At 60.4% G+C, this 56,154-nt stretch carries 57 protein-coding genes; 21 read left to right on the forward strand and 36 right to left on the reverse strand.

What is annotated here, in order from left to right; translation table 11 throughout:
* Both J5M57_RS26210 and J5M57_RS26215 read left to right on the forward strand, forming a co-directional pair.
* A partial coding sequence (locus J5M57_RS26210) for an RHS repeat-associated core domain-containing protein (protein ID WP_279381953.1) occupies positions 1-854 on the forward strand: 854 nt, incomplete at its 5' end.
* Positions 854-1,270, forward strand: a complete 417-nt coding sequence (locus J5M57_RS26215; protein WP_207850082.1) for a hypothetical protein — start codon at positions 854-856, stop codon at positions 1,268-1,270. The genes J5M57_RS26210 and J5M57_RS26215, both read left to right, overlap by 1 nt.
* 19 nt (positions 1,271-1,289) lie before the next feature.
* Here the strand turns inward: J5M57_RS26215 and J5M57_RS26220 are convergent, their stop codons facing one another.
* Together J5M57_RS26220 and J5M57_RS26225 are read right to left on the reverse strand one after the other, a co-directional pair.
* Positions 1,290-3,080, reverse strand: coding sequence for a bifunctional diguanylate cyclase/phosphodiesterase (locus tag J5M57_RS26220; RefSeq protein WP_207850083.1), 1,791 nt, complete (start codon positions 3,078-3,080; stop codon positions 1,290-1,292).
* 133 nt (positions 3,081-3,213) lie between these two features.
* On the reverse strand, positions 3,214-5,298 hold the full coding sequence (locus J5M57_RS26225; protein WP_169840902.1) for a carboxy terminal-processing peptidase: 2,085 nt from the start codon (positions 5,296-5,298) through the stop codon (positions 3,214-3,216).
* 138 nt (positions 5,299-5,436) lie between these two features.
* Between J5M57_RS26225 and J5M57_RS26230 the strand changes: the two genes are divergently transcribed.
* On the forward strand, positions 5,437-6,399 hold the full coding sequence (locus J5M57_RS26230) for a zinc-binding dehydrogenase (RefSeq protein WP_083366541.1): 963 nt from the start codon (positions 5,437-5,439) through the stop codon (positions 6,397-6,399).
* Positions 6,400-6,600: 201 nt separating this feature from the next.
* Here the strand turns inward: J5M57_RS26230 and J5M57_RS26235 are convergent, their stop codons facing one another.
* The 6 genes from J5M57_RS26235 to J5M57_RS26260 form a co-directional block, all read right to left on the reverse strand.
* Positions 6,601-7,254, reverse strand: a complete 654-nt coding sequence (locus J5M57_RS26235) for an HAD family hydrolase (RefSeq protein ID WP_207850084.1) — start codon at positions 7,252-7,254, stop codon at positions 6,601-6,603.
* Positions 7,255-7,288: 34 nt separating this feature from the next.
* Positions 7,289-8,278, reverse strand: coding sequence for an ABC transporter ATP-binding protein (locus J5M57_RS26240; protein ID WP_064586688.1), 990 nt, complete (start codon positions 8,276-8,278; stop codon positions 7,289-7,291).
* Positions 8,275-9,075 carry an ABC transporter permease gene (locus J5M57_RS26245; RefSeq protein WP_207850085.1) on the reverse strand — a complete coding sequence of 267 codons (801 nt, stop codon included), beginning with the start codon at positions 9,073-9,075 and terminating at the stop codon, positions 8,275-8,277. Before J5M57_RS26245 ends, J5M57_RS26240 begins: the two co-directional genes overlap by 4 nt.
* Complete coding sequence (locus J5M57_RS26250; protein WP_163005303.1) at positions 9,062-9,898, reverse strand: ABC transporter permease subunit; 837 nt, start codon at positions 9,896-9,898, stop codon at positions 9,062-9,064. Before J5M57_RS26250 ends, J5M57_RS26245 begins: the two co-directional genes overlap by 14 nt.
* Positions 9,899-9,903: 5 nt before the next feature.
* Positions 9,904-10,710, reverse strand: a complete 807-nt coding sequence (locus J5M57_RS26255) for an alkaline phosphatase family protein (protein WP_064586691.1) — start codon at positions 10,708-10,710, stop codon at positions 9,904-9,906.
* Between the two features lie 181 nt (positions 10,711-10,891).
* On the reverse strand, positions 10,892-11,959 hold the full coding sequence (locus tag J5M57_RS26260) for an ABC transporter substrate-binding protein (RefSeq protein ID WP_207850086.1): 1,068 nt from the start codon (positions 11,957-11,959) through the stop codon (positions 10,892-10,894).
* A gap of 352 nt (positions 11,960-12,311) precedes the next feature.
* Here J5M57_RS26260 and J5M57_RS26265 point away from each other — a divergent pair, with 352 nt between their 5' ends.
* On the forward strand, positions 12,312-13,025 hold the full coding sequence (locus J5M57_RS26265) for a UTRA domain-containing protein (RefSeq protein ID WP_064586693.1): 714 nt from the start codon (positions 12,312-12,314) through the stop codon (positions 13,023-13,025).
* 891 nt (positions 13,026-13,916) lie between these two features.
* On the opposite strand, the gene J5M57_RS26270 is transcribed toward J5M57_RS26265, so the two are convergent.
* The 9 genes from J5M57_RS26270 to minC all read right to left on the reverse strand — a co-directional run bounded on the left by J5M57_RS26270 (position 13,917) and on the right by minC (position 23,246).
* A complete protein-coding gene (locus J5M57_RS26270) occupies positions 13,917-15,251 on the reverse strand; it encodes an amidohydrolase (RefSeq protein WP_207850087.1) in 1,335 nt (444 codons plus the stop codon).
* A 66-nt stretch (positions 15,252-15,317) separates the two neighbouring features.
* On the reverse strand, positions 15,318-17,471 hold the full coding sequence (locus J5M57_RS26275) for a mechanosensitive ion channel family protein (RefSeq protein ID WP_169840898.1): 2,154 nt from the start codon (positions 17,469-17,471) through the stop codon (positions 15,318-15,320).
* Positions 17,472-17,548: 77 nt separating this feature from the next.
* On the reverse strand, positions 17,549-17,725 hold the full coding sequence (locus tag J5M57_RS26280) for a hypothetical protein (RefSeq protein WP_169840897.1): 177 nt from the start codon (positions 17,723-17,725) through the stop codon (positions 17,549-17,551).
* Positions 17,726-17,962: 237 nt separating this feature from the next.
* Complete coding sequence (locus tag J5M57_RS26285; protein WP_207850088.1) at positions 17,963-19,252, reverse strand: M18 family aminopeptidase; 1,290 nt, start codon at positions 19,250-19,252, stop codon at positions 17,963-17,965.
* 113 nt (positions 19,253-19,365) lie between these two features.
* Positions 19,366-20,466, reverse strand: a complete 1,101-nt coding sequence (locus J5M57_RS26290) for a hypothetical protein (protein ID WP_169840896.1) — start codon at positions 20,464-20,466, stop codon at positions 19,366-19,368.
* Between the two features lie 49 nt (positions 20,467-20,515).
* Positions 20,516-21,151 carry an RluA family pseudouridine synthase gene (locus tag J5M57_RS26295; protein ID WP_007960625.1) on the reverse strand — a complete coding sequence of 212 codons (636 nt, stop codon included), beginning with the start codon at positions 21,149-21,151 and terminating at the stop codon, positions 20,516-20,518.
* A gap of 91 nt (positions 21,152-21,242) precedes the next feature.
* Positions 21,243-21,497 carry a cell division topological specificity factor MinE gene (minE, locus tag J5M57_RS26300; RefSeq protein ID WP_003223146.1) on the reverse strand — a complete coding sequence of 85 codons (255 nt, stop codon included), beginning with the start codon at positions 21,495-21,497 and terminating at the stop codon, positions 21,243-21,245.
* Positions 21,497-22,309 (reverse strand): septum site-determining protein MinD, encoded by an 813-nt coding sequence (gene minD, locus J5M57_RS26305; protein ID WP_064586698.1) that lies wholly within the window; start codon positions 22,307-22,309, stop codon positions 21,497-21,499. Before minD ends, minE begins: the two co-directional genes overlap by 1 nt.
* A gap of 199 nt (positions 22,310-22,508) precedes the next feature.
* Complete coding sequence (gene minC / locus J5M57_RS26310; RefSeq protein ID WP_169840895.1) at positions 22,509-23,246, reverse strand: septum site-determining protein MinC; 738 nt, start codon at positions 23,244-23,246, stop codon at positions 22,509-22,511.
* 117 nt (positions 23,247-23,363) lie between these two features.
* On the opposite strand from minC, the gene J5M57_RS26315 reads away from it, so the two are divergent.
* On the forward strand, positions 23,364-24,299 hold the full coding sequence (locus J5M57_RS26315) for a lipid A biosynthesis lauroyl acyltransferase (protein WP_207850089.1): 936 nt from the start codon (positions 23,364-23,366) through the stop codon (positions 24,297-24,299).
* A gap of 35 nt (positions 24,300-24,334) precedes the next feature.
* On the forward strand, positions 24,335-25,492 hold the full coding sequence (locus J5M57_RS26320; protein ID WP_207850090.1) for a patatin-like phospholipase family protein: 1,158 nt from the start codon (positions 24,335-24,337) through the stop codon (positions 25,490-25,492).
* Between the two features lie 89 nt (positions 25,493-25,581).
* Here the strand turns inward: J5M57_RS26320 and J5M57_RS26325 are convergent, their stop codons facing one another.
* From J5M57_RS26325 to puuE, 8 genes are all read right to left on the reverse strand, one after another.
* Positions 25,582-26,367, reverse strand: coding sequence for an outer membrane protein OmpK (locus J5M57_RS26325; RefSeq protein ID WP_064586702.1), 786 nt, complete (start codon positions 26,365-26,367; stop codon positions 25,582-25,584).
* A 373-nt stretch (positions 26,368-26,740) separates the two neighbouring features.
* On the reverse strand, positions 26,741-27,526 hold the full coding sequence (locus tag J5M57_RS26330; RefSeq protein ID WP_064586703.1) for an outer membrane protein OmpK: 786 nt from the start codon (positions 27,524-27,526) through the stop codon (positions 26,741-26,743).
* A gap of 159 nt (positions 27,527-27,685) precedes the next feature.
* Entirely contained in the window at positions 27,686-29,044 is a 1,359-nt protein-coding gene (locus tag J5M57_RS26335) for a nucleobase:cation symporter-2 family protein (RefSeq protein WP_207850091.1), read from the reverse strand.
* A gap of 232 nt (positions 29,045-29,276) precedes the next feature.
* Positions 29,277-30,599, reverse strand: coding sequence for a urate hydroxylase PuuD (locus tag J5M57_RS26340; protein WP_169840892.1), 1,323 nt, complete (start codon positions 30,597-30,599; stop codon positions 29,277-29,279).
* A 51-nt stretch (positions 30,600-30,650) separates the two neighbouring features.
* Entirely contained in the window at positions 30,651-31,154 is a 504-nt protein-coding gene (locus tag J5M57_RS26345; RefSeq protein ID WP_041068829.1) for an ureidoglycolate lyase, read from the reverse strand.
* Positions 31,155-31,274: 120 nt separating this feature from the next.
* The gene (gene alc, locus J5M57_RS26350) at positions 31,275-32,270 is read right to left on the reverse strand and encodes an allantoicase (protein WP_007960036.1); all 996 of its coding nucleotides are present in this window, start codon (positions 32,268-32,270) and stop codon (positions 31,275-31,277) included.
* 88 nt (positions 32,271-32,358) lie between these two features.
* Complete coding sequence (uraD, locus tag J5M57_RS26355; protein WP_007913979.1) at positions 32,359-32,874, reverse strand: 2-oxo-4-hydroxy-4-carboxy-5-ureidoimidazoline decarboxylase; 516 nt, start codon at positions 32,872-32,874, stop codon at positions 32,359-32,361.
* Positions 32,871-33,797: an allantoinase PuuE gene (puuE, locus tag J5M57_RS26360; protein WP_039769896.1), complete on the reverse strand. Its 927-nt coding sequence runs from the start codon at positions 33,795-33,797 to the stop codon at positions 32,871-32,873. The genes uraD and puuE overlap by 4 nt, the downstream gene beginning before the upstream one ends.
* Before the next feature lie 430 nt (positions 33,798-34,227).
* Here puuE and uraH point away from each other — a divergent pair, with 430 nt between their 5' ends.
* Positions 34,228-34,581, forward strand: coding sequence for a hydroxyisourate hydrolase (uraH, locus tag J5M57_RS26365; RefSeq protein ID WP_056853839.1), 354 nt, complete (start codon positions 34,228-34,230; stop codon positions 34,579-34,581).
* Positions 34,582-34,791: 210 nt separating this feature from the next.
* Here uraH and J5M57_RS26370 read toward each other — a convergent pair whose 3' ends face one another.
* The 3 genes from J5M57_RS26370 to J5M57_RS26380 all read right to left on the reverse strand — a co-directional run bounded on the left by J5M57_RS26370 (position 34,792) and on the right by J5M57_RS26380 (position 37,621).
* The gene (locus J5M57_RS26370) at positions 34,792-35,418 is read right to left on the reverse strand and encodes a LysE family translocator (protein ID WP_064586707.1); all 627 of its coding nucleotides are present in this window, start codon (positions 35,416-35,418) and stop codon (positions 34,792-34,794) included.
* A gap of 90 nt (positions 35,419-35,508) precedes the next feature.
* On the reverse strand, positions 35,509-36,858 hold the full coding sequence (locus J5M57_RS26375) for an NCS2 family permease (RefSeq protein WP_207850092.1): 1,350 nt from the start codon (positions 36,856-36,858) through the stop codon (positions 35,509-35,511).
* A 316-nt stretch (positions 36,859-37,174) separates the two neighbouring features.
* Complete coding sequence (locus tag J5M57_RS26380; protein ID WP_169840891.1) at positions 37,175-37,621, reverse strand: MarR family transcriptional regulator; 447 nt, start codon at positions 37,619-37,621, stop codon at positions 37,175-37,177.
* Between the two features lie 82 nt (positions 37,622-37,703).
* Here J5M57_RS26380 and J5M57_RS26385 point away from each other — a divergent pair, with 82 nt between their 5' ends.
* Entirely contained in the window at positions 37,704-38,870 is a 1,167-nt protein-coding gene (locus J5M57_RS26385) for a PLP-dependent aminotransferase family protein (RefSeq protein WP_169840890.1), read from the forward strand.
* Between the two features lie 159 nt (positions 38,871-39,029).
* Here the strand turns inward: J5M57_RS26385 and J5M57_RS26390 are convergent, their stop codons facing one another.
* The 5 genes from J5M57_RS26390 to J5M57_RS26410 form a co-directional block, all read right to left on the reverse strand.
* Positions 39,030-39,401 carry a glutathione S-transferase N-terminal domain-containing protein gene (locus J5M57_RS26390; RefSeq protein WP_064589969.1) on the reverse strand — a complete coding sequence of 124 codons (372 nt, stop codon included), beginning with the start codon at positions 39,399-39,401 and terminating at the stop codon, positions 39,030-39,032.
* A gap of 103 nt (positions 39,402-39,504) precedes the next feature.
* Positions 39,505-40,050 carry a GTP cyclohydrolase I FolE gene (folE, locus tag J5M57_RS26395; protein ID WP_003204506.1) on the reverse strand — a complete coding sequence of 182 codons (546 nt, stop codon included), beginning with the start codon at positions 40,048-40,050 and terminating at the stop codon, positions 39,505-39,507.
* A 77-nt stretch (positions 40,051-40,127) separates the two neighbouring features.
* Positions 40,128-40,685, reverse strand: a complete 558-nt coding sequence (locus J5M57_RS26400; protein WP_207850093.1) for a Smr/MutS family protein — start codon at positions 40,683-40,685, stop codon at positions 40,128-40,130.
* Between the two features lie 74 nt (positions 40,686-40,759).
* Positions 40,760-41,080, reverse strand: a complete 321-nt coding sequence (locus J5M57_RS26405) for a hypothetical protein (RefSeq protein ID WP_007914024.1) — start codon at positions 41,078-41,080, stop codon at positions 40,760-40,762.
* Positions 41,081-41,210: 130 nt separating this feature from the next.
* Complete coding sequence (locus tag J5M57_RS26410; protein ID WP_003223193.1) at positions 41,211-41,801, reverse strand: cysteine hydrolase family protein; 591 nt, start codon at positions 41,799-41,801, stop codon at positions 41,211-41,213.
* Positions 41,802-42,039: 238 nt separating this feature from the next.
* On the opposite strand from J5M57_RS26410, the gene prmB reads away from it, so the two are divergent.
* A complete protein-coding gene (gene prmB, locus J5M57_RS26415; RefSeq protein WP_064586711.1) occupies positions 42,040-42,948 on the forward strand; it encodes a 50S ribosomal protein L3 N(5)-glutamine methyltransferase in 909 nt (302 codons plus the stop codon).
* Positions 42,949-43,081: 133 nt separating this feature from the next.
* On the opposite strand, the gene J5M57_RS26420 is transcribed toward prmB, so the two are convergent.
* A complete protein-coding gene (locus J5M57_RS26420) occupies positions 43,082-43,873 on the reverse strand; it encodes a hypothetical protein (protein ID WP_064586712.1) in 792 nt (263 codons plus the stop codon).
* Positions 43,874-43,972: 99 nt separating this feature from the next.
* Positions 43,973-44,926, reverse strand: a complete 954-nt coding sequence (locus J5M57_RS26425; protein WP_064586713.1) for an alpha/beta fold hydrolase — start codon at positions 44,924-44,926, stop codon at positions 43,973-43,975.
* A gap of 130 nt (positions 44,927-45,056) precedes the next feature.
* Here J5M57_RS26425 and aroC point away from each other — a divergent pair, with 130 nt between their 5' ends.
* The 5 genes from aroC to mtnC all read left to right on the forward strand — a co-directional run bounded on the left by aroC (position 45,057) and on the right by mtnC (position 49,274).
* Complete coding sequence (gene aroC / locus J5M57_RS26430) at positions 45,057-46,148, forward strand: chorismate synthase (protein WP_207850094.1); 1,092 nt, start codon at positions 45,057-45,059, stop codon at positions 46,146-46,148.
* 31 nt (positions 46,149-46,179) lie between these two features.
* Entirely contained in the window at positions 46,180-47,325 is a 1,146-nt protein-coding gene (locus tag J5M57_RS26435) for an MFS transporter (RefSeq protein ID WP_207850095.1), read from the forward strand.
* A complete protein-coding gene (locus tag J5M57_RS26440) occupies positions 47,322-47,948 on the forward strand; it encodes a methylthioribulose 1-phosphate dehydratase (RefSeq protein ID WP_207850096.1) in 627 nt (208 codons plus the stop codon). The genes J5M57_RS26435 and J5M57_RS26440 overlap by 4 nt, the downstream gene beginning before the upstream one ends.
* 92 nt (positions 47,949-48,040) lie before the next feature.
* Entirely contained in the window at positions 48,041-48,586 is a 546-nt protein-coding gene (locus tag J5M57_RS26445) for an acireductone dioxygenase (protein ID WP_064589970.1), read from the forward strand.
* A 4-nt stretch (positions 48,587-48,590) separates the two neighbouring features.
* A complete protein-coding gene (gene mtnC, locus J5M57_RS26450) occupies positions 48,591-49,274 on the forward strand; it encodes an acireductone synthase (protein ID WP_169840885.1) in 684 nt (227 codons plus the stop codon).
* A 172-nt stretch (positions 49,275-49,446) separates the two neighbouring features.
* Here mtnC and J5M57_RS26455 read toward each other — a convergent pair whose 3' ends face one another.
* Positions 49,447-49,725, reverse strand: a complete 279-nt coding sequence (locus tag J5M57_RS26455; protein WP_064586718.1) for a DUF3509 domain-containing protein — start codon at positions 49,723-49,725, stop codon at positions 49,447-49,449.
* 378 nt (positions 49,726-50,103) lie between these two features.
* On the opposite strand from J5M57_RS26455, the gene J5M57_RS26460 reads away from it, so the two are divergent.
* From J5M57_RS26460 to J5M57_RS26490, 7 genes are all read left to right on the forward strand, one after another.
* A complete protein-coding gene (locus J5M57_RS26460; protein ID WP_207850097.1) occupies positions 50,104-51,942 on the forward strand; it encodes a long-chain-acyl-CoA synthetase in 1,839 nt (612 codons plus the stop codon).
* A gap of 96 nt (positions 51,943-52,038) precedes the next feature.
* Entirely contained in the window at positions 52,039-52,557 is a 519-nt protein-coding gene (locus tag J5M57_RS26465) for an ankyrin repeat domain-containing protein (RefSeq protein ID WP_169840883.1), read from the forward strand.
* A gap of 196 nt (positions 52,558-52,753) precedes the next feature.
* Positions 52,754-53,284 (forward strand): hypothetical protein, encoded by a 531-nt coding sequence (locus J5M57_RS26470; protein ID WP_207850098.1) that lies wholly within the window; start codon positions 52,754-52,756, stop codon positions 53,282-53,284.
* A gap of 71 nt (positions 53,285-53,355) precedes the next feature.
* Positions 53,356-53,547, forward strand: coding sequence for a PLDc N-terminal domain-containing protein (locus tag J5M57_RS26475; RefSeq protein ID WP_003223221.1), 192 nt, complete (start codon positions 53,356-53,358; stop codon positions 53,545-53,547).
* A gap of 210 nt (positions 53,548-53,757) precedes the next feature.
* Positions 53,758-54,633, forward strand: a complete 876-nt coding sequence (gene speE, locus J5M57_RS26480; RefSeq protein ID WP_064586723.1) for a polyamine aminopropyltransferase — start codon at positions 53,758-53,760, stop codon at positions 54,631-54,633.
* A gap of 255 nt (positions 54,634-54,888) precedes the next feature.
* Positions 54,889-55,122: a hypothetical protein gene (locus tag J5M57_RS26485; RefSeq protein WP_003223224.1), complete on the forward strand. Its 234-nt coding sequence runs from the start codon at positions 54,889-54,891 to the stop codon at positions 55,120-55,122.
* A 212-nt stretch (positions 55,123-55,334) separates the two neighbouring features.
* Positions 55,335-55,682, forward strand: a complete 348-nt coding sequence (locus tag J5M57_RS26490) for a ribonuclease E inhibitor RraB (RefSeq protein ID WP_007960698.1) — start codon at positions 55,335-55,337, stop codon at positions 55,680-55,682.
* Positions 55,683-56,154 lie beyond the last annotated feature (472 nt).

Below are 56,154 nucleotides of genomic sequence, written 5' to 3' on the forward strand. Positions count from 1 at the left end.
TCACCGACTACAGCGGCGAAATCGTCTGGTCGGCGCAGTACGACGCCTACGGCAAAGTCGCGGCGATCACCCTGGCGGGCGAGGACTACCTGGACCAGCCGCTGCGGTTTCAGGGGCAGTATTTCGACGCGGAGAGCGGGCTGCATTACAACCGGCACCGGTATTATGACCCGAGGCTGGGACGGTATCTGACGCCGGATCCGGTGAAGCTGGCTGGAGGACTAAACCAATACCAGTACACGCCGAATCCGACGGGGTGGGTGGATCCGTTGGGGTTGAGCGCGAACTGTCCGCCGCCGAATAAGCCTGGGTGTGAGGCGCCGGGTGGGATTGGTGGCGCTAAGGTTGATGAGGGTGAGCCAGCGCTGCCGAAGATGACGGCCCAGGAGCGTAGAGCGAGGATTGATGAACTAGCGGAGGAAAATGCGAAACGACGGGTAACTGAATATGAAGATCTTTATGACATGCACACTGTGAAAAAGCACAGTTCCGAAATTCCTGATCGAGCCCTTAAGCAGCGTGGCATTAATGGTGCTGACCCTCACACCGGTATTGTCCCAGTACGTGCCAGAGGAAATCTTAGCTCTCAGTTTCATAACTGGCGGATGCATCTGGGCGCGTTGAACAAAGCGATGACAAAGGATAAAGATGGTTTAATTATGCACACAGGGAAAGATCAAAAAGGTAATCCAATAGTTAGGTTGGAGCTACCTGGGGCGGGGCGCGGGTATAGGCCAAATAGAATGGATCAGCAAAATCCGAGCCTCAATGAGGATATGAATTGGTTCGAAGTGAAATTCGATCAGGAAAATATACAGAAGCCGTTTACGGGGTTTCCTGCTGAGGGTAAGTAATGTTGAAAGATCCGTTTTTGAATGAGCCTTTTGAGCCGCGGTTAATGTGGTTTATTGGTATGTTCGATGTTTATGATCGGGAAGAAACACGAGGGGTAGAACTCGAATTTTACAATCCCGATGACCCTGGTGATCGGGAGGCTTTGATCCGAAAGTATTGTCTGAATCTGCCGTACCTCTCTCATAGGCACAAACTGGTCTTACTTGAAAATCTGGAAGTAAAACTCGCGGATCCAACATATGACTTTCAGCATTTGTTCGAGATCGATCCGTGCGAAGCCGCAAGTTGGCCTCGTGGAGAATGGGATTCCCTTGAAAATCCTCGAGGTTTTTTCGAGGATATTCATAAGTTGGCGAGAGAGGTTTGGGAGCTGGATCTTGCAAAAGCCGCTAGTGAAGATCGGTCTACATGGTAGCTTCGATTATTTGAAAACATCAACGATGGCCAGAAACGAGGGCTTCGGTAAACGGTAGAGCATCCATACTGTCGATCACATGCACGCTATACCCCGGAACATTCTTCGCATGATGCTTCGCCTGCGAAGCCATTTCCGCCAGTTGGCTTGCATCCAGTTCTGCACAGGCCTGCGGGTGCAGGTGGACGACGCCGATGGACAGTGACAGGAGCGGAAACTCCTGCCGCACACCTTGCCGATTCGGTGCGATGAAGCAGCCAGCTTCAAGATGCTCAGGCCGGTAGAAGCGCCGGCATTGGCTCTGGAAGTCGTCGAGCAGCTGGTTGAGGCGTTTGCGCCAGTCTTCCGGGCCGAGGACGAGGAGGAAGTCGTCGCCGCCGATGTGGCCGACGAAGTCGCGGGACGGGTCGACGCGTTCGTTCAGGCATTGCGCCAGGCACAGTAGGACTTCGTCGCCACGGCCGTAGCCGTAGATGTCGTTGAAGGGTTTGAAGCTGTCGATGTCGACGTAGCAGATGATCGATTCGCGGCCCTGTTGCAGCAGGCGGGTCAGGCATTGTTGGATCGGTACGTTGCCGGGCAGCAGGGTCAACGGGTTGGCGTAGCGGGCCTGCTGGATTTTCAGTTCGGTAATCAGTTTGAGCACGTCGATCACCCGGCCCAGGCCAAGATAGCCGCCGTTGAGGGTGATGATGAAGTCTGCTTCGATGCGTTGGCGCGCGCGGCTGGTGATCAGGCGGCTGACCTGTTGCAGCGACTGACTCATCTCTACGGCGAGGAAGTCGTCGTTCATCAGGCGGCTGATCGGTTTGCGCGCGAACAGATCGGTAGCAAAGGGTTTGAGCAGCGCGTCGGACAGCGAATGGCGGTGGACGATGCCGCACGGTTGGCCTAGTTCGTCGAGCACCGCCAGCGAGTTGAGATTGGCCTGACGGCGGAAGGCTTCCAGTACCGTGGCGGTCGGTGTGTCGCGATGCACCGCCGGTTGATCGTTGAGCAGGGCGCTGAGGTCGCTGCCTTCGTCGTTCAGCGCCACGGCGCTGCTGTCGTGTTTGGGCATCAAGGCCCGGGCATCGCGCGGCGGATGTTCCTGCGGGCGACCGAGCAAGTAACCCTGCACCAGGTCCACGCCCATCTCGGTCAACACCGCCAGCTCTTCCGGCAGCTCGATACCCTCGGCGATCACCTGTGCCCGCGAAGCCTTGGCAATTTGCAGGATCGAGCCGACGAACTCGCGTTTCAATGCATCCTGATGAATGCCGTCGATGAAATGGCGATCGATTTTCACGTAATCCGGGCGCAGTTCGGACCACAGGCGCAGGCTCGAATAGCCGGCCCCCAGGTCATCCAGCGCAATCGAAAACCCCATGGCGCGGTAGTGATGCAGGGCGGTTTGCAGCAACTGGAAATCGTCGATCGGCGTCTGTTCGGTGAGTTCGATCACCACCTGGCTCGGTGGAATGCCGAAGTCCTGTAGCAATTGCAGGGTACGCCCCGGCTGATGCGCCGCCTCGAGCAGGGATTCCGGAGAGACGTTGAGGAACAGCTTGCCCGGCAGTTGCTGCTCGTTGAAACGGCGGCAGGCGGATTGGCGGCAGGCAATCTCCAGTTCGCTCAGACGGCCGGCCTGTCGCGCTACGGCGAACAGGGCGATGGGCGAGTGCAGGGGGCTGTTGGACGGGCCACGGGTGAGGGCTTCGTAGCCGAGGATACGGCGCTCGGAAAGACAGATGATCGGCTGGAACAGGCTGTGCAAACCGCTTTGAGTCAGGATCGAGCTCAAGGCACTCAGCTGTTCGGTCGTGGTCATGGCAATCTCTGGCGAAAAAAAAGGACTGGGAGCGCTCTCGATGAAGAGAGTCGCTCCCAGTCCTTTATTTCACGACAGAATGATGACTGTTTGATGACGCTCCGGGGAGCGTCAGCACTAAATTGCCATCATCTTACTTCTTGGCGACCTGATTGCTCAGCTTCAGGTAATCGAGCAGTACGCGCCCAGTTTCGGCCAGGTAGGCGTCGTCTTCTGGCTTGACCTTGTCCGGCTCGGCTGCAGCCATTGCGTCTTCGTCTTCTTTCTTCAGCTCTTTGAGCGGCTCTTCGCCTTTGGCTTTGCGACGGATGTTTTCCATCGTCAGTTGCTTGGCGTCGATGTCAGCGTGCTGGGCACGGCGGTCGGCTTCGTTGAGGCTGACGGTTTTTTCTTCCATCAGCTTCTGCGCCAAGGCCAGCTTGTCGCGGATGAACACGAACTCGGCGTCTTTGGCGCTGCGTGCGTCATGCTCGGACTTGAGCTGTGCCAGGTACGGTTTGAACGGATCGACCGCAGGCTTGATCGCTGCCTTGATGGTGTCCCATGGCATGGCTTCCGGCAGGGCGCTTTCGCCGATTTCCTTGGTGTCGATGATCGACGGATAATCGATGTCCGGCAGTACGCCCTGATGCTGGGTGCTCTGACCGGAAACCCGGTAGAACTTGGCCAGGGTCAGTTTCAGTTCGCCATGGTTCAGCGGCTGAATGGTCTGCACGGTGCCTTTGCCGAAGGTCTGGCCACCGATGATCAGCGCACGATGGTAGTCCTGCATGGCGCCGGCGAAAATCTCCGAAGCCGAGGCGGACAGGCGGTTGACCAGCAGAGCCATCGGGCCTTTGTAGAACGCACCCGGGTTTTCATCTTCCAGGACATCGACGCGGCCATCGGCGTTACGCACGAGGACGGTCGGGCCCTTGTCGATGAACAGGCTGGTCAGCTCGGTGGCTTCCTGCAGGGAGCCGCCGCCGTTGTTGCGCAGGTCGATGACCACGCCGTCGACTTTCTCTTTCTGCAGTTCGGTCAGCAGTTTCTTGACGTCACGGGTGGTGCTCTTGTAATCCGGATCACCGGCACGGAACGCCTTGAAGTCGAGGTAGAAGGCCGGGATCTCGATGATGCCGAGCTTGTAGTCCTTGCCGTCCTGTTTCAGGTTCAGCACGGATTTTTTCACCGCCTGGTCTTCAAGCTTCACCGCTTCACGGGTGATCGGCACGATCTTGCTGGTCTGGTCATTCGGCGCATTGCTGGCCGGAATCACTTCCAGGCGCACCACGGTGCCTTTCGGGCCGCGGATCAGCTTGACCACTTCGTCCAGGCGCCAGCCCACCACGTCGACCATCTCTTTGTTGCCTTGGGCAACGCCGATGATCTTGTCGGCCGGTGCGACCTGCTTGGTCTTGTCGGCAGGACCTGCCGGCACCAGACGCACGACCTTCACTTGATCGTTGTCGCTCTGCAACACGGCGCCGATGCCCTCAAGGGACAGGCTCATGTTGATGTCGAAGTTTTCCGCGTTATCCGGCGACAGATAGTTGGTGTGCGGGTCGTAGGACATGGCGAAGGTGTTGATGTACGCCTGGAAGATGTCTTCCGCGCGGGTCTGGTCCAGGCGCGCCAACTGGTTCTTGTAGCGCTTGGTCAGGGTTTCCTGGATCTGCTTGGAATCCTTGCCGGCGATCTTCTGCCGCAGCACTTCGTCCTTGACGCGTTTGCGCCACAGGTCGTCGAGTTCTGCGGTGGATTTGAGCCAAGGGGCATCCTTGCGATCGATCAGCAAGGTCTCCTTGGTGGTGAAGTCCATCTTGTCGACGCCCTTGTTCAGCTCCGCAATGGCGAAGTCCAGACGCGCCTTGACGCGGTCCAGATAGCGCTTGTAGATGGTGAACCCGGCGTTGAGGTCGCCGCTCTTGAGGAAGTCGTCGAACTGGGTCTTCCACTTGTCGAATTCGGCGATGTCGCTGGCCATGAAATAGCTGCGCGACGGGTCCAGCAGCTTGATGTAGCTGTCGTAGATGATCACCGAGCGCGCATCGTCGAGCGGCGGCTTGCTGTAGTGGTGACGCTTGAGCAACTCGACGACATTGAGACTGGCGATTACTTCGTCGCGATCAGGCTGCAAGTTGTCCCAGCTGTTGGCTGCGAATGTTTTGCCCGACATCGGCAACAAACCGATACCGATGAAAAGAGCGAGGGCGGTGCTGGGGAGCAAATGCTTCATGCTGATTCGACGCGGGGACAATTGATAACGCATATTAGGCCGTCTTTGAAGTCGCCGGTTCTACGAGAGCCGGTCGCATAATGCAAAAAGCCCGGCGCTACAGCTTCGGGCTCAGTCCAGACTCACTATGGAGGCACTGTGAAGGCATTGCAAGGCGTTGAAGGTCAAGTGGCATGGGTTGAAGAGCCGAGTCCGGCGTGTGATGTAGGACAAGTGCGCATTCGCGTGGCGGCAGCCGGACTCAATCGCGCCGATTTATTACAGAAAGCCGGGCTTTATCCGCCACCGCCCGGCGCCAGTCAGGTGCTCGGTCTGGAGTGCTCGGGGGTGATCAGCGAAGTCGGCGCCGGATCTTCCTGGCAGGTGGGTGACCGGGTTTGCGCCCTGCTGGCCGGGGGCGGGATGGCTGAAGAGGTGGTCGTCGACGGACGGCACGTGCTGCCGGTGCCCGAGGGCGTCTCGCTGATCGAGGCCGCGGCATTACCCGAGGTTTATGCAACGGTCTGGCTGAATGTGTTTCAACTGGCGGCGCTGAAACCGGGTGAAAAAGTTCTGCTGCACGCCGGAGCCAGTGGAATTGGTTCAGCGGCCATTCAGCTGTGCAAGGCGTTCGGCAACCCGTGCTGGGTCAGCGTCGGTTCATCCGAGCGCTTGGCTTACTGTGAAGCGCTCGGCGCGCAGGGCGGGGTGGTACGCAGCGATGATCTGGAGAGCCTGCGCGACTTCGGTCCGTTTGACGTGATCCTCGATCCGGTCGGTGGCAACTATGCAGCGCTGAACCTCAAGTTGACGGCGCTCGACGGGCGTTGGGTGTTGATCGGTTTGATGGGCGGGCGCGAGGCCAAACTCGATCTGGCGCAGGTGCTGGCCAAGCGTGTGCAGTTACTCGGTTCGACGTTGCGCAGTCGTGACGATCAGTTCAAGGCTGACCTGTTCAGTGACCTGAGCCAGCATGTGTGGCCGCTGTTTGCCGAAGGACGCTTGAGCCCGCAACTGGCGAAAGCCTTCCCGGTGAAGGATGCCGAGGCGGCTTTTGCCGAGCTGGCGAGCAACAAGGTGGCGGGCAAACTGGTCTTGGTGATTGACGACAGCCTGAGCTGACACCCCAAAACTTGTGGCGAGGGAGCTTGTCGGATCGCGGCACCGTCCCGCTAGGGCGCGAAGCGGCCCCAAATCATTCAACGCGGTGAGTCAGAGCAAACCGGTTGACTGGTTCTGCGACTGCTTCGCAGCCGAGCGGGACGGTGCGGCGATCCGACAAGCTCCCGCGCCACAGTCAAGCGTCCACATTTGGGACGTCGGTCATTTCCAGAGGTGGATTGGCCAGCCGGCTTTTTCGGCGTGCTCCAGTAGCACCGGATCCGGGTTGACCACATGCGGGAAATCCACCTTCAACAGCAATGGCAGATCATTGCGTGAGTCGGAGTAGAAGCTCGCGCCCTCAAGGTTCTCTTCCTCGGCATCCAGCCATTCCAGCAAACGGGTGATCTTGCCTTCGCGGTAGGTCAGCGTGCCGACGGTATTGCCGCTGTAAACGCCGTGCGCGACTTCCAGTTCGATCCCGAGAACTTCGTCGATGCCGAGGCGATCGGCGATCGGCTTGACCAGGTGCGTGCCCGAGGCCGAGATCACCAGAATCCGGTCGCCGGCCTTGCGGTGGGCGGCGATGGTTTTGGTTGCGTCGCTGAAGATGATCGGTTCGATGAAGTCTTCGACCCACGGGCCGACCAGGTGCTCGACTTCTTCCGGTGGGCGGCCGATCAGCGGTTCGAGGCTGAATGCCATGTAGTCTTCCATGCGCAATTTGCCGTGGCTGTAAGCATCCATCAGCTCGTTGTTCTTGCGCATGAACGATTCAGGATCGACCCAGCCCAGGCGCCCCATCTGTTCGCTCCAGAGGGTGGCGCAGTCGCCGTGAATCAGGGTTTCGTCCAGATCAAAAATTGCCAGGGCCATCAGTGCAGTTCTCTCTTCAACGTCAGCAAAGTCATCAGGCTACCTCACACAGGGCCGTCGGATCGATGGAAAGTGCCAGGCGCTGCCCGTCGGGGTGCAGATCCGCCGCCGAGCGGTTGAGCACGTCCACCACCAGTTCCACGCCGCGCGCCTCGACCCGGTAGCGGATCACGTTGCCGAGCAGGCTGTGGCTGCGGATCTGCGCATCGAGTTCGCCATTGAGGCTCAGTTCGATGGCTTCCGGACGAATCGCGATGCGGTGGTTGATCGGCCGTTGCAGCAGCTTCGAGGCACTGTCGGCGTCGAGCAGGTTGTAGTTGCCGATGAAGCCGGCGGCGAACAGATCCACCGGTGCGGTGTACAAGGTTTCGGCGTCGCCGCTCTGGACGATTTTCCCCTGGTTCATCAGGAAAATCCGGTCAGACATGGTCAGCGCTTCTTCCTGATCGTGGGTGACGAAGATCGTGGTCAGGCCGAGTTCGCGCTGGATCTGGCGGATCTGTTCGCGCAGGTGTTTGCGAATCCGCGCGTCCAGTGCCGACAGCGGTTCGTCCAGCAGCAACAGGCGTGGGCGAGTGACCAGCGAGCGGGCGAGGGCCACGCGCTGGCACTGACCGCCGGAGAGCTGGTGCGGATAGCGGCTGGCGAAGTCGTTCAGCTCGACCAGTTTCAGCACCTCGGCGACACGCTTGTGGCTGTCGTCGGCATTGACCTTCTGCATGCGCAGGCCGAAGGCGACGTTCTGTTCGACGGTCATGTTGGGGAACAGCGCATAGCTCTGGAACACCATGCCGATCCCGCGTTTTTGCGGACTCAGCGGCACGATGTCGACGCTATCAAGCAGGATCTTGCCGCCGTCCACCGGCGTCAGGCCGGCAATGCAGCGCAGCAGCGTGGACTTGCCGCAACCGGACGGGCCGAGCAGGGTGACGAATTCGCCCTTGTTGATTTCGCAGTTGATGTCGCTGAACACCGTGGTGCCCGCGTAGTTTTTCTTCAGGTTCTGGACGCTGACATAGCTCATTCGCTTTTGTCCTTGTTCAAGATGTTGGCGATCCAGGTCAGGACCAGCACGAAAAAGAAGTACGAGATCACCAGCGCACTGGTGAAGTGCCCGCTGCTGTTGCGCATGTTGTTCAGATACACCTGCAGGGTTTCGTAGCGGGTGCCGACGAGGATGTTGGCGAACACGAATTCACCGAACAGGAACGAGAACGACAGCAGCAACGCGACCATCAGGCCTTTGCGCAGATTCGGCAGCACCACCAGGAAGGCGGCCTGAAAGGTGCTGGCGCCAAGCAGTTGCGCGGAGTCCATCAGGTCGCGCAGGTTGATCGCCTGCAGGTTGTTGGTGATTGCCCGGTACATGAACGGCAGCGCCACGGTGAAGTAGCAACCGATCAGGATCCACGGTGTGCCGACCATCGCCAGCGGGCCGGAACCGTAGAGCTGCAACAGCCCCACCGAGGACACCACCGGCGGCACCGCGAAGGGCAGCAGGATCAGGATGTTCATCAGCGCATCGAGTTTCGGGAAGTGGTAATGCACCACGAACAGCAGCGGCAGAATCAGCACCACCGACAGCACCAGCGCGCCGACGCACACCAGCAGCGATTGGCCGAAGGCGTGCAGGAAGCGCGGATCGCTCCACAGCTGCACGTACCACTTGAAGGTGAAGCCACTGGGCAGAATGGTTGCCGACCAACTGCTGGCGATCGAGTAGATCAGCGTGCCCACCAACGGCAGCAGCAGGATCGCGAACAGCAGATAAACCACGACGCGGTGGTAGACGCCGGCCGGGCCGGATTCAGCGCGAGACATGGTAGCTCCTCTTCAACAGCAGTTGATGCACGACGGTGACGATGGTCATCAACGCCACCAGCACCACGGCCAGGGCGCTGGCCAGGTTCGGGTCCAGCGAAATGTCGCCGGAGACCATCGCCGCGATGCGGATCGGCAGCACGTTGAAGTTGCCGGTGGTCAGCGCATACACCGTGGCGTAGGCGCCGAGGGCGTTGGCCAGCAGGATTACAAACGTGCCGAGCAGCGCCGGGGTCAGCACCGGCAGGCCGATGTGGCGCCAGAACTGCCAGCCGTTGGCGCCGAGCAGTGCAGCGGATTCACGCCAGTCTTCACGCAGGGCGTCGAAGGCCGGGTAGAGCAGCAGCACGCCGAGGGGAATCTGGAAGTAGGTGTAGAGGATGATCAGGCCGGTTTTCGAGTACAGGTTGAAGTCCTGAATGATCCCCGCCTGCTTGAGCATGATGGTGATGCTGCCGTTGAAACCGAGCAGGATGATGAACGCGAACGCCAGGGGTACTCCGGCGAAGTTGCTGGTCATGTTGGCGAAGGCATTCACGAAATTGCGCAGTTTCGAGTCGACCCGACGCAGGGAATACGCACCGAGCACGGCGATGATGATGCCGAACACGCTCGACCAGAAGCTGATTTCCAGGCTGTACTGGATCGCCTGCAAATAGAACTTCGAACTGAAGATCTTGCTGAAGTTGGCGAAGCCCCAGCCGAACTCTTCCGACTGCAGGCTGTTGATCATCACCCAGACCAGCGGGGCGATTTCGAACACGATAAAGAACAGGGCGAAGGGCACCAGGCACAAGGCTGCCAGCCATTTGCCGCGAGTCATGGCATTCACTTGAGCAGCTCCCGGCATACAGGTTTGTCGTGGGGCACGCCGAGCAGTTCGCAGACGGTGCCGCAGATGTCAGTCTGTTTCGGCGCCGCGTCGGCATTGAAGCTGAAGGCGTCACCAAGGACGAACAGCGGCACCTGGCGTTCTTCCGGCAGCAGGCCGTTGTGCGAGCGGTCGTTGTTCATGCCGTGGTCGGCGGTCACCAGCACCTGATAACCGGCGTCGAGCCAGGTTTGCAGGTAGTCGGCGAGAATGATGTCCGCCGAGCGCGCGCTGTTGCGATATTGCGAGGAATCGAGGCCGTGCTTGTGCCCGGCGTCGTCGATGTTCATCGGGTGGACCAGCAGGAAGTTCGGCGCATGGCGCAGGCGCAGGTTTTCCGCGTCGGCGAACAGGTGCGAATCCGGATAGTGGTCATTCCAGTAGAAGTGGCCGTGCTGGATCGGCAGCGACAGATTCTCGGTGTGCCGGTCGCGGGCGGCAACGAACGGCGAACGGTTATACAGCTCGCTGACCCAGTGGTAGGCCGCTGCGGCGGTTTTCAGGCCGGCGTCGCGGGCGTAGTGATAGATGCTGCGCTGATTGGACAGGCGCGCAACGTTGTTGTGGACGATGCCGCTGTCGATTGGCGGCACGCCGGTGAGGATGCATTCATAAAGCGGTCGGGACAGGGCCGGCAACTCGCACTCCAACTGATAGAGCGCGGCGCGTCCTGCGCCAACGTAAGCCTGCAGATGCCCCATGGCGTGACGCGCGACCTCAAAGTTGAGGCCGTCGAGCACGACAAGGATGACGTTGTGCTTCATAGGGGCAAAAACTCCGCGAAAACAGGAAATTTCACATTCAACCTGGATCCCTGTAGGAGTGAGCCTGCTCGCGATAGCGGTGGATGAGTCAACACTGTTGTTGAACGTTCGACCGCTATCGCGAGCAGGCTCACTCCTGCATGGGGATTTGTTTCAGATCACACAGTGGTGATCAGCCGCGTTACTTCATCTCGACGATGACTTCTTCGTTCCACTTCTGCGGCAGGGCCTTGGAGGTTTTTTCCCACGCGTCGGCGTCCTTGATCGGCGTGACCTTTTTGTACTGCTCGTTTGGCAGCAGTTTGGCTTTCACGTCTTCCGGCAGTTGCAGGTGTTCGGCACGAATCGGGCGGGCGTTGCCGCGCGCCAGGTTGGTCTGGCCGGCGTCGCTGAAGATGTATTCGCGGGTCAGCTTGGCGGCGTTCGGGTTTTTTGCGTACTTGTTGATGATGGTGGTGTAGCCGGAAATCACCGAGCCGTCGGACGGGATCAGCACCTCGTAGTCATCCGGGTTGGCCATCTTGGCCTTGTAGCTCAGGCCGTTGAAGTCCCAGACCACGCCGACTTCGATCTCGCCTTTTTCCATGGTGGCGATGGTCGGGTTGGCCATCGACAGGCGACCCTGCTTGGCGATGTCTGCAAACAGCAGCAGGGCCGGCTGGATGTTCTTCTCGTCGCCACCGTTGGCCAGGGCCGCGGCCAGTACGCCGTTGGCGGCTTGCGCGGCGGTGCTCACGTCACCGATGGAGACCTTGTATTTGCCGCCTTTGAGGTCAGCCCATTTGGTTGGCACTTCGGAGCCGTGCAGCAGCTTCTTGTTGACGATGAAGGCGATGGTGCCGGTGTAGGCCAGTGCCCAGTTGCCGTCCTTGTCCTTGGCCCAGTCCGGAACCTGATCCCAGGTGCTTGGCTTGTACGGTTGAACCACGCCCTGCTTGACCGCGATCGGGCCGAAGGCGGCACCCACGTCGCCGATGTCGGCGGTGGCATTGTCTTTTTCGGCGGCGAACTTGGCGATTTCCTGGGCCGAGCTCATGTCGGTGTCGATGTGTTTCAGGCCGTAGGTCTTGGCCAGGTCTTCCCAGGTGCCTTTCCAGTTGGCCCAGTCATCGGGCATGCCGACGCTGTTGACGGCGCCTTCCGCTTTCGCAGCGGCTTCGAGGGTTTTCAGATCGGTGCCGGCCGCCATGGCGGCGGTGCACATTGCAATGGTCGAGCCTAACAGTGTTGCCAGGAAAAGCTGTTTCATTCCGAAGCTCCTTGGTCGTGTTCAACGCTGCGATTGCGGTTTGTGTTGGTCTAGGTCAGCAATACCTGAGCCAATTTAAGGGGACTGGATGACACTTTGATGTCGGCGCTCGGCCGGCAGGGCTTTTATTGGCCCGGTTCTGTTGGTTGCCCGGTAAGCGTAGACCAAGGTCAAAGCCCCGGCTGGCAAGGGACTTGGCCGATGTATTGCAAGTCATGAAGGCGACCGTCGGGCGGGTTTGTCATCTCTCGGTCATCTGCACTGCCTAGGCTTGCCCTACATGGAAACGGCTGGCAGGCCGTCCGGTTTTTGCCCTGAAACAGTGCTGGTCTAGTCCAGATAGGTAACGTTGATGCGTGATGAGGCAACAAAAGCGGTGACAGCCATCGGCCAGGTGCTGCAGGAGCAGCTCGATCACGGCCTGTTGGCGCCGGGCAGCAAACTGCCGGCCGAGCGCAAGCTCAGTGAGTTGTTCGGTACCACACGCATCACGGTGCGCGAGGCGCTGTTGCAGTTGGAAGCGCAGGGGCAGATTTACCGCGAGGAACGGCGCGGCTGGTTCGTCTCGCCGCCGCGTCTGGCGTACAACCTGATGCAGCGCAGCCACTTTCACGCGATGGTCAGTGCGCAGGGGCGGGTGCCATCGACCGAGGTGATTTCGGCGCGCCTGCAGCCCGCTTCGGCGGCGGTGTGTGCGTGGTTGCAGTTGCCGGCGTTGTCGAGCGTGATTCAGATTTGCCGGTCGCGGCGGATTGATGGGCGGCTGGTGCTGTATGTGGAGCACTATCTGAATCCGCAGTATTTTCCGGGGATTCTGGGGTTTGATTTGAATCAGTCGATTACTGAGTTGTATGCGCGGCATTACGATTTGCACTATGGGCGGGTGCGGTTCGAGATTGTGCCGACGTCGTTGTCGGTGGATGCGGCGGCGGCGTTGCGCGTGTCTGTCGGGAGTCCGGGGTTAAGGATTGCTCGGGTCAATTATGATCAGCATGAGCGGTTGATTGATTGTGATCTGGAGTTTTGGCGGCATGATGCGATTCACGTTGGGGTTGATGTGGTTTGAGTGTTTGGCCTTGGCGGCCTCTGGGCCGACCAGGCTGTTGGGCTCTGGGTGAATATCCGGTTCTTTGGGTGCTGCGGCTGGCGGTTTCGCTCTTACAGCGACTCACTTTTCCAGACGCCGAAAAGTAAGCAAAAGGCTTGGCCCCGGCGTTCGGCCCTCGCCGTGGCTCGGGTTCCTTCGTTCCGGGATTCATCCGGGGGGCATCGCCTACGGTTTGCTTCGCTGCACCTCCTCTCGATGTGTTTGGCTTCGCCAAACGGTCGCTGCGCTCCCACCCCCGGATAAACCCCTCCACTCAGCCTGCCGAAGGGGCCTTTCAGATCAAGAGCTGCAGCCGAGCTAACGCTCATCCTGTTGAGTGGTGAAGAGCCTGCGGTCGGCTTTTGCTTTTCTGTAGGCGTGAGCCTGCTCGCGATGGCGGCCTGACAGCCGACCATCTCCAGCTGAATGCATTCAATCCAACTGTGGGAGCGAGCCTGCTCGCGAAGGCGCCCCCACTGTTACGTCATCTCTACTTGGCCGCCCCGGCATTAGCATACAAATAGTCCGTCGCGAAGAGCCTGCGGTCGGCTTTTGCTTTTCTGTAGGAGTGAGCCTGCTCGCGATGGCGGCCTGACAGCCGACCAATCTCTAACAGGCTGCACACGGTCAAATGTGGGAGCGAGCCTGCTCGCGAAGGCGCCCCCACTGTCACGTCATCTCTACTTGGCCGCCCCGGCATTGGCATACAAATAGTCCGTCGCGAAGAGCCTGCGGTCGGCTTTTGCTTTTCTGTAGGAGCGAGCCTGCTCGCGATGGCGGCCTGACAGCCGACCTGTTTCTAACAGGCTGCACACTGTCAAATGTGGGAGCGAGCCTGCTCGCGAAGGCGCCCCCACTGTTACGTCATCTCTACTTGCCCGCCCCGGCATTGGCATACAAATAGTCCGTCGCCAATGACGCCATCGTCCTCACGCCTACCACCAGCGCCGACTCATCGACAAAGAACCCCGGATTATGATTCGGCGCAGCCTTGCTCATGTCCTGGTCCCTTGGCGTCACCCCGAGAAACACAAATAACCCCGGCACTTCCTTGGCAAAGAACGAGAAGTCTTCCGCACCACCTACCAGCGGTGCATTCACCACATCGTCCTTGGCCGCCCACTTCAACGTCGGCAGCATTTTTTCCGTCAGTGCCGGGTTGTTGATCGTGGGGTCGTATTTTTCGATGATGGTCACATCGGCTTTCGCGCCGCCGCTTTCGGCGATTTTTTCGATGGTCTGGCGCACGTCGGCGTGGAGTTTCTGGCGGATGCCGTAGTCGTAGGAGCGGATGGTGCCGCTCATGTCCACGGACTCGGGAATGATGTTGTAGCGGGTGCCGCCGTTGATGGTGCCGATGCTGACCACCGACGGATACGACGAGATGTCGGTGCGCCGGCTGACCACGGTTTGCAGGCCGACGATGGTTTGTGCGCCGACGGTGATCGGGTCGATGCCGTCCCAGGGGCGGCCGGCGTGGGTTTGTTTGCCGAGGATTTTGATGCGCAGGTCGTCGGAGCTGGCCAGGGTGGCGCCTGGGCGGTAGGCGATCTGGCCGGCGGGGACGCCGGCCCAGACGTGCAGGCCGAAGACGGCGTCGGGTTTGGGGGATTTCATCACGCCTTCCTCGACCATCATTTTCGCGCCCCAGGTGTTTTTGCCGTCGGGGATGAAGTCGCTCGGGCCTTCTTCGGCGGGCTGGAAATAGAACACCACGGTGCCGGGCAGGGTGTCGCGCAGGCCTGTGAGGATTTTCGCCGTGCTGAGCAGGATCGCGGTGTGGGCGTCGTGGCCGCAGGCGTGCATCACGTCGACTTCTTTATCCAGATAAGTGCCTTTGGCTTTTGAGGCGAACGGCAGGTCGGCCACTTCCTTGACCGGCAATGCGTCCATGTCGGCGCGCAGGGCCACGGTCGGACCGGGCAGGGCGCCTTTGAGGATGGCCACCACGCCGGTGCGGGCGACGTTGGTTTTGACTTCCAGGCCCAGCGCCTTGAGCTGTTTGGCGACGAGTTCCGCGGTGCGTTTTTCGCTGTTGCCCAGTTCCGGGTGGGCGTGGATGTCGCGGCGGGTTTCCAGCAGTTGCGGTTCAAGGGCCTGGGCCTGCGCGGCGATTTGTTCGCGGGTGCTGTCCAGGGTGGCAGCACCGGCGTGGCCGGCGACAAGGCTGAGCAGAAGGGCTTGGGCAATGCGGGTCAGCTGCATCGGGTTTCTCCATGGTTATTGTTTTTCTGGCTTCCCTGCCTGTGACCCGCACGTCCCGTCCAAGTGCTATTCCTTGGGCTGACCACCGCCGGCGGTGATCACTTGCACGCTCATGCGCGGCGTTGCCAGGTCGAGGCCGGCCTCGTCGAGGTGACGTTTGAGCGACAGGTTGAACGCTCGGGAAACTTCCCATTGTTTGATCGGCGCAGTCTTGAAGCGGGCGCGCAGGATCGCGCTGCCGGACTCGAAACTTTCCACCCCCTGAATCTCCAGCGGCGACCAGATGTTGCGCCGTTGCAGGGGATCGGTGCGCATTTTCTGGCCGACTTCGCGCATCAGTTTGATCGCGTCGTCGATTTCCATGTTGTACGGCACTGCTACGCGGAAAATCGCGTAGCCGAATTCCCGCGAGTAGTTTTTGATGCTTTTGATTTCGCTGAACGGGATGGTGTGGACGATGCCGTCGATGTCGCGCAGGCGTACGGTGCGGATGGTCAGGCCTTCGACGGTGCCGAGGTGGCCGCCGACGTCGACGTAGTCGTCAATCGCCAGCGAGTCTTCGATGATGATGAACAGACCGGTGATCAGGTCCGCCACCAGCGACTGCGCACCGAAACCGATGGCCAGACCGATCACACCGGCACCGGCCAGCAGTGGCGTGACGTTCATGCCCATGTTCGCCAGGGCGACGATCAGCGCAATGATGAAGATCGCCACGAACAGCACGTTGCGGATCAGCGGCATCATCGTCTGCGCACGGGCATTCGCCAGGCCTTTGCGCGAGCGGGTGAGGGCGTGGTGCACGGCGGTGTCGGCGAGGATCCAGATCAGCCAGGAGAAAATCAGTGTGCCGATCAGGCTGAACAGTTTGACGCTGACGTCATGCCCTTCGCCCTCGGCGAAACCGATCAGCGACTTGCCCCACACGCGCAGGCCGAGTTCGATGAAGGTCAGCCACACCAGCAAGTGGGCGAGGGTGTAGAAAAAGCTTTTCAGGCGTTCCGAATACAGCGCATGGCGCTTCGGCCCGCGCTGCGGTTTGAGCGAGTGACGGCGCACGAGGCCGTTGATCACCATGCACATCACCAGCAGCACCGTGCAGATCAGCGACTGTCGCAAGGCAGTGCTGGTGTCGCCGGCGGAGACGAAGGTGGCGAACAGCGAGATGCCGACCAGCACCAGCGCCGGCACGTACCAGAAGGTGCCGAGGATATCGATGGTGTCGCTGAGGGCGCGACGGGTCAGACGGCGTGACAACGGCTGGTTGCGGATCAGGTGCGCGATCGGCCGGCGGAAACGCAGGATGAACAGACCGGTGAACAGCGCCGCGAGCACGTTGGTGATCGTCGCGGTGGTGTGCGCCAGGTGCACGCCGAGGCTTTCCACCAGGCGCGGGTCGTTCAGCGCTTCACCAAACGCGGCGAAGCTGCCGATCAGCCACAGTGGGCGAAAGGCCTGATGGCGCAGGATGTACAGCGCCCGGTGCCGGTGCGGGCCGTCGAGCAGCGAGAACGCGATCACGCAGATCGCCGAGAAACAGGTGCCGACCACCAGCGCATAGGCCAGCACCATCGCCAGGCTCTTGCCCAATGACGACGGCAGCGCATAGCTCATGTAGACGGTGATCACCAGGGCAATCAGCCACGGCCCGAGCTTGCGCAGGGCGAAGCGCAGCATGTCGAGGGCCTTGGGGTGCTGCGGCAGTTCTTCGGTCAGGCCGAAGCGCATGCGCACCCGGTGACCGAGCCAGATCAGCGCGGCGGCGAGCAGGCTCCAGACCATCAGGATCACGGCGAAGCCGAAGATGATCGGCAGCCATTCGCTGGCCGGCAACATCAGGTTATCGAGTTCGTCCTTGGCCAGATCGAATTCGTCAGACCAGCGGGTGAGCGGGCTATCGTCACCGGAGAACTGTTTCTCGAAACTCGCCAGCGTGCCGCCGATCAGGCCGAGAACGCCTTCTTCCGGTGAGGCCTGAGCCTTTTTCGTGGCGTCGCGCAGCTTTTTCAGATCGGTCAGCAACTGCGCGCGTTGCTTGTCGTTTTCCAGCGACTTGATGACTTCATCCAGCGACTGGCCCAGTGGCTCTTGCGCCTCGGGCTGTGTCTTGGTGGTGTTGAGCAGGCCCGGCAAACCGACCGCGTGGGCAGGGGCCAGCGGCAGCAGCGTCATCAGGCAGACAAGGAACAGGCAGGGCAGAGCAAACAGACGAGCGAACACTAGGCGGTCAACCTCGCAAAGGGGCGAATTGAGCGAGTGTACGAGGCAGCCAGAATCAATGCGAGCCGGGCGCCGATTTATTCGTTGAGTTTGGCGAGGATCTTGTAGACCACGGTCGCCAGGATCATCAGCATGCCGACCCACATGGCAAAGACCCCGACGTTCTTGTCGCGGAAGTTGAAGCCGATAGCCAGCAGGATCATTCCGCACAGGATGGGAATGAGCATGGCGTGGAAGGAAGACATCGAAATCATGGTGACTGCCTTGTCGAAATGAATGATGTAAGTCTAGGTCGGTTTCTGACGCGGGTGGTGATGTGAGTCAGCAATGAGCGGGTCTTTGCTCGATCTTGTGGCGAGGGAGCTTGCTCCCGCTCGGCGGCGTAGCCGTCGTATATTCTGAGCACACGATCATGCTGACTCAACGCGTGCTCAGGTTTTGGGGCCGCTTCGCAACCCGGCGGGAGCAAGCTCCCTCGCCACAAATACTGCTTACGGCAACTCGCGGCTGGCGTAGAACGCGCTCAGCACTTTCACCAGATGCGCCAGGTCGTGACTGCCGCACAATTCGCGAATCGAGTGCATGGCGAAGGTCGGCAGGCCGATGTCGACGGTGCGCACACCCAGGTGGCTGGCGGTGATCGGGCCGATGGTCGAGCCGCAACCCATGTCGCTGCGCACCACGAAGCTCTGCACCGGCACTTCTTCGGCCATGCACAGGTGGCGGAAGAACCCGGCGGTTTCACTGTTGGTGGCGTAACGCTGGTTGCTGTTGACCTTGATCACCGGGCCGGCGTTGAGTTTCGGGCCGTGGTTGGCGTCGTGCTTCTCGGCGTAGTTGGGGTGTACGCCGTGGGCGTTGTCGGCCGAGACCAGCAGCGATTTCTGAATGGTACGGACGAACTCGTCACCTTCAGGCAGCAGGCGGCGCAGGGTCTGCTCGAGCATCGGACCGTCGGCACCGCAGGCTGAGCAGGAACCGACTTCTTCGTGGTCGTTGCACACCAGTACGCAGGTTTCTTCGGTGTCGGCGTTGAGCAGGGCCTGCAGGCCGGCGTAGCAGGACAACAGGTTGTCCAGGCGTGCCCCGGCAATGAAGTCACCGTGCAGGCCGATGATCGCCGCGCTTTGCGTGTCGTAGAAACTCAGTTCGTAATCCAGCACCACGTCGGCGTTCAGGCCATGTTCGCGGGCCAGTTGATCGGTGAGTACGGCGCGGAAATCGACGCGTTCGTCACCGGCGAATTGCGCGAGGATCGGCGGCAGCTCGGTCTGCGCGTTGATCGCCCAGCCCTGGTTGGCTTCACGGTTGAGGTGAATCGCCAGGTTGGGAATGATCGCGATCGGGGTCTTGAAGTCGATCAACTGGCTTTCGACCTTGCCATCGCGGCGGAAGGTCACGCGGCCGGCCAGCGACAGGTCGCGGTCGAACCACGGCGCCAGCAGCGCGCCACCGTAGACTTCAACACCCAGTTGCCAGAAGCCCTGGCGTTGCAGTTCCGGTTGCGGCTTGACCCGCAGGCACGGGCTGTCGGTGTGGGCGCCGACCAGACGGATACCGTCGTGCAGCGGCGAGTTGCGGCCCATTTTGATCGCGACAATCGAGGAGTCGTTGCGGGTGACGTAATAGCGGCCGTTGGCCTCGGTGTTCCATGGCTCGCGCTCGTCGAGGCGCACATAACCGGCGGCCTCCAGACGCTGAACGAGGCTGGCGGTGGCGTGGAACGGGGTAGGGGAGGCCTTGAGGAAGTCGATCAGGCCTTGGTTCAACTCTTCGCGCATAAGAAGCTCCAGACAGCAATGGGCGGGAGTTTAACGCATCGGCCGGGGAATTGAATCTGAACCGGATTTCTGCAGGAGCAGCGTGCCGCAGCTCCTGCAGAGAAAAGTGCTGTTCAGCGGGCCGCGGTCACGCGCTTTTTCAGATAGCTCATGATCAGTTTTTCGTCTTCCGGCTTGTCCGGGCGCGGCAACTGTTGCGGCCATGGACTCTGGCTCAGCAGTTTTTTCTGACGGCTTTCGTCCCAGCGGAGTATTTCCCGCGAGGCACATTCCCACCATTCGTGTCGGCACGCGCTGTAGTACGGATCCTCGGGCGCAGCGCTGCCGTACAGCAGATCGCGCCCGACCTTGCGCAGGGCACCTTTTTGATGGCGCAGCTTCCATTTGATTTTCAGGCGGCGCCAGGCGGACGGGAACGGTTTGACCCGCGGCACGTCGGTGCACAGGTCCACCAGACGCTGGCTGAACTGCTCGCCGTGCTGGGAGAAGAAATAGCTCTGCATCGCGTGGAAGAAACGTTTTTCCGCGAAGTAGTGGTAGACGTGTTTGCGCCCCTCCACCACCTGACGCTCGCGCATGGCGTACGACAGGGCGATCTGCTCGATGGTGTGGATTTCAAAGCCGCCGAGGGTCCATTCATCGATCAGACGGATCGACGCTTCGAACAGCGCCGAATCACCCTCGGTCACGCCACACAGGCCGCTGTTGTAGAGCTTGAAGCCATTTTCCGGGGTCACCCCGTGGCTGCGCAGGTCGCGACCGAGTTTTTGATAGTCGGCGCGCCGGTGCACGTCTTTCCAGTCGTACTCGAAGCGATCCATCACCGAGCGGTTCGGCTCGATGAATTTGAACAACTGGCTCGGGTGGCGGATGAACAGGGTGTCGGTGTCGACGAACAAGGTCTTTTCCGCCCACTGCATGCCCGCCGCGATGGCACAGGCCTTGCGGCGGTGGTGATAACCATGAGTGCCTTGCCAGCGGGTCAGGGTCGCGGCGTCCAGCAGCACCGTGTCGACCGGCCAGCCGGCATAGTCGTCGGGACGATCGGTGAGGATGCGGATCGCCGGACGCTCGCCATTTTTGGCTTGGGACAGCGCGGTCAGGATGCTGAACTTGGCTTCGCGCCGGTACACATCCTGATTGCCGTAAATCAGGTAAAGCAGCTGGTGACGAACCTTCTTGGGAGGTGTCGCCAGGGTGTCGATACAACTCATCCGAAACTGAATCCTTGTCTTAACTGCAGCGTTGCCGCTCAGGCAACACTTAAAACGGCGCCGGGCATTCGAAGCGCAGACGCTCGCCGGTTTGCGGGTGGGTGAAGCTCAGCATGCTCGCGTGCAGGCACAGGCGCGGCCAGGCGGCCAGGGCCTGCTCGTGGGCGTAGAGCCCGTCGCCCAGCAGCGGATGGCCGATGGACAACATGTGCACGCGCAACTGGTGCGAACGACCGGTGATCGGTGTCAGTTCGACGCGGCACCAATCGCCGCAACGTTCCAGGACGCGCCAGAAGGTCAGTGCATGTTTGCCGAATTCGTGGTCAACCACGTGTCGCGGTTTGGTCGGCGGATCGTAGCGCAGGGGCAGATCGATGCTGCCGCTGTCCAGTTCCGGCTGACCCCATGCCAGGGCAGTGTAGGCTTTCTCTGTTTCACGATCGTGAAACTGCCGCGACAGTTCACGGTGGGTATCAGCGTCGCGAGCCAGCAGAATGATGCCGGAGGTTTCCCAGTCCAGGCGATGGACGATGCGTGCTTCCGGGTAGCCGTTTTCCTGCAGGCGGGTAATCAGGCAGTCCTTGTTGTCGTCGGCGCGACCGGGCACCGATAGCAGCAACGTCGGTTTGTCGACCACCAGTACGGCGGCGTCCTGATGAATGATGCGGATGTTGGACAACGGCATTAAAACAGCCTCTTAACAAATGCCAACGGCGGTTCAGGACCATTCCCGTATAGGGATGGCCCTGAACCGCCGTCGTTCCTGCCGGATCGACTCAGCGATCTGGCAGGGTGATGTTGAGTTCCAGAATCGAGCAACTGCCCTGGCTTTCCAGTGCAACATGTACGTCGTCGTTGCCGATGTTGACGTACTTGCGGATCACGTCGACCAGTTCCTTCTGCAAGGCTGGCAGGTAATCCGGCGTGCTGCGCTGGCCGCGCTCATGCGCCACGATGATCTGTAGACGCTCTTTCGCTACCGAGGCGGTACTTGGCTTTTTGTTGGCACGAAAGAAGTCAAAAAGGTTCATTACCTACCTCCAAACAGGCGCTCGAAGAATCCCTTCTTCGTAACATCGAGGAAACGATGTTCTTTTTCTTTGCCCAGCAGACGATCAACGGCATCGCTGTAGGCCTGACCGGCGTCGCTCTGGTCGTCGAGAATTACCGGGACACCCGAGTTGGAAGCTTTCAGGACTGCCTGCGACTCAGGGATGACGCCCAGCAGGGCCACCGCCAGGATTTCCTTCACGTCTTCGACGCCGAGCATCTCGCCATCGCTGACGCGCTGCGGGTTGTAACGGGTCAGCAGGAGGTGTTCCTTGATCGGATCTTCGCCTTTTTCGGCGCGACGCGATTTGCTGGCCAACAGGCCCAGCATGCGGTCGGAGTCACGTACCGAAGACACTTCCGGGTTGGTCACGATGATCGCTTCATCAGCGAAATACATCGCCAGGTGCGCACCTTTCTCGATGCCCGCCGGGGAGTCGCAGACCACGAAGTCGAAGTCTTCCTTGAGCGCCATCAGGACTTTTTCCACGCCTTCCTGGGTCAGCGCGTCTTTGTCGCGGGTCTGGCTGGCGGCCAGTACGTAGAGGTTTTCCAGGCGCTTGTCTTTGATCAGTGCCTGTTGCAGGTTGGCTTCGCCGTTGACCACGTTGACGAAGTCATACACCACGCGACGCTCGCAACCCATGATCAGGTCGAGGTTACGCAGGCCCACGTCGAAGTCGACGATCACTGTTTTGTGGCCGCGCAGAGCGAGGCCGGTACCGATAGCGGCGCTGGTGGTGGTCTTACCCACACCACCCTTGCCGGATGTAACCACGAGAATCTTGGCCAAGGTGTTTCACCCCTAAGGAAGAAGGACTGTTCAGCCCCTGAAAAACATCTCTTGAAAACTACTGCAGTCGGACAGCCTTGGCTGGAATTCGGCGCAAGTCGCACTTGCCGGGGGCAAACACTCCTTGATCCTTTTTCCTACTTCGTTTGAGCCGTTTTCGCTACGTTTTAGAGATGCTTGGAAAATGCGGCAGTATCCGTTAAAGCCGAATGATGTTCAACACGTCGGCCGACAGGCTGACCTGTACGCCGGCGCCCCACAGCGGATCGCGACGCAAATCTTCGGAAACCTTGTAATGCCCGGCGATGGAGATGAGTTCAGCGCTCAATTGCTGACAGAAAATCCGGGCCTTGGTATCGCCTTTGACGCCGGCCAGTGCGCGACCGCGCATCGGGCCGTATACATGGATGTTGCCATCGGCGAGAAGTTCCGCCCCCGGACTGACCGAAGACACCACGACCAGATCGCCACCCTGGGCGTATATCTGTTGGCCACCACGTACTGGCGTAGTGATAACTCGGGTCGCTTTGACGGTCGGCTCCGGCGGCTTTTCCGGTTTCTTTTTGACTTCCGGTTCCGGGGCTTCCAGCGGCCGCTCACGGGCGCCGGACGGCGGCAGCACCGGGATGTCGATGGCGATGGCGGCGGCGATGTCTTCGATACGGCTGGCGCGGATGGCCAGGGTGCGCAGGCCATGCTGGCGGCACACGCGCATCAGCCCGGGCAGGTCGACTGCGCCTTCACCCGGCGGCAGTTTGTCCAGCGCCAGGACCAACGGTGCATTGCTGAAGAAGTTCGGCGCCTGGGCGACTTTGGCCGCCAGTTGCCGATCAAGGCTGTCGAGGTCGTTGCGGGACAACTCCAGCACCGTAATGGCCAGCATGCTGCCCTTCAACTGGAACACGGGATCTTGGTCTGGCGATTCGTTTTGGCTCATATCGGCATACAACGGCTTGTCACTAAAAGTGCCGAGACTTATAACGAGAACGCCCGCGAGCCGCAAGCCGGGTCGAACGATGTAGAATGCGCGGCCACTGTATTTACGGAAGCTTTAATGGATCGCCCGCGTTTTCGAAAAGCCTATCTTTCTCCCCGCTTTTGGCCGCTCTGGTGCGGTCTGGGGCTGTTGTGGCTGGTCGTGCAGTTGCCGTATCCGGTTTTACTGACGATCGGTCGTGTCCTTGGTGCCTTGATGTATCGCGTGGCCGGCGACCGGCGGCGCATTGCCAAGCGCAATCTTGAGCTGTGCTTCCCGGAAAAGTCCGCCGCCGAGCGCAAACGCCTGCTCAAGGAAAACTTCGCCTCCACCGGCATCGCGTTCTTTGAAATGGCGATGAGCTGGTGGTGGTCCCGCGAGCGCCTGGCGAAACTGGCGCACGTCGTAGGGCTGGAGCATTTGCAAAAGGCCCAGCGCGAAGGCAAGGGCGTGATCCTCATGGCGGCGCACTTCACCACGCTGGAAATCGGCGCCGCGCTGCTCGGCCAGCAACACACCATCGACGGCATGTACCGCGAGCACAAGAACGCGTTGTTCGACTTCGTCCAGCGTCGCGGCCGTGAGCGACACAACCTCGACTCGTTGGCGGTGGAACGCGACGACGTGCGCGGCATGCTCAAGTTGCTGCGCTCGGGCCGGGCGATCTGGTACGCACCGGATCAGGACTACGGCGCCAAGCAAAGCATCTTCGTGCCGCTGTTCGGCATTCAGGCGGCGACCGTGACCGCGACCACCAAATTCGCCCGTCTGGGCAAGGCGCTGGTGGTGCCGTTCACTCAGGAACGTCTGGCCGACGGCAGCGGTTACCGGTTGGTGATCCATCCGCCGCTGGAAGACTTCCCGGGCGAGACCGAGGAAGCCGACTGCATCCGTATCAATCAGTGGGTGGAAAGTGCGTTGCGCGCCTGCCCTGAGCAATACTTGTGGGCACACCGTCGCTTCAAGAGCCGTCCACCGGGCGAGCCGAAGTTGTACGCCAAGCGTCGCCGTTGATCGACCCATCCCTTTAGGCACCATGGAGCGTTGCGATGAGCCCAGCTGAACCGGTCACAGGTTTGATTCTTTCCGGCGGCGGGGCTCGGGCGGCGTATCAGGTGGGGGTGCTGGCGGCGATTGCCGAATTGCTGCCCTTGGGGGCGGACAATCCGTTTCCGGTGATCGTCGGCACCTCGGCCGGGGCGATCAACGCGGTCAGCCTGGCCAGTGGCGCCACTGACTTTCGCGCCGCCATCGAACGCCTCACACTGTTCTGGCAGGGCTTTCGCAGCCATCGGGTGTTGCGCAGCGACTGGCCCGGGGTGATCCGTCAGGCCAGCCGCTTTGTCAGTCACAGCTTGCTCGGCATCGGTCGCCAATTGCCGGTGGCGCTGCTCAACAGTTCGCCGCTGCGCGACCTGCTCAATGAAAAACTGCACATGCCGGGCATCGCCGAATCCATCGCGCGCAAGCAATTGCATGCGGTGGCGGTGACCGCGTTCGGCTACGAGTCGGGGCAGGCGGTGACGTTCTATCAGGGCGGCGGCAAGATCGATGCGTGGCTGCGCCATCGGCGAATCGGCGTGCCGGCGCAGTTGTCGGTGGACCACCTGCTCGCCAGTTCGGCGATCCCGTTGCTGTTTGCGCCAGTGAAAATCGGTGAGGAATATTTCGGTGACGGCGCTGTGCGGCAATCGGCACCGATCAGCCCGGCGCTGCATCTGGGCGCGAGCCGGGTGCTGGTGGTGGGCGTGAGCGGCAACCCGCGCGGTTTCGATCCACAGCAGCCGCTGGAGCGCGCTTACACAGGGCAGCAGCCGACGCTGGCGCAGATCGGCGGGCACATGCTCAACAGCACGTTCATTGACAGCCTGGAGAGCGACATCGAGTTGCTGCAGCGCCTGAACCAGTTCAGTCACCTGATGCCCGAGGGCGTACCGACGCGCGAACTGGGCGTGGCACCGGTTGAGGTGCTGGTGATTGCGCCGAGTCAGCCGATCGATGAAATCGCGGCACGGCATCGCCAGGAATTGCCGGCGGCGCTGCGCTTGTTCTTGCGCGGACCGGGGGCGACCAAGACCAGTGGGGCAGGGGTGTTGAGTTATCTGCTGTTCGAAGCGGGGTATTGCAGCGAGCTGATTGACCTGGGACGACGCGATGCGTTGGCCAAGCGCGAGGAACTGTGCCGGTTTTTGGGGTTAACTTCTTAAAGGCAAAAGATCGCAGCCTGCGGCAGCTCCTACATTGGAATGCGCTATCCCTGCAGGAGCTGGCGAAGCCTGCGATCTTTTGATCTTTATCAGAAGTGGAACTTCACCAGGAAGCTGGTCACGTTCTGATTGGTGGTGAAGCCACGGGTGTCGTCGATCCCGTACTTGTCTTTCCAGTAGTCGTATTCAACACCGACGTACAGTTGCTTCTCGCCGAAATGCAGGGCCTTGCCCAGGTCGTATTTGACCTGTGGGTTGAAGTGCAGGTTGGCGTGGTATTCGCCTTTGCTGTTGACGTCGTTGTCGACGACCCAGTCCATGTAGCCGTCGATCAGCACGTTCGAGCTGCCAACCGGGATGGTGTAGGACCAGACCGGGGTGATCTGCCAGACGTTGTCACCCGGGCGCGAGCCTTCGGTGTGGCGCTGGTAGAAGTTCAGCTGGAAGTAGTCGAAACCCGGGATCGCCAGGTCGAAGCCTGGACCGATCAGGTAGGACTCGACGTCGCCTTCACCGAACTCGTAAGTCATCGCCAGCAGCACGTCTTTGATCGGGCCGAATTCGAGCTTCTGGTCCAGCACCTTGCCCAGCGAGATGCGCGGCTGGAACTCACCGTAATAGGTGTTGTTGCCGACGCCGCCATCTGGCTTGCCGTTGTAGAAGATCTTGTCGACGAACAGGAAGTTATCCCCGTACTTCCAGGCGTCGGCGTGCTCGAAGGTGACGGTCTGCTGGATCGCCGGGTTGACCTTGAAATCTTTGCCGTAAAGGTAGGTCAGGCTGTTGTTCTGCCATTGCAGCAGGCCATCGGCCATGGCCTCGCCGCCGGCCAACATCGATCCCGCGAGCATCAGGCTGGTGCACATACGTTTCATTCGGTTGCTCCCAAAGTAGGTGTTCCACGTTTATTTTTTTAAGATCGGCGCTCTGGTGTGGCGCCTTTTTTCGTTGCTGCAAAAGTCATCCGACCGGTCAGCTTTGATGCTGTTAGCAAGAGCTGAGCCAAGGCTTTCGAAAAGCAAAAAAACGCCCGTTCGGCTGCTGAAAAACAGTCGATTGCGCGTGTTTTCGGGATGCCTCGGTACTGACCGGGGCCGGGATAAGTTGGCCCGTTGGTCAGGAATTAAATTCGGGCTTTTTTTTAGACCGAATTCAAGAGGCCGCGGAGAATACTGACTCCTCGGCCAGGTCTCAAGTGCCCCGCAACAGAGCACCGACGACAGGTATGGGGCACGGTTGCGGGCCATCTTAGAAGTGCACCTTCACCAGCAGGCTGGCGGTGTTCTGGTTGGTGTCGAGGTTATGGCTGCTTTCGACCCCGTACTTGTTCTTCCAGTAGCTGTACTCGGTGCCGACGTACAGTTGCTTGTGGCTCCAGCCCAAGGCTTTGCCCAGGTCGTATTTGATCTGCGGGTTGATGTGCAGATTGGCGTGGTAGGTGCCGCGCGAGTTCTGGTCGTTGTCGACAACCCAGTCCAGATAGCCATCGATCAGCAGGTCGGAATTGCCCAGCGGCACGCTGTACGACCAGCCCGGGGTGATCTGCCATACGCCGTCACCGGGGCGCGGGCCTTCGGTCTGGCGGCGGAAGATGTTCAGGGTCACGTAGTTGAAGCCGGGCACCTTGAGGTCGAAACCGGGGCCGATCAGGTAGGCCTCGCTGTCGCCCTCGCCGTACTCGTAGGTCATCGCCAGCAGCACGTCCTTGATCGGGCCGAACTCGATTTTCTGGTCGAAGATCTTGCCGAACGACAAGCGCGGGGTGAATTCGCCGTAGAAGGTGTGCGGGCCTTTGTTGCGGTCTTCCTGACCGTTGTAGAAGATCTTGTCGACGAACAGAAAGTTGTCGCCGTACTTCCACTTGTCGGCGTGCTCGAACGTCACCGTCTGCTGGATCGACGGATTGATCGCGAAGTTCTTGCCGTACAGATAGCTCAGGCTGTTGGTCTGCCACAGCAATAAATCGCCGGCCATGGCCTGACTCGCGGCCAGCAGGCCGCCACTCAACAGAACGTTGGTTTGCGTGCGAATCATCTGTTGCTCCCTCTTGTTTTTATTTTTAAGGCGCAGAGCTGTTTCCCTTTGTAGGAGTGAGCCTGCTCGCGATGGCGTTCTTTCAGTCAACTCAAGTGTTGAATGTCATACCGCTATCGCGAGCAGGCTCACTCCTACAGGGTTAAATCGGTGTTGCTGTTAATGCTGATGCGCGTGACAGTCGTTGATCGCTGCGCGCTCGGCGCCGCCGAGGATGTTGAACAGCAGGTTCAGCGTCAGTGCGCTGAGCGTGGCCATGGCGATGCCGCTGTGGGTGATCGGGCTCATCCACATCGGCAGATGCGCGAAGAACTCCGGACGCACCACCGGGATCAGGCCCATGCCGATGCTCACTGCCACCAGCAACTGGTTGCGCCGGTCACCAATGTCGGCTTCCTGGAGGATCTTGATCCCGGTCGCGGCAACCATGCCGAACATCGCAATCGCCGCGCCACCCAACACCGCCGGTGGAATCGACGCCACCAGGAACGCCGCTTTCGGCAGCAGGCTAAGGACGATCAGCAGGCCACCGGCGACGATGGTCACCGAGCGGCAGCGCACGCCGGTCATCTGTACCAGGCCGATGTTCTGCGCGAACGAGGAGTGAGTGAAGGTGTTGAAGAAACCGGCCACGAACGAGGCGCCGGCATCGCACAGCAGGCCGCGTCGCAGCATCCGTGGGCAGACTTCCTGGCCGGTGATCTTGCCCAGCGCGAGGAACATCCCGGTGGACTCGACGAAAATGATCACCACCACCAGGCACATCGACAGGATCGGTGCGAGTTCGAATTTCGGCATGCCGAAGTGCAGTGGCGTGACGAACTGAATCCATGGCGCGTTGGCCATGCCGCTCAGGTCGACCATGCCGATCGCGCCGCAGAGCACGTAGCCGATGCACATGCCGATCAGTACGGAAATGTTGACCCAGAAACCGCGCATGAAGCGATGGATCAGCAGAATAGTCGCCAGCACCAGGGCGGCGATGGCCAGATAAACCGGTGAACCGAATTGCGCTGCGGCGGCACCGCCACCGGCCCAGTTCACGGCCACGGGGAACAGCGACAGACCGATCGAGGTGATGACCGTGCCGGTTACCAGCGGCGGGAAGAAGCGCACGACCTTGGACATGAACGGCGCGATGAGCATGCCGAAGAATCCGGCAGCGATTGTTGCGCCGAAGATCCCTTGCAGACCGATACCGGGCATGCCGGCCATGGCGACCATGCTGCCGACCGCGGCAAAACTGGCGCCCATCATCACCGGCATGCGGATGCCCATCGGGCCGATACCCAGCGACTGGACAATGGTGGCGACGCCAGCGACCAGCAGGTCGGCGTTGATCAGGAAGGCGATTTCTTCACGACTCAGGCCAGCGGCCTGTCCGATGATCAGCGGCACCGCGATGGCACCGCCGTACATCAGCAGAACATGTTGCAAACCGACCAGGATCAGTTGCAAAAGGGGCAAACGCTGAATGGCGGGTGCGTCGGGGATGCGCGCTTTGGACAGCTCGGACATGCAACACCTCGGATCTTTTTATTCTTGTGATTGAACAGCTGCCGGGTGGCTCACAGCTGTCCTTTTGCATCATTCATAGTTGTGGCTGCAGAGCTTGTTTGTGGCGAGGGAGCTTGCTCCCGCCGGGGCGCGAAGCGGCCCCTTCTCTTCAAGAGGAAGGCCTGCTGCGCAGTCCAGCGGGAGCAAGCTCCCTCGCCACAAAAGCCTGCTTTTACACAGGCTTTTGTCTGGCTCAGTTGGTCTGTGCTCCCTGGGCGATCCAGGCACCGATCAGGTCACGTTCCTGCTGGGTCATCTGGGTGATGTTGCCCAGTGGCATGATCTGTGTGGTGATGGCTTGCGCCTGGATCCGCGCCGCGTTCTGGCGGATCTGCTCGGGGGTGTCGAACATCACACCGGCGGGCGCCGCACTGAACAGCGGGCTGGTTGGTTTGGCCGAATGGCAAACCGCGCAGCGTTCCTGGATCACGTTGTGCACCTTGTCGAACGCAGGACCGGCGTTGGACGCTTGCGCCGGTGCCGCAGCAGGGGCAGCCGGAGCGGCTGGCGCTGCAGGTGCCGCCGCTTCAGCCGGTTTCGCGCCACCGCCCAGTGCCGTTTCCGGCAGCGGCTGGTAGTCGATTTTCGCAGGCGCCTTGGCCACGTCCGGCGCGGTCGGCATCGGCGCAGGGCCGGTGACGTACGCCAGGGTGATCATGCCCACCGCTGCCACCGGCAGGGTCCAGGCAAACTTGTGGCTGTCGTGACGGGTGTTGAAGTAGTGACGCACCAACACCGCCAACACCGCGATCCCGGCCAGGATCAGCCAGTTGTACTGGCTGCCGTAAGTGCTCGGAAAGTGGTTGCTGATCATGATGAACAGCACCGGCAGGGTGAAGTAGTTGTTGTGACGCGAACGCAGCAGGCCCTTGGCTGGCAGCGCCGGGTCCGGCGTGCGGTTCTCGGCGATGGCCGCGACCAGTGCACGCTGCGCCGGCATGATGATGCGGAACACGTTGCCGACCATGATGGTGCCGATGATCGCGCCGACGTGCAGGTACGCACCGCGACCGCTGAACACTTTGCTGAAGCCATACGCCGCGCCGATGATCAGCACGAACAGGATGAAACCGAGCAGGGCGGGTTTCTTGCCCAGTGCCGAATCGCAGAGGAAGTCGTAGATGAACCAGCCGGCGATCAACGAACCGATGCCGATGGCCACGCCTTCAGGACCGGTCAGGCCGCTGCCGGGTGCCACGAGGTAGAGCACGGGGTTGGAGTAGAACACCACGCACAGCAGCGCGATCCCCGACATCCAGGTGAAGTAGGCTTCCCATTTGAACCAGTGCAGGTTCTCCGGCATCGACGGTGGGGCCAGTTTATATTTTTCCAGGTGATAGATACCGCCGCCGTGGATCGCCCACAGATCACCGGCCAGGCCGGTTTTCGGGTTGACGCGGTTGAGGTTGTTCTCCAGCCAGACGAAGTAGAACGACGCGCCGATCCAGGCCACGCCAGTGATCATGTGAACCCAGCGCACGCTCAGGTTCAGCCATTCCAACAGATGTGCTTCCACAGTCTTTACCTCTCGCCTGTCACTCTTGTTGTCGAGTGATCAGACCTTCTCTTATTGGTGGGGGGCGAGGATCAAACGCTCATCCTCTTTGAAAAAATGCTCATCGCAGTTATTGCCTGTGCCACTGCGATCAACCACCAGGAAGTCATCCCGCTTTTCGATCGTCAGCACCGGGTGGTGCCAGACGCCGCGATGGTAATTGATGCCCTGCCTGCCGTTGGTGACGAAGGCGCGGACCAAGCCTGATACAGGTACATCGCCAAGTGGCGCGACCACGATCAGAAAGGGGTTGCCGAGCAGCGGAATGAAAGCCTGGCTGCCCAGCGGATGGCGTTCCAGCATGCTCACGGTCAGCGGCATGTCCTGCGCGTCGGCGCGGAAGATGCTGATGATCGCGTTGTCCTCAGGCGTAGCGGTTTCGACCGTCGCCAGTTTGTGGAAGCGCATGGTCGAACCGTTGTTGATCATGAAGTGATCGCTGCCGTCGGTTTCGATCACGTCACCGAAGGGGGCGAAGGCTTCTTTGGTCAGCGGTTCAATCTGTAGTGTGCGCATGCTGTTCTTCTTATCCGGATTCTGTGTTGACTGTTCTGACGCTTTCGCGAGCAGGCTCGCTCCCACCCTTGGAATGCAATCCCCTGTGGGAGCGAGCCTGCTCGCGAATGGCTTCACTGCTTATTTAGCGACCTTGCCGAGAACGCGCAGGCGACTCACACCCCCATCCGGGAACACATTCAGGCGGATGTGGGTGATCGGGCCCAGTGCCTTGATCTGCTCGACGAAGGTGTGTTCGGCGTGCATTTCCAGCTTCTGGCTCGGCAGCAGTTCACGCCAGAACAGCGACTGGGTTTCGATCTGGCTGTCGGTGCCGCCCTTGACGAACGCGCCTTGGATCGAGCAGGTGTCCGGGTAGTTGCCCTTGAAGTGCAGGGTGTCGACGATGATTTTTTCGATCTCGCCCGGGTGGCCCAGTGCGACGATCACCCAATCATTGCCTGGCGTGCGACGACGTGCGGTTTCCCAGCCATCGCCCATGTTGATGCCACGGCCCGGGTTGAGGATGTTGCTCATGCGACCGAAGTGTTCGTCGGAGCAGGCGAGGGCGCGGCCACCGTTGAGGGCAGCAGCCAGGTCGACCTGTTCGTTGTCGCCAACAGCGGACCAGTCGCGGAACGGAATGCCGTACACGCGCAGACGGGCCACACCGCCATCCGGGTAGATGTTGAAGCGCAGGTGGCTGAAGGCTTTGTCGTTGCTGATTTCGTGGTAGTGGTGGCTGTTGCCCTGCAGCTCGACGGCCGACAGCACTTCAGTCCACTGGGTGTTTTCGTCCGGCTCGCCCGAGGCCAGGAAGCACGCTTCCAGCGAGGCCGATGGCGGGAAGTTGCCGGTGAAGAATGAAGTGTCGATGTCCACGCCCTTGATCGAGCCCGGTACGCCCAGGCGGATCACCGCGCTGTCGTAGCCTTCAAAGCGCTTGCGACGCGATTCCCAGCCGTCCATCCACTTGCCGTTGTCGTCGAACACACCCTCCTTCCACACGGCCGGGGTCGGCTGAAACAGACGATTGGCGTCTGCGAACCAGTCATCGGTGACCGAGATGATTTTGGTGCCCAGACGGGCATCGGCCAGGTTGACGAACTTCTCGAAAGGTACGGCGTAAGCTTTCATTCTTCTTGTCTGCCTTTAATAAGTTGGCTGGGGATGCTTGCAAGACCCTGGGTGCTCTCCGCGTCTGATGCACTCGGGTCAGGCTTCGCTAAAGAGTCAGTAAACGGAACAGGGCGATCTTGTTGATCTCCGCCAGCGCGCATTTGAATTCGGTGTCGACCGAGTTGTGAATGCGCGTTTCGAACGCCGCGAGGATCTGATGCCGGTTGCTGCCTTTTACCGCCATGATGAAGGGAAACTTGAACTTCGCCTTGTAGGCGTCGTTCAGCTCGGTGAAGCGCTGGAACTCTTCGGCCGTGCATTGGTGAATACCGGCGCCCGCCTGTTCATTGGTGCTGGCTTCGGTCAGTTGGCCCTGGACGGCAGCTTTGCCGGCCAGGTCCGGGTGAGCATTGATCAATGCCAGCTGACTGGCGTGATCGGCGCTCAACAGGATGTCGCTCATGCGCTGGTGCAGGGTTTCGATCTCGTCGATCGACGCGTCCGCGCCCAGGTCATAGGCCTTCTCGGCCACCCATGGCGAATGTTCGTAGATGTCAGCGAAGGCTTTGACGAAGGCGTCGCGGCTCAGGCTCGACGGTTGCAGGGTTTGAAAGCGGCTCATTTGGCGGCCCCTTGGTACGGGTGGGTTTCGTGCCAGTGGCGCGCGATGTCGACGCGACGGCTGAACCACACCTGTTCATGACTTTTGGCGTATTCGATAAAGCGCTTGAGCGAAGCGAGGCGAGCCGGACGGCCGATCAGGCGGCAGTGCAGGCCGATCGAGAGCATCTTCGGCGCTTCGGCACCTTCGGCGTAGAGCACGTCGAACGCGTCTTTGAGGTATTCGAAGAAATCGTCGCCCTTGTTGAAACCCTGAACTTGCGTGAAGCGCATGTCGTTGGTGTCGAGGGTGTACGGGATCACCAGGTGCGGCTTGCCGGTCGGGTTGTTCGGTTCCCAGTAGGGCAGGTCGTCGTCGTAGGTGTCGCAGTCGTAGAGGAAACCGCCTTCTTCCATCACCAGGCGCCGGGTGTTCGGGCCGGTGCGGCCGGTGTACCAGCCCAATGGGCGTTCGCCGGTGAGTTCGGTGAGGATGCGGATCGCTTCGAGCATGTGCTCGCGCTCCTGCGCCTCGTCCATGTACTGGTAGTCGATCCAGCGGTAGCCGTGGCTGCAGATCTCGTGACCGGCTTCGACCATCGCACGGATCACATCCGGATGGCGCTGAGCGGCCATGGCTACGGCGAAGATGGTCAGCGGAATGTCGAATTCCTTGAACAGCTTGAGGATCCGCCAGACGCCGGCACGGCTGCCATACTCGTAAAGCGATTCCATGCTCATGTTGCGCGCGCCTTGCAGTGGCTGGGCGGCAACCATCTCGGAGAGGAAGGCTTCGGATTCTTTGTCACCGTGCAGAATATTGCGCTCGCCGCCTTCTTCGTAGTTGAGCACGAAGGACAGGGCGATGCGGGCATTGCCCGGCCAGTGTGGGTGAGGAGGGTTACTGCCGTAACCGATCAGGTCGCGTGGGTAGTCAGCGCTCACTGCAGTCTTCCTTCTTATTCGTTGACAGAGGGTGTGGCGGCCTGGCGGTGAGTAAGCAGGCTGGCGTCACAGCGATGGGCTGATTGTATACAACTTTATTCGCAATTTGTAAGCCTGAATTTTCGCATTTTTCACCGACTGTCATCTTTTGCTGTTAATGGCGTGAGCCTGCAAGAAACCTGCCTGATCAGTCAGCTAATGGATCGCAGGTTCAATAGCCAGGCACTTAGGGGGCAGATCAAGGGTAAACACCCGAATGGCGGGGGTGATGCGAAAAATGTCGTTTTTATTGTGTACAATTTTTTTGAAAAGTGTCTTAATCAATCGCTCGCCGCAGCTTTTCGTGCTCCGAATCGGTGCGGTCTCCTTTTTACCTGACTTCGGGAGGCGCGAAGTCTGACTGCTCTTTGCGGCCAGGCGCGCAGAATCAATGGGACGTTTGACAACACACGTTTTGGACGCTGCACACGGTTGCCCGGGCAGCTCGATCAAGGTCGAGCTGTACCGCGTTGAAGGTTCGCACCTGGAATTGGTCGCCAGTGCGATTACCAACAGCGATGGCCGGGTCGATGCGCCGCTGCTGCAAGGCGATGACTACCGCACCGGGGTCTATCAAGTGCAGTTCCACGCCGGCGATTACTACCGCGCCCGTGGCGTTCAGCTACCGGAACCGGCGTTCCTCGATGTGGTGGTGCTGCGGTTCGGCATCAACGCTGAACAGGATCACTACCACGTGCCGTTGCTGATCTCGCCTTACAGCTATTCCACCTATCGGGGCAGCTGACCCCCAAGCAGCTGCCCCCACCGGGAAGCGACTGCGCATATAGCTTCTTTGGTCTTTCGCCCGCTCACACTGCGGGCTTTTTTTCGACCCTGAAAAAGTGGTGTCTGGTCTGACGCCATCGCTGGCAAGCCAGCTCCCACAGTGTCCGGGCCGTACACAAAAAATGTGAGCACCCCTGAACCTGTGGGAGATGGCTTGCCAGCGACGCTTTTAACGGCTCAACAGCGACGCAGCGCCGGCACCACTGAACAACCCGGCACTCACCCGGTTGAACCAGCTCTGCCCCTTGCCGCTACGCAGATACCGCGCCGCGCCATGCGCGCCCAGTCCGTAAGCCAGTTTGCAGCACAGGTCGAGCACCACCCAAGTCGCAATCATGATCAGCAACTGCGGCAGGAACGGCTGTTGCGCGCTGAGGAACTGCGGCAGAAACGCGGCGAAGAACAGGATGTCTTTCGGATTGCTCGCACCCAATACGAAGGCGCGCCCAAACAGGGTGCGGAATCGCGGCACCGGTGCGGCTTGCGGCACTTCGGCGCCTACCGACGGCTGACGCGATTGCTGCCAGCTCTGCCAGGCGAGGTAAAACAGGTACAGCGCGCCGACGATTTTCAAGGCGCTGAACAGCTGCTCCGACGCCAGCAGCAGGGCGCCGAGGCCCAGCGCCGACGCGCTGAGCAGGCAGATCGAGGCGATCACGCCGCCAAGAAACGCCGGGTACGAACGGCGCAAACCGTAGTTCAGGCTGTTGCTGATCATCAGCAATGACAGCGGCCCGGGAATCAGGATCACCACCAATGCAGCGCCGCTGAACAGCAGCCAGGTCTCCAGACTCATCACTTTCCTCCTCTTTTTGTTGTACTCAAGAATGTGCAAAAGCCCCACCCGCGAGGGTGAGGCTGTTTTGACGCTTGAACCGCGTGGCGCTTACAAGAAGATGAACTTGGCGATGAAGATCGCGCAGAGCACCCACAGGCTGACCGAAATTTCCTTGTACTTGCCGGTACCGGCCTTCAACGCCACGTAGGTGATGAAGCCCAGCGCGATGCCGTCGGCGACCGAGAAGGTCAACGGCATCATGATCGCGGTGACGATCGCCGGAATGGCATCAGTGGCTTCGTCCCACTCGATATGGGCCATGCCGCCCATCATCAGCATCGCTACATAAATCAGCGCACCGGCGGTGGCGTAAGCGGGAATCATGCCGGCCAGCGGTGCGAAAAACATCGCGGCTATAAATAGCACACCTACGGTGACTGCGGTAAGACCAGTCCGACCACCAGCGGCCACACCGGCGGCACTTTCCACGTAGCTTGTCACTGGAGGCACACCGACCACGGCGCCGAAGACGCTGGAGGCACTGTCGGCTTTCATGGCGCGGGAGAGGTTTTCGATGCGGCCGTCAGCGTTGACCAGATTGGCGCGCTGGGCGACGCCCATCAGGGTGCCGGCGGTGTCGAACATGTGCACGAAGAGGAAGGCCAGGACCACGCTGATCATGCTGACGTTGAACACGCCTGCGACATTCATCGCCATGAAGGTCGGCGCCAGGCTTGGCGGGGTCGACATGATCCCTTCGTAGTGCACGATGCCCAGGCCCCAACCGGTCAGGGTCACGGTGATGATGCTGATGAGGATCGCACCGAACACCTTGTGGTAGCTGAGGATCGCGATCATCAGGAAGCAGATCGCAGCGAGCAACGGGCCGGGTTCACGCAGGGAGCCGAGCTTGATCAGGGTGGCCGGGCTGTCGACGACGATGCCCGCGGTTTTCAGGCCGATCAGGCCGAGGAACAGACCGACACCGGCGCCCATCGCAAAGCGCAGGCTGACCGGAATGCTGTTGAGCAGCCATTCGCGAATGCGCGAGAAGGTCAGGATCATGAACAGCACACCGGAGACAAACACCGCACCGAGCGCGGTTTCCCAGTTGTAGCCCATGGTGCCGACCACGGTGTAGGTGAAGAAGGCGTTGAGCCCCATGCCCGGTGCCAGACCCACCGGCCAGTTGGCGTACAGGCCCATCAGCAGGCAGCCGAGTGCGGCGGCGATGCAGGTGGCGACGAAGGCTGCACCGTGATCGATCCCGGCATCGGCCATAATGTTCGGGTTGACGAAGATGATGTAAGCCATGGTGATGAAGGTTGTCAGACCGGCAATCAGCTCGGTCTTCACCGTGGTGCCATGCAAGCTGAGTTTAAAGATGCGCTCCAGCACGCCCGTGCGTAAGGGCGGCGAGAGTTCCAGCGTCGATGCTTCGGATTTGCGGCTTTCCACAGCGAGTACTCCTCAAGAGTTTTATTGTTATTTCCAGGGCCGGACCCATGAGGGGTGGCAGCAGCCCTTTGAGGCATACGCGAATTTGTTGACCATGCGGTCAGGAACTCGCACGCAGTGGATTATGCTTTTGTGTACAAATAAAGCAAATATTGTTTTTGGTTTTGTTTACGAAAGCTCCATTGATAGGGATATATCGCATGCGCCGGCCCATTCGCTGGCAAGCCAGCTCCCACAGAAATTGCTTCGTTCTTCACATCGGATCACACGGCTGACCATTGTGGGAGCTGGCTTGCCAGCGATGAGGCCAGATCAATCAGTCGAGAACCGTTTGACTGTTCCCCAGCGCCATATTCACCGCCAACCACCCATTCACCGCCGCCTCCCCAGCCTCGGCAAACACTCGCTCAAGCAATTTCACCTGCTCACGGCGTAACGCCTGCTCGAACTTCGCACCCTCGGCGGTCAGTTCAAGCAGGCGCTTACGCTTGTCCGCTTCCGACGCCACGCTGTCCACCAGGTGCATTTCCTGCAACTGGCGCAGCGGCATGTTCAGCGCCTGTTTGCTCACGCCGAGCAATCCCAGTAATTCCTTCACACTCAAATTCGGATAGCGCGCGATGAAAAACACGATCCGCTGATGCACCCGAGACAGGCCGCGACGCTCGAGCATTTCATCGGCCTTGGCGGTGAACGCCTGATAGCCGAAGAAAAACGCTTCCATCGCCTGTTGCTGGCTAGTGGGGTTTTTAAGGTCAAGCATATTGACGTACTCGCTCAAGCTGTCGTAGTTTCGGTCAACCAGTTTGACTCATTTTTCCCAAGCCTCGCTACCGGTGACTCCCATGGCTTTTTCCGAACGTGTCTCGCGCCTTAAAAGTTCTCTGATCCGTGAAATCCTCGCCGCCGCCCAGCGCCCGGAAGTGATGTCGTTCGCCGGCGGCTTGCCCGCCGAATCCATGCTGCCCAACGTTGAATGGGCCGACATGCCGCTATCGATCGGCCAATACGGCATGAGCGAAGGCGAGCCGGCATTGCGTGAAGCGCTGGCGGCGGAGGCGCGGGCGTTGGGGCTGGAATGCGCGGCGAGTCAGGTGCTGGTGGTCAGCGGCTCCCAGCAGACCCTGGATCTGGCGGCCAAGTTGTACATCGACCAAGGCACCGAAATCCTGCTGGAAGCACCGACGTACCTGGCCGCGTTGCAGATCTTCCAGCTGTTTGGCGCCGATTGCCTGACTGTGCCGCAAGAGGCCGACGGCCCGAATCTGGCCCAGCTGCGCAGCCGTCTTGAACAGCATCGTCCGGCGTTCATCTACCTGATCCCGACGTTCCAGAACCCGTCCGCCGTGCGCTACAGCGAAGCCAAGCGCGCTGCAGTCGCCGCGCTGCTGGACGAGTTCGGCGTGACCCTGATCGAAGACGAGCCCTACCGCGAACTGACCTTCGACGGCGGCAGCGCCAAACCGATTGCCGGGCGCCTGAAAAAAGCCAGCTGGATCTACACCGGTACCGTGTCGAAAACCTTGCTGCCGGGGTTGCGTGTCGGCTACCTGATCGCCAGTCCGGACCTGTTCCCACACCTGCTCAAACTCAAGCAGTCGGCGGATCTGCACACCAACCGCATCGGTCAGTGGCAGGCGCTGCAATGGATCGGTACGGCAAAATATCAGCAGCACTTGAGCGAGCTGCGCGGCTTCTACCGTCAGCGTCGCGATGCCTTTCAATCGGCACTGGAAACCCATTTTTCTGATCTGGCGGACTGGAACATGCCGCAGGGCGGGCTGTTTTTCTGGCTGACGCTCAAGCAACCGCTGGATACGCGCACCTTGCTCAACGAGGCGTTGGCCAACGATGTAGCGTTCATGCCGGGCGAGCCGTTTTTTCCCGATCCCGATCGAAACCTCGGGCATTTGCGTTTGAATTTCAGCCACATCGACCCGGCGCGGCTGGATGAAGGACTGAAGCGGTTGGCGGCGGTGGTGCGGCAGGCGCAAATAGACAAAGCAGCCTGAAAATAAAAAAACCGGCTCGAGGGCCGGTTTATTTTTGTCTGGGATTTATGGTGCCCTCAGGTGCCTCATCGCGAGCAGGCTCACTCCTACAGGAGAACGCATTCCAATTGTAGGAGTGAGCCTGCTCGCGATAGGACCTTCAGAGGCACCATAAGAACATCAGACCGCCGCAAACCGCTTATCCAGATAATCAATGATCACCTTGGACTCATACATCCACGTCGTCTGCCCATTCTCTTCGATGCGCAGGCACGGCACTTTGATCTTGCCGCCCTGGTCCAGCAGCGTCTGGCGATCCTGTTCGTTGTTCTTCGCGTCCTTCAGCGCTACCGGCACATTCAGGCGACGCAGCGTGCGGCGGGTCTTCACGCAGAACGGGCAGGCGTGGAACTGATACAGGGTCAGGCTTTTGGCGGCGGCGTTGACCTGGGCCTGGGTTTCGGCCGGGCGTTGTTTCTTGCCCGGGCGGGTGATGAAGTCGATGAAGATGATCAGTTGGCCAAGGCCGACACGAAGCGCTTTTACGAACACGTTGAAAGCCTCACGGTACAAATGGAGAAAGGCGCGCAGCTTACCCGATTTTTCGTGGGCGAAAAAAAACCGGCGATCAACGCCGGTTTTTTTCTGCAGCCGATTACTTGATCAGGCTGAGGAACTCGCTGCGAGTCGCCGCGTTTTCGCGGAACTCGCCGAGCATCACCGAAGTGATCATCGACGAATTCTGCTTCTCCACACCGCGCATCATCATGCACATGTGCTTGGCCTCGATCACCACGGCAACGCCCAGCGCGCCGGTGACTTGCTGCACAGCGTCAGCGATCTGGCGGCTGAGGTTTTCCTGGATCTGCAGGCGACGGGCGTACATGTCGACGATCCGTGCGACCTTCGACAGGCCCAGCACTTTGCCGCTCGGGATGTACGCGACGTGCGCCTTGCCGATGAACGGCAGCAGGTGGTGTTCGCACAACGAGTAGAGCTCGATGTCCTTGACCAGCACCATTTCGCTGTTGTCGGAGCTGAACAGGGCACCGTTGGTGACCTCTTCGAGCGTCTGTTCATAACCGCGGCAGAGGTACTGCATGGCTTTGGCGGCACGCTTTGGCGTGTCGAGCAGGCCCTCGCGGGACACGTCCTCGCCCAGTTGGCCGAGAATCGCGGTGTAATTCTGTTCCAGGGACATGAAACTACCTGTGGGGATTTTCGCAAAGGGCAAGGGTACGGTGGCGGACACAACCCTGCAAGTTCGGTGTTACGCGATTATTCGTCGCGGCCTTCCATCATGGTGCGTTTGAGCATCACGTAAACCGCGCCGGCACCGCCATGTCTGGCCTGGCAGGAGCAGAAACCGAGCACTTGCGGGTGCTGGCGTAGCCAAGTGTTGACGTGGCTTTTGATCATCGGCCGCTTGCCGTCCAGGCGCACGGCCTTGCCGTGGGTGACGCGTACGCAGCGGATTTCGAATTTGGTCGCCTCGGCGAGGAAGGCCCAGAGGGTCTCGCGGGCTTTTTCGACGTTCATGCCGTGCAGGTCGAGGCTGCCTTCGAACGGGATCTGGCCGACTTTGAGCTTGCGCATCTGGCTTTCCTGCACCCCGTCGCGGGCCCACATCAACTCGTCTTCAGGGCCGACGTCGATCACGAACTGATCGGACAGGCCATCCACGGTCGCGGTGTCGGTGCGCACGGTGGCGGATTGGCGCAGCTTGGCGATCTGGGCGCGGTCAGCCTTGGGTTTGCCGGTGTCGGCGCGGTCGTGCTTGATCGGCTTGACGCCTTGAATCGCACTTTTGAACAGGGAAAAATCGTCGTCTTGCATGTCAGCCTCCGCGAAGGGCGGCCAGTTTACCCAAGTCGAAACAAAACGGCCCGGCAAAAAGCCAGGCCGTCGTGTCAGTCGTGTTTTTTCATCAGGTGCGGGGACATGTTCAGTTCCCGCGATTGCCGGGCGCGACGCCGGCAACGACGCCACAGCGCCACGCCGAAATACAGGAACAGCAAACCGACCGCCAGAATGATCGCCGAACCCATCGGCGTGGCGTTCAGGTCGCCGAGCGCCGGTGGGCGCCCCAGCAGGCTGGCGGCCCCGGCCATCGCCAGCAGCACACCGAACGTCGCCAGAATGGCGGCGATCGCTGCGCCGAATCGAAAACGCCAGTTGCTTTGGCCTTTGGGCCGCAAGCGGCGTGCGTCAAATCCATCGGATAACTTCATTCCGACCTTCCTCAATGGGTATCGGCCCTTCGACCGGGAGTTGACCGGGTTGTTCCTGAGGCTAAGGCAATTGAAGCAAATGCGAGGCTTTTGCGGATGAGCGGCGCCGTGAGCCGCTCATCAGAGCAGATCAGATCAGGTCTTGAGTCAGCGCGAGGGTGGCGAAGTTGTCGGCCATGATCGCCATTTCCGCTTCCTGCACCACGGCGGCGCTGAGCACACGGCCCTTGAACGGCAGATCGCGGGTGGCGCAGGCGTCTTCGACCAGGGTGCAACGGAAGCCCAGGTTCTTCGCCGCGCGCACGGTGGTGCTGACGCTGGAATGGCTCATGAAACCGCAGACGATCAGGTCCAGCGAACCCAGATTCTGCAGACGGTCCAGCAGTTCGGTGCCGTGGAAAGCGCTCGGCAGCAGTTTGCCGATGATGGTCTCGTCACCCTGTGGCTCAAGGCCGGGGATGAACTCGCCGCGTTCGCCCTGTGGGTCGAACAGGCCACCGACGGTGCCGAGATGACGCACGTGCACGATCGGCCGACCGGCTGCACGGGCCGCGGCGACCAGTTGTTTGATGTTCGCGACGGCCGCGTCCATGCCGCTCAGGGCCAGCGGGCCACTGAGATACTCTTTCTGGGCATCGATGATGACCACGGTGGCATGGCTCAGTGTGGCCGCTGCGTAACCGCGACCGCTGAGTTGAAACATCGTTTTTGGAACGGACATTCGGGGCTCCTTGGGGTGGGGCTTTTGCGGCATTGTCCTCTGGCTGAGCGGTTCTGTGAACCGCTACCATCGTAGGCAGCGTCGTTATTGGCCTGCAGCCTTGTCAAGTTACACGTTCTGTTCAATGGCCGATGCAAAAATCAGAAACTTCCTACTGTCGCCGCCGAATGTTTCCCGCGTCGTCGTGACGCGTTTTGGCTGGTAGAATCGCCAGTCGTTTTTTCTGGAGTTCTGCCCCGTGATCACTTCCCGACTTCGTACCCTGCGCGACCACATCCGTTGGGCCGTCAGCCGCTTCCATGGGGAGGATCTGTTTTTCGGCCATGGCACCGACAACGCCTGGGATGAAGCCCGGCAGCTGGTGCTCGGTGCGTTGCACCTGCCATGGGAAATCGCCGACAGCTACCTCGACTGCGCGCTGGAAGACGACGAACTGGTCAACCTGCAACGCCTGCTCAAGCGCCGTATCGAGGAACGCATCCCGACGGCTTACCTGCTCGGTGAAGCGTGGTTCTGCGGCATGTCGTTCATCGTCGATGAGCGCGTGCTGATCCCGCGTTCGCCGATTGGCGAACTGATCGAAAACCGCTTCGCCCCGTGGATTGGCGACGAGCCGGCACGCATTCTCGACCTGTGCACCGGTTCCGGCTGCATCGGTATCGCCTGCGCCTACGAGTTCCAGAACGCCGAAGTGGTGCTGGCGGACCTGTCGTTCGAAGCGCTGGAAGTCGCCAACCAGAACATCGAGCGCCATGGTGTCGATGAGCGCGTGTATACCGTGCAGGGCGATGGTTTTGATGGGTTGCCGGGGCAGCGTTTCGACCTGATCGTGTCGAACCCGCCGTACGTCGATGCGGAAGATTTCGCTGACATGCCGGATGAATACCAGCACGAACCGGAGCTGGGCCTGGCCTGCGGCGACGACGGCCTGAACCTGGTGCGGCGGATGCTCGCCGAAGCGGCGGATCACCTGACCGAGAAGGGTTTGCTGATTGTTGAAGTGGGCAACAGCCAGGTGCACGTTGAAGCGCTGTACCCGGAAGTCGACTTCGCCTGGCTCGATTTCGAGCGTGGCGGGCATGGCGTGTTCATGCTGACGGCGGAGCAGTGCCGCAACCATCAGGCGCTGTTCGCCTCCCGCGTCTGACCTCACTGACTTCTGTGGCGAGGGAGCTTGCTCCCGCTGGGGCGCGAAGCGGCCCTGTTTTTTATCTCAAGAAGCAGGGGCCTGCTGCGCAGTCCAGCGGGAGCAAGCTCCCTCGCCACAGGTCAGTGTTGATCTAGCGGTGCGTAGCAATCCAGATCAACAACCCCGCCTGAAACACCGCAAACGCCACCAGGCAAGTAATGGTGAAACGCAACCCGGCGTCTTCACGCTTGAACTTGCTGACTTTCTCTTCCTGCTTCTTCAGCTTCACTTCCTGCTCGGCCAGGTTCTGCTCGGCCTGTTGCAGCATCTGCGCCGCCTCGAGAATCTCGACGATCTGCAGCTTCTCGCTGTTCCAGTCGCCCAGCAGATCACCGACCTGCACCTCTTTGACGCTGCCCTTCAAATGCTGGGCGTCGGCGTACACCACGTCAAAACCATGCACGCGCAAGAAGTGATCGCGACGCAGGCGGGTGTCTTCATTCAGCGCGTCCTTGTTGTTCAAGTCCATGCCGTCGACGGTGTAGGCGGGCCAGCGTTTTTTCGCCCAGTTGATGCCTTGTGCGGCCATGAACCGACCGATGCCGCGGTTCAGCGGTTCGATCTGCAAGCCGCTGTCGGGGCCGAAATGCACCCGTTTGGTGGTGTGATTGACCCACACGTCGAGCTGATTCTGCTCTTTGCGTACGCGCTGGGAGGGCAGTTTGATCGCCATGCGCATCAGGCTGTGTTCTTTGCTGTTGCGCTCGGCATAACCGAATTCGACGAAGCGCAATGGCCGGCCACCGGTGTGACGATCGGTCTGCAGCGGGGCCAGGCGGAGCATCTTGTGGTGCTCGACGCTGACGTCCGCCCATGGCAGCTCGACCGCTGGCGGTGCGTCTTTTTCAGCGGTGGTGTCGGGTGAATTCTGGGTATCAGTCATAACGGCGAGATCCTGTCCAAGCGCTGCTTGTCGCCAGCCAGTGCGCTGGCGACAAAGGCTTATCGGCCGTTTCTGACAAGACTAGAGGGCAAACTACGGTTAACGGGTGCGAAGTCCGTCAATAAACGCGATGAGTTTGCTGCCCAACTCGGCCGCCAGTGGCAATTGCGGGTCCTTGTAAGAGGCCAATTGCCGCTTCACATCAGCCGGAACGATGCGCATGACGTGATTCATGCCGTCGATCACCGCCAGTTCGGCGTCGGGTTTGGCGGCTTTCAGCGCCTGTGCATCGCCCACGCCGACCTGCATGTCGTTGCTGCCCTGAACGATCAGCGCCGGTATCTTCAACTGGGCGAAGGCCTTGGCCGGGTCCTGGCGGAACAGCGAAATCAGGTACGGCTGCACGCTCGGGCGGAAGATCGGCTGCAGCGGCGCTGGCACGTTGGCATCGGTGTGGCCGGCCTTGAGGCTGTCGAGCAACTCGTTGCTGCGCAGCATCAATGGCGGTGGCAGGCTGCGCGCCAGTTGTTCGCGAATGACCTGATCCACCGGCCGGGCGCTGCCGGACAGGGAAATCAGCGCAGCCGCGTCGGTGCGCGGGGCGGCGAGGGTGGCAATCAGCGCGCCTTCGCTGTGACCGAGCAGAATCAGCGGGCCGAAGCGCGGATCGCTTTTCAGCTTCTGACCCCAGGCCACGGCGTCATTGACGTAGGCCTCCACCGACAGGTTGCGCTCGTCAGGCGTGGCGGCCAGGCTCGCGGCCACCCCGCGCTTGTCGTAACGCACACTGGCGATGTTGTGTTTGGCCAGCACCCAGGCCAGCCGCTTGAGGCTGTCATTGCGCCCGCCATCGGGGTTGTTGCCGTCACGATCCGTAGGACCGGAGCCTGCAAGGATCAGGACAACCGGCACCGGGTTGTCGGATTTTGGCAGCAGCAGCGAGCCGAAAAGTTCACCGTTGCCGGTGTCCAGAGAGATTGGGCGCTGCAGGACAGTCGCGTGGGCAAAGCCGGTAAACAGGGTAAGACTCAAGATCAGAACTCGCAGCATCATCACGCCATCATTTGCCAAGGTGCCGGTTGGACTCACCAACACCACTAAGGTTCGAGGATGAACTAGTCGGTTAGCCTGCGTATACTGGCGCGCATCACGAATTTGGGTTTGATTTCACGGAGCGTCCTGCATGTCCGGCAATACCTACGGCAAGTTGTTCACTGTCACCACCGCTGGCGAAAGCCATGGTCCGGCGTTGGTCGCCATTGTCGACGGCTGCCCGCCGGGCCTGGAGATCTCTCTCGAAGACCTGCAGCGCGACCTCGATCGCCGCAAGCCGGGCACCAGCCGCCATACCACCCAGCGTCAGGAAGCCGACGAAGTCGAAATCCTTTCCGGCGTGTTCGAAGGCCGCACCACGGGCTGCTCCATCGGCCTGCTGATCCGCAACACCGACCAGAAGTCCAAAGACTACTCGGCGATCAAGGACCTGTTCCGCCCGGCCCACGCCGACTACACCTACCACCACAAATACGGCGAGCGCGATTACCGTGGCGGCGGCCGCAGCTCGGCGCGGGAAACCGCCATGCGCGTGGCGGCCGGTGCAATCGCCAAGAAATTCCTCGCCACCCAAGGCATCGTCATTCGCGGCTACATGAGCCAGCTCGGCCCGATCGAAATCCCGTTCATGACCTGGGATTCGGTGGAAGAGAATGCGTTCTTCTGCCCGGATCCGGACAAGGTGCCGGAGCTGGAAGCCTACATGGACCAGCTGCGCCGTGATCAGGACTCGGTCGGTGCGAAGATCACCGTGGTCGCCGAAGGCGTGATGCCGGGCCTCGGCGAGCCGATTTTCGACCGTCTCGACGCCGAACTGGCCCACGCGCTGATGAGCATCAACGCGGTCAAAGGCGTGGAAATCGGCGCCGGTTTCGCCTGCGTTGCACAGCGCGGCACCGAGCACCGCGATGAGCTGACCCCGGAAGGTTTCCTCAGCAACAACGCCGGCGGCATCCTCGGCGGCATCTCGTCCGGTCAGCCGATCGTCGCGCATCTGGCGCTCAAGCCAACGTCGAGCATCACCACCCCGGGCCGCTCGATCGACATCCACGGCAACCCGGTGGACGTGATCACCAAGGGCCGTCACGATCCGTGTGTCGGCATCCGCGCCACGCCGATTGCCGAAGCGATGATGGCGATCGTGCTGATGGACCACCTGCTGCGTCACCGTGGGCAGAACGCCGACGTGCGCGTCAGCACCCCGGTGCTGGGTCAGCTTTGATGGTTGCTCGCCAAGCCGTCGCGGTCTGACCGTGGCGGCGCTCCCGTACTGGCGGCTGTCCAGTTTCTATCTGTTCTATTTCGCCTTGCTCGGTTCGACAGCGCCGTTTCTGGCGCTGTACTTCGATCACCTCGGGTTCAGCGCCGCGCGCATCGGCGAACTGGTGGCGATCCCGATGCTGATGCGCTGCGTGGCGCCGAATATCTGGGGCTGGCTCGGCGACTACACCGGCAAACGCCTGGCCATCGTGCGCTTCGGCGCGGTGTGCACGCTGCTGACGTTCTCGCTGATTTTCGTCAACAAGACCTACGCCTGGCTGGCGCTGGTCATGGCGCTGCATGCGTTCTTCTGGCACGCGGTGTTGCCGCAGTTCGAAGTCATCACCCTCGCGCACTTGCAGGGGCAGACCTCGCGCTACAGTCAGATTCGCCTGTGGGGCTCGATCGGTTTCATCATCACCGTGGTCGCGCTGGGCCGACTGTTCGAATGGCTGAGCCTCGACATCTACCCGGCAGCGCTCGTGCTGATCATGGCCGGCATCGTCCTCAGCAGCCTGTGGGTGCCGAATGCGCAACCACCGCAAGGTAATCGGCCGAGCGGCGAGGGCTTCCTCAAGCAGTTGCGCAATCCCGGCGTGCTGGCGTTTTACGCGTGCGTCGCCCTCATGCAGATGAGCCACGGCCCGTACTACACCTTTTTGACCTTGCACCTTGAACGACTCGGTTACAGTCGCGGCACGATTGGCATGCTCTGGGCCGTGGGTGTGGTCGCCGAAGTGCTGATGTTCATGTTCATGAGCCGGATTCTCGCGCGGTTTTCCCTGCGTCGGGTGCTGATGGCGAGTTTTCTGCTGGCGGCGCTGCGCTGGTTGCTGCTAGGTTCGTTCGCCGAATTCCTCTGGGTACTGTTGTTTGCCCAGGTGCTGCACGCGGCGACCTTCGGCAGCTTTCATGCGGCGGCCATCGCGTTCGTGCAACGCAGCTTCGGTGCACGCCAGCAAGGTCAGGGCCAGGCGCTGTACGCCGCGCTGGCCGGCACCGGCGGTGCGTTGGGCGCGTTGTATTCCGGTTACAGCTGGAATGCCCTCGGCGCAACATTGACCTTTAGTATTGCCAGTCTCGCGGCGCTCGCTGCTGCCGTTATCATTGCCACACGTATGCAAGAGGACAGGCCATGAGCCTTACGCGTGAACAGCTCGCCCAGCAAATCGTCGACGCCGGGCGTTTTCTTTATGGTCGCGGCTGGTCGCCGGCCACCAGCAGCAATTACTCGACGCGCCTGTCGCCCAGCGAAGCGCTGCTGACCGTGTCCGGCAAGCACAAGGGCCAGCTGGGTCTGGACGATGTGCTCGCCACCGACTTGTCCGGCAACAGCCTGGAACCGGGCAAAAAGCCCTCCGCCGAAACCCTGCTGCACACCCAGCTCTACAGCTGGCGCGCGGAGATCGGCGCGGTGCTGCACACGCACTCGGTGAACGCCACGGTGCTGTCGCGCCTGACCGCGGAAGACTTCATCGAGTTCGAAGATTACGAACTGCAAAAAGCCTTCAGCGGCATCTCGACCCACGAATCGCGGGTGCGCGTGCCGATTTTCGACAACGATCAGGACATTGCGCGCCTCGCCGCCAAGGTGCAGCCTTGGCTCGACGCCCATCCCGATTGCGTCGGTTATCTGATTCGCGGCCACGGCCTCTACACCTGGGGGGCGCAGATGAGCGACGCCCTGCGGCAGATCGAGGCCTTCGAATTCCTGTTTGAATGCGAGTTGAAAACCCGCAGCGTCATGAACCGCCAAGGCTGACTTCACCAGAAGCAGCCCATTCGCCTGATGAAATGCACTGCCCGACCGGTCTGCAAGAACCGGACGGCAAGGCCGATACCGAGGAATTGCCCATGAGCAGCCTGTCCGTCTATCACGTTTCCAGCCCTGACATTCCGAACAAGGTGCTGACCCATTTCGAAGACATCGCCTCGACGCTTGCCGAGCAGGGCGTGCGCTTCGACCGCTGGCAAGCCGCGGCGAAGATCCAGCCGGGCGCGAGCCAGGAAGAAGTGATCAGCGCCTATCAGGAGCAGATCGACAAACTGATGACCGAGCGCGGCTACATCACCGTCGATGTGATCAGCCTCAACAGCGATCATCCGCAAAAAGCCGAGCTGCGTGCCAAGTTCCTCGAAGAGCATCGTCATGGTGAAGACGAAGTGCGCTTCTTCGTCGCCGGGCGTGGCCTGTTCACCTTGCACATCGACGATTACGTGTACGCGGTGCTGTGCGAGAAGAACGACCTGATCTCGGTGCCGGCCGGCACCAAGCACTGGTTCGACATGGGCGAAAACCCGCACTTCGTGGCGATTCGCCTGTTCAACAACCCGGAAGGCTGGGTCGCCAACTTCACCGGCGAAGACATCGCCGGGCGCTTCCCGCGACTGGAGGACTGAGCCGATGTCGATCAAAGTCATCCTCACCGACATTGAAGGCACCACCAGCGCGGTGAGTTTCGTCTTCGACGTGCTGTTCCCATACGCGGCCAAGCACCTGCCGGACTTCGTGCGGCAGAACGCCGAGCGCGCCGATGTCGCCGAGCAGATCGCTGCCGTGCGCCGCGACAGCAACGAGCCGCAGGCCGATGTTGAACGGGTGGTTGAAATTCTCCTGAGCTGGATCGCCGAAGACCGCAAGGCCACGCCGCTGAAAGCCCTGCAAGGCATGGTCTGGGCGCAGGGCTATCAGGCCGGGCAGTTGAAGGGCCATGTTTACCCGGATGCCGTCGAAGCGCTCAAGCAATGGCATCAGGCCGGTTATCAACTGTTTGTGTATTCGTCGGGTTCGATCCAGGCGCAGAAGCTGATTTTCGGCTGCTCTGAGGCAGGGGATCTGACGCCGCTGTTCAGCGGTTACTTCGATACCACGTCGGGGCCCAAGCGCGAAGAACAGTCCTATCGCAATATTCAACAGGCGATTGGGGTCGAACCCGGGGAGATTCTGTTCCTGTCCGACATCGTGCAGGAACTCGACGCCGCTGAATCGGCAGGCCTGAAAACCTGCGGCCTGGCGCGCGAGGGTGGGGAACTGGAAGGGCATGTGACCGTGGACAGCTTTACCGCGATCGAGCCGGAAGCTTTCTAACCACACAAGTCCCTGTAGGCGCTGCGGAACGCTGCGATCTTTTGACTTTGATTCAAAGGATCAAGATCAAAAGATCGCAGCGTTCAGCAGCGCCTGCATAAGCTTCGCCTACAAAAAAACAGGCCGGGCAGTGAAAGCTGCCCGGCCTGTTGTGTTTAAAGCGTCTGAATGTTTACAGCGAGTGATACGTCGGCAGTGCAAAGCGCTGCTGGCTCTGCAGCATTGCAATTTGCGGCAGCTCGCTGGCTTGTTCCGCCAGGTCACGACGAATCGCGCTGATCGCCCACGACAGTTGGTCGGCGTTGTGCATTTGCTGATACGTCAGGGCGCGCTTGAACACTTTGCCTTCGCTGCCACGCAGGGTCAGCAGAATCCCGCCATCGGGACGTGGCGCAGTGGTGACGTCGAAGTTGGAGAACAGGGAGGTAAATTTTTCTTGAATCAGGCTCATGTCTTTCAGCTCCGTATGCACTTGAATGGCAAGCATGCAGAGGAGGTTGCAGCGATTGTGCCAGCATTTTAAAAATAAAAAATCCTTATAAATCAATAATATACAAATCGTGGAATCTGCAGCGGTCGTGCAATCTGCATGAATGGCCATCGTGCATCCTGCATTTTGCGGGATTATCACGAGTGCGATGGAACCTATTGGCCGCCCCATGATCCGCGCCGTCGTCCCTGCGTCTGCGGATACAAAACATTGCAAAAACCGCGTGTACAGCCCGAGAAGCGCTGACGTATTTTCAGGGTCGACCTATGCCCCAAACGCAGGTCTGCCCACAGCCCGAACAATAAAAAAACGGCCAGCAAGGTCGAACGGGGAGCTTCCATGAGCCACGCGTCAAGCGACACGATCACCTGGAGCATGATGCTCCGCAAACTGCCGACGATCGCCAAAGCCATCCCGCGGGTGGTCAAGGGCATGAAAGTCGCCAATGTCACGGATCCGACCCAAACGTGTGGCCTCGGCTGGACCTTCGAGCAAGCGACCCTGCGTAATCCCGAAGGCCTGGCGTTATTGCACGGCGATGTCCTGCTGACCTATGCGCAGGCCAACCAGTGGGCCAATCGCATCGCCCACTATTTGAGCGCACAAGGGATCGGCAAGGGTGACGTGGTCGCGGTGTTCATCGAAAACCGCCCGGAATTGCTGGTGACCATTCTGGCGCTGGCCAAACTTGGCGCGGTCAGCGCATTGCTCAACACCTCACAGACGCGCGAAACACTGATCCACAGCGTGAACCTGGTGGCGCCCGTGGCGATTGTGCTCGGTGAGGAATTGCAGCCGGCGTTCGCCGCGATCCGCGAGCAGGTGTCGATCACCGCGCAGCGCACCTGGTTCATCGCCGACCGCGACACGTATTGCCACCCGGGCATTGCGCCCGACGGCTACGTCAACCTGATCAGCGCCAGTGCCGATGCCAGTTCCGACAACCCGCCCAGCAGTGGCGAAGTGTTCTTCGACGACCCATGCTTTTACATTTACACCTCGGGCACCACCGGTCTGCCCAAGGCCGGCGTGTTCAAGCACGGCCGCTGGATGCGCAGCTCCGCCAGCTTCGGCACGATCGCCCTGAACATGGGCCCCGCCGATGTCGTCTATTGCACGTTGCCGCTGTACCACGCCACCGGCCTCTGTGTCTGCTGGGGCTCGGCGATCAACGGCGCCTCCGGGTTCGCGATCCGCCGCAAGTTCAGCGCCAGTCAGTTCTGGAAGGATGTGCGCCGCTATCGTGCGACCACCATCGGCTATGTCGGCGAACTGTGCCGCTATCTGGTCGATCAACCGCCCAGCGCCGACGACAGCCGTCACGAGGTGCGCAAGATGATCGGCAACGGCTTGCGTCCCGGCGCCTGGGCCGAGTTCAAGACCCGCTTTGCCGTCGAGCACATCTGTGAGCTGTACGCAGCGAGCGACGGCAACATCGGCTTCAGCAACATCCTCAACTTCGACAACACCATCGGTTTCTCGCTGATGGCCTGGGAGCTGGTGGTGTACGACCACGACAGCGGTGAGCCGCTGCGCAGCACCGACGGTTTCATGCGCAAGGTCGGCAAGGGCGAGCAGGGCTTGCTGCTGGCACGGATCGACGAGAAAGCCCCGCTGGACGGCTACACCGACCCGCAGAAAACCGCCAAAGTGGTGCTGCACGACGTGTTCAGCAAGGGCGACCGCTACTTCAACACCGGCGATCTGTTGCGCAATATCGGCTTCGGCCATGCGCAGTTCGTCGATCGCCTCGGCGACACCTACCGCTGGAAAGGCGAAAACGTCTCGACCACTGAAGTGGAAAACCTGCTGTTGCAGCATCCGCACATCTCCGAGGCCGTGGCCTACGGTGTGGAAGTGCGCAACACCAACGGCCGCGCCGGGATGGCCGCGATCACCCCGGCCGAATCCCTGGCGACCCTGGATTTCGCCGAACTGCTCGCGTTCGCCCGTCAGCGCATGCCGGCCTATGCGGTGCCGCTGTTCCTGCGAGTGAAGGTGAAGATGGAAACCACCGGCACCTTCAAATACCAGAAGACCCGCTTGAAAAACGAAGGCTTCGACCCCGGCCAGACGGGCGATGACCCGATTTACGCCTGGCTCCCAGGCACCCAGACTTATGTGCAGGTGACGGACGAAGTGCTGGCCGATATTCATCAGGGCAAATACCGCTATTGATATTGGCTATGGCATGACTTGAGAAAAAGGGGGTGACAGCTATCGTCGCGCTCGGGAAACTGTCGGCTTTGCGAATAACCGAAAGTGGAGTTGCCCATGTCTGACTCAAGCCGCCAGATGACCCCTGAAGAAGCTGCCGAATTCACCGAGCAGGTTTTCAACAAGGCGCGTGACGGTGATGCCGAGATGCTTGATCGCTTGGTCACGGCCGGTTTGCCGGTGAACCTGAAAAACAGCAAGGGCGACACCCTGCTGATGCTCGCCAGCTACTACGGCCATGTCGACGCGGTGCTGGTGCTGCTCAAGCACAAGGCCGACCCGGAACTGCGCAACGGCAACGGCCAGAGCCCGATTGCCGGTGCGGCATTCAAAGGCGACCTGGCCGTGGTCAAGGCATTGGTGGAAGCGGGCGCCGAGATCGAAGGTTCGTCCTTCGACGGTCGCACGGCACTGATGATGGCCGCAATGTTCAACCGCGTTGAAATCGTCGATTACCTGATCGGCAAAGGCGCCGACCCGCAAGCCAAGGACGCCAATGGCATCACCGCGCTGGACGCGGCGCGGACCATGGGCGCGGTCGATACCACGGCGCAACTGGAAAAGTTGCTGGCTTAAAGACTGTCGAGACTCTGTGGCGAGGGAGCTTGCTCCCGCTCCAGTGCGCAGCGCTGGCAACAATGGTGAGCCCACTGTTTTTCGGGATGCTAACCAGCCCAGCGGGAGCAAGCTCCCTCGCCACAGGTGTCGGGTGCACTCAAGAATGCGCTATCCTTCGCGCCCTCAAAATTCGCCTCCCACAGGACTCGCCCTCATGAAAGCCGCACTCGTCGAACTCATCAGCAAAATCAGCTCCGGCTGCATGGGCGAGGACGAGATCCTGAAAGTGGCCGATGAGGCCGCACAGGCCTACGCCGATGCCGCTGCTTTTCTGACAGCCAACCCCGATATCAACTACGACGACACCTTCCCGATTCCGCTGGGCGAGTGGGTCGTGGTCGGCAGCCTGCCGGAAACCGTGCTGTTCCAGGCCGACACCTACGTTGACCTGTTCGCGCAGATCGTCGCGTCGTTCGGCCCGGGCGTCGATTTCAACCTCAAACCCAAGCAATTGGCCAAGACCGAAGCCTTGACTGCACTCAACCGCATCCAGGTGCAGATGAGAAGCCTGAACAAGGAAAACGGCGGTTACACGCTGATGAACTTCAGCCAGTTGCTCGACGACGAACTGCAAGTGGTGCTGGTCTACGGCAACGACGTGCCTCGGGTGCTGGAGTTGTGCGCCGAGATCGGCATCGCCGCTGCGCCGTCGCTGGAAGCGCTGAAGGTTGCCGTTCACGTCTGAACGCAATAAAAGGGAACCCTGCGCGCGACCGTCTATCCTAAAAGTGCATGCCACTATTCTGGAGCGACACTATGGGTTCCACGTTCAACGGTCTGATCGGCCTGATCATCCTTGCCCTCGACATCTGGGCCATCATCAACGTGCTGAAAAGCGGCGCCGAGACCGGGATGAAAATCCTCTGGGTCCTGCTGATCATCCTCCTGCCGGTGCTGGGCCTGATCATCTGGGCGATTGCCGGGCCAAGGGGCAACGTCCGGATCTGATCCCGAGAGCCACGCGATATCCTTTGTAGGAGCGAGCCTGCTCGCGATAGCGGTTGTTCAGTCGCTGATTCATTGGCTGGAGAATGGCTATCGCGAGCAGGCTCACTCCTACAGGGTTCGACCTGTCATCTTCGGCAACGTAGAATGCGCGCCTTTCCCGGGCAATCGTCCCCACGATCGACGCCCGCGCATTCATCGGAGCACTTGACCATGACCGTCACCAAGACCAGCGAGTACCTGGAAACCCTCTACGAAGGCTACGGCCAGCGTTTTCGCATGGAAAAACTGCTGCACGAAGTGCGCACCGAACACCAGCACCTGGTGATCTTCCAGAACCCGCGCATGGGCCGGGTGATGGCGCTGGACGGCGTGATTCAGACCACTGAAGCCGACGAATTCATCTACCACGAAATGCTCACTCACGTGCCGATCCTCGCCCACGGCACTGCCAAGCGCGTGCTGATCATCGGCGGCGGCGACGGTGGCATGCTGCGCGAAGTGGCCAAGCACGACAGCGTCGAGCACATCACCATGGTCGAGATCGACGGCACCGTGGTCGACATGTGCAAGGAATTCCTGCCGAACCACTCCAAGGGCGCCTACGACGACCCACGCCTGAACTTGGTGATCGACGACGGCATGCGTTTCGTCGCCACCACCACTGAAAAATTCGACGTGATCATCTCCGACTCCACCGACCCGATCGGTCCGGGCGAAGTGCTGTTCTCGGAAAACTTCTACCAGGCCTGCCATCGCTGCCTGAACGAGGGCGGCATCCTCGTGACCCAGAACGGCACGCCGTTCATGCAGATCGACGAAGTCAAAACCACGGCCGGTCGCCTGCGCAGCCTGTTCCCGGACTGGCACTTCTATCAGGCGGCCGTGCCGACCTACATCGGCGGTTCAATGACCTTCGCCTGGGGTTCGACCAACCCGGCTTACCGCAAGCTGAGCCGCGAAGTCCTGCAACAGCGCTTCATCGGCAGCGGCATCGTCACGCGCTACTACAACCCGGAAATCCACATCGGCGCGTTCGCGTTGCCACAGTACGTGCTGCAGGCGATCAACAAGCCAAGCAACGACTGACCAGGTCGATGGATTCCTTGTGGCGAGGGAGCTTGCTCCCGCTTGAGTGCGCAGCACTCTCAAAATCTGCGCTCTCTAGATATTTTGGGGCCGCTTCGCAGCCCGGCGGGAGCAAGCTCCCTCGCCACACAAGCCTGTTTCCCCATCAATTAATTTTTTTTCATGTTCGCCCGCTGCAATCCTTTTGAACGATCAATCTCGCCAAAAGTCGAGATAGAGGTAAGCCCATTTGCGGGTTTGATCGAGGAGGCACCGATGCAAAAGTGGAAAGTCACTTTCGTGGACGATCATGGTGAAATTGTCGATGAGGTGTTCGAGCGCGCCGAATGCCCCAGCGATGACGAGGCCGCACGCCTGATCAAGGAACGGCTCCTGCCCGTGGCCGCGGAACTGGATATGAATGATCTGGAAGGGCGAACTCCAGACGCAGGTGCAAAAAACCTGAAAGCCCAGAACAGCATCGAAATCCGCAGCATCACACCAATCTGAAATTCTTCTTGTCACCCGACACGCCAGGCCTTGGCAGCGCCTCTGTCTTGGGGCTACTCTGCAAGCGAGATCAGCGAACGACTCGCTAAGGTCTGGTCTTGTCAGCTACATGCTTGTTTCCCGCGTACAACCACGTTGTCGAAGTACTTTGGCCTGTAAGGCCCGGGGCGGGAATACGGAAAGTCTATCCATCTATCCGAGGGGGACGATTCATGAGCACAGCCTATCAAGAAGACATCAGCAGCAACGTACTGCGCCGCATGAAAGAAGGCGGCTTCGATTTTTCCCGGTTCCATCCCATCGAGTTCTACGCGATTTTCCCGGACGAGGAGCGGGCGCGCAGGGCGGCAGGCAAATTTCGCGGTGAATCCATCAATGCCCAGGTCAGTGCGCGCGACGATGGTGCCTGGTCGCTGGAATTGAGCAAGGTGATGTACGCAACCTATGACGACATTGGCGATTTCGAGCAGGGCTTCTCAGCCGTGGTCGAGCCGCTGGGCGGCATCATCGAGGGCTGGGGCGTGAAGCAGGAGGTGCGCAATCGCCATCGTCTGAACTGATCTCCGGTTTCAGGTAGTGAACAACGGCTGACCCTCGGGTTGGCCGTTGTTCATTCAAAGATCAAAAGATCGCAGCCTGCGGCAGCTCCTGCACGATCACCTGCAGGAGCTGCCGCAGGCTGCGATCTTTTGCTTTTGCTTTCAAAACATTTCCAGAAGGCAAAAAAAAAGCCACCGGAGAAGGTGGCTAAAAGGGAAGACCGATAAGCAGAGAAAACCGCTCAGGGTTAAGCGGGGCGGGCTGCGACGGCAGTCCAGAGCCGTTGAGCCGAGTCCTTCGTGGCGCAGTGGCCGATGAAGTTTTGCAGCAGATGCGCGGATTATCCGCAGCCTGCGCCGGGCAGTGAAATCAACTCTGACTATGCTGGTGATAGGCGACAGCACTGCGTCGCAATGAGGCGGGGGCGATCAGGTTGGGGCATTTGCCGCACAGGAATGGTGCGGCGCTGCTGGCGTGAATATCCAACCGATT

This window comes from Pseudomonas sp. 86_A (assembly GCF_017491705.1).
Taxonomy (GTDB): domain Bacteria; phylum Pseudomonadota; class Gammaproteobacteria; order Pseudomonadales; family Pseudomonadaceae; genus Aquipseudomonas; species Aquipseudomonas koreensis.

Coding starts and splice junctions, on each gene's coding strand:
- J5M57_RS26215 (WP_207850082.1), top strand. CDS start 854: ATGTTGAAAGATCCGTTTTTGAATGAGCCTTTTGAGCCGCGGTTAATG.
- J5M57_RS26220 (WP_207850083.1), bottom strand. CDS start 3,080: ATGACCACGACCGAACAGCTGAGTGCCTTGAGCTCGATCCTGACTCAA.
- J5M57_RS26225 (WP_169840902.1), bottom strand. CDS start 5,298: ATGAAGCATTTGCTCCCCAGCACCGCCCTCGCTCTTTTCATCGGTATC.
- J5M57_RS26235 (WP_207850084.1), bottom strand. CDS start 7,254: ATGGCCCTGGCAATTTTTGATCTGGACGAAACCCTGATTCACGGCGAC.
- J5M57_RS26240 (WP_064586688.1), bottom strand. CDS start 8,278: ATGAGCTATGTCAGCGTCCAGAACCTGAAGAAAAACTACGCGGGCACC.
- J5M57_RS26245 (WP_207850085.1), bottom strand. CDS start 9,075: ATGTCTCGCGCTGAATCCGGCCCGGCCGGCGTCTACCACCGCGTCGTG.
- J5M57_RS26250 (WP_163005303.1), bottom strand. CDS start 9,898: ATGACTCGCGGCAAATGGCTGGCAGCCTTGTGCCTGGTGCCCTTCGCC.
- J5M57_RS26255 (WP_064586691.1), bottom strand. CDS start 10,710: ATGAAGCACAACGTCATCCTTGTCGTGCTCGACGGCCTCAACTTTGAG.
- J5M57_RS26260 (WP_207850086.1), bottom strand. CDS start 11,959: ATGAAACAGCTTTTCCTGGCAACACTGTTAGGCTCGACCATTGCAATG.
- J5M57_RS26265 (WP_064586693.1), top strand. CDS start 12,312: ATGCGTGATGAGGCAACAAAAGCGGTGACAGCCATCGGCCAGGTGCTG.
- J5M57_RS26270 (WP_207850087.1), bottom strand. CDS start 15,251: ATGCAGCTGACCCGCATTGCCCAAGCCCTTCTGCTCAGCCTTGTCGCC.
- J5M57_RS26280 (WP_169840897.1), bottom strand. CDS start 17,725: ATGATTTCGATGTCTTCCTTCCACGCCATGCTCATTCCCATCCTGTGC.
- J5M57_RS26285 (WP_207850088.1), bottom strand. CDS start 19,252: ATGCGCGAAGAGTTGAACCAAGGCCTGATCGACTTCCTCAAGGCCTCC.
- J5M57_RS26290 (WP_169840896.1), bottom strand. CDS start 20,466: ATGAGTTGTATCGACACCCTGGCGACACCTCCCAAGAAGGTTCGTCAC.
- J5M57_RS26295 (WP_007960625.1), bottom strand. CDS start 21,151: ATGCCGTTGTCCAACATCCGCATCATTCATCAGGACGCCGCCGTACTG.
- minE (WP_003223146.1), bottom strand. CDS start 21,497: ATGAACCTTTTTGACTTCTTTCGTGCCAACAAAAAGCCAAGTACCGCC.
- minC (WP_169840895.1), bottom strand. CDS start 23,246: ATGAGCCAAAACGAATCGCCAGACCAAGATCCCGTGTTCCAGTTGAAG.
- J5M57_RS26315 (WP_207850089.1), top strand. CDS start 23,364: ATGGATCGCCCGCGTTTTCGAAAAGCCTATCTTTCTCCCCGCTTTTGG.
- J5M57_RS26320 (WP_207850090.1), top strand. CDS start 24,335: ATGAGCCCAGCTGAACCGGTCACAGGTTTGATTCTTTCCGGCGGCGGG.
- J5M57_RS26325 (WP_064586702.1), bottom strand. CDS start 26,367: ATGAAACGTATGTGCACCAGCCTGATGCTCGCGGGATCGATGTTGGCC.
- J5M57_RS26330 (WP_064586703.1), bottom strand. CDS start 27,526: ATGATTCGCACGCAAACCAACGTTCTGTTGAGTGGCGGCCTGCTGGCC.
- J5M57_RS26335 (WP_207850091.1), bottom strand. CDS start 29,044: ATGTCCGAGCTGTCCAAAGCGCGCATCCCCGACGCACCCGCCATTCAG.
- J5M57_RS26345 (WP_041068829.1), bottom strand. CDS start 31,154: ATGCGCACACTACAGATTGAACCGCTGACCAAAGAAGCCTTCGCCCCC.
- alc (WP_007960036.1), bottom strand. CDS start 32,270: ATGAAAGCTTACGCCGTACCTTTCGAGAAGTTCGTCAACCTGGCCGAT.
- uraD (WP_007913979.1), bottom strand. CDS start 32,874: ATGAGCCGCTTTCAAACCCTGCAACCGTCGAGCCTGAGCCGCGACGCC.
- uraH (WP_056853839.1), top strand. CDS start 34,228: ATGGGACGTTTGACAACACACGTTTTGGACGCTGCACACGGTTGCCCG.
- J5M57_RS26370 (WP_064586707.1), bottom strand. CDS start 35,418: ATGAGTCTGGAGACCTGGCTGCTGTTCAGCGGCGCTGCATTGGTGGTG.
- J5M57_RS26380 (WP_169840891.1), bottom strand. CDS start 37,621: ATGCTTGACCTTAAAAACCCCACTAGCCAGCAACAGGCGATGGAAGCG.
- J5M57_RS26385 (WP_169840890.1), top strand. CDS start 37,704: ATGGCTTTTTCCGAACGTGTCTCGCGCCTTAAAAGTTCTCTGATCCGT.
- folE (WP_003204506.1), bottom strand. CDS start 40,050: ATGTCCCTGGAACAGAATTACACCGCGATTCTCGGCCAACTGGGCGAG.
- J5M57_RS26400 (WP_207850093.1), bottom strand. CDS start 40,685: ATGCAAGACGACGATTTTTCCCTGTTCAAAAGTGCGATTCAAGGCGTC.
- J5M57_RS26405 (WP_007914024.1), bottom strand. CDS start 41,080: ATGAAGTTATCCGATGGATTTGACGCACGCCGCTTGCGGCCCAAAGGC.
- J5M57_RS26410 (WP_003223193.1), bottom strand. CDS start 41,801: ATGTCCGTTCCAAAAACGATGTTTCAACTCAGCGGTCGCGGTTACGCA.
- J5M57_RS26420 (WP_064586712.1), bottom strand. CDS start 43,873: ATGACTGATACCCAGAATTCACCCGACACCACCGCTGAAAAAGACGCA.
- J5M57_RS26425 (WP_064586713.1), bottom strand. CDS start 44,926: ATGATGCTGCGAGTTCTGATCTTGAGTCTTACCCTGTTTACCGGCTTT.
- aroC (WP_207850094.1), top strand. CDS start 45,057: ATGTCCGGCAATACCTACGGCAAGTTGTTCACTGTCACCACCGCTGGC.
- J5M57_RS26440 (WP_207850096.1), top strand. CDS start 47,322: ATGAGCCTTACGCGTGAACAGCTCGCCCAGCAAATCGTCGACGCCGGG.
- J5M57_RS26445 (WP_064589970.1), top strand. CDS start 48,041: ATGAGCAGCCTGTCCGTCTATCACGTTTCCAGCCCTGACATTCCGAAC.
- mtnC (WP_169840885.1), top strand. CDS start 48,591: ATGTCGATCAAAGTCATCCTCACCGACATTGAAGGCACCACCAGCGCG.
- J5M57_RS26455 (WP_064586718.1), bottom strand. CDS start 49,725: ATGAGCCTGATTCAAGAAAAATTTACCTCCCTGTTCTCCAACTTCGAC.
- J5M57_RS26460 (WP_207850097.1), top strand. CDS start 50,104: ATGAGCCACGCGTCAAGCGACACGATCACCTGGAGCATGATGCTCCGC.
- J5M57_RS26465 (WP_169840883.1), top strand. CDS start 52,039: ATGTCTGACTCAAGCCGCCAGATGACCCCTGAAGAAGCTGCCGAATTC.
- J5M57_RS26470 (WP_207850098.1), top strand. CDS start 52,754: ATGAAAGCCGCACTCGTCGAACTCATCAGCAAAATCAGCTCCGGCTGC.
- J5M57_RS26475 (WP_003223221.1), top strand. CDS start 53,356: ATGGGTTCCACGTTCAACGGTCTGATCGGCCTGATCATCCTTGCCCTC.
- speE (WP_064586723.1), top strand. CDS start 53,758: ATGACCGTCACCAAGACCAGCGAGTACCTGGAAACCCTCTACGAAGGC.
- J5M57_RS26485 (WP_003223224.1), top strand. CDS start 54,889: ATGCAAAAGTGGAAAGTCACTTTCGTGGACGATCATGGTGAAATTGTC.
- J5M57_RS26490 (WP_007960698.1), top strand. CDS start 55,335: ATGAGCACAGCCTATCAAGAAGACATCAGCAGCAACGTACTGCGCCGC.